The sequence below is a fragment of the Nocardia sp. CNS-044 genome (assembly GCF_059570515.1).
In genome coordinates, this window is sequence record NZ_JCANSX010000010.1 from 1 (window position 1) to 57399 (window position 57399).

Consider the following 57399-nt stretch of genomic DNA (forward strand, 5'->3'; position numbering starts at 1 on the left):
AGCCTCGATCCACCGACGGGCTTGCGCCCGTCGGTGTTGTTTGAATGAGAAAGTGCCCTTCGAGCTGGGATGATTGCTGTTGTCTAGGCAACAATCGTGCAGTTCAGAAGGGCACTTCGAGTGCAAGTTTCTCATAGGTTCGCCGCGGAGTCTGCGGTGTTCGACGATGACAATCTCGTGGCGTTGGCCGGGCTGGTGCCGGTGATGCGGCTGGCGGAGCGAACCGGGCTGGTAGAGGCGCTGGCGGAGAACGTGATGATCACCGCACCGCGGATCGAGTCCGGGTCGGCGAATCCGGCGCCGAAGCTGGCCACGCTGATCGCGGGGATGTGTTCTGGGGCGGACAGCATCGACGATGTCGGCGTGCTGCGCAGCGGCGGCATGGCCACTGTGTTCGATCGGGTGTATGCGCCGTCGACGATCGGAACTTTGTTGCGGGAGTTCACCTTCGGGCACGCTCGCCAGCTCGAGGCGGTGCTGCGAACGCATCTGGCCCGGTTGTGTGATCGGGTGGAGTTGCTGCCGGGTGCCGGGGTGCGGGCATTCGTCGATATCGACTCGCTGCTGCGCCCGGTGTACGGGTATGCCAAGCAGGGTGCCTCCTACGGTCACACCAAGATCGCAGGCAAACGCATTCTCCGGAAAGGACTTTCGCCGCTGGCTACCACGATCAGTACCGATCTCGCGGCGCCGGTGATCGCCGGGATGCGGTTACGTGCCGGAAGAACCGGCTCGGGCAAGGGCGCCGGCCGGATGGTCGCCCAGGCCGTCGCCACCGCGCGGGCGGCCGGAGTCACCGGCGAGATCCTGGTCCGTGGCGATTCGGCCTACGGCACCCGCGCGGTGGTCGGTGCGTGCCGACGCGCCGGTGTTCGGTTCTCGCTGGTACTCACGAAGAACCGTGCCGTGCAGCGAGCGATCGCGGCGATCGGCGAGGATGCGTGGACTCCGGTGAAATATCCGGGCGCGGTCCGCGATCCCGACACCGGGGAGTGGATCTCCGACGCCGAGGTCGCCGAAATCGGTTATACCGCTTTCGCTTCCAAACCCGACGCGGTCACCGCCCGGCTGATCGTGCGCCGCGTCCGCGACGCCGCCCGCCAGGACGAACTGTTCCCGGTCTGGCGATATCACCCGTTCTTCACCGACTCCGCCGAACCCACCGTCGACGCCGATATCACCCACCGCCGCCACGCCGTCATCGAGACCGTGTTCGCGGATTTGATCGACGGCCCGCTCGCTCACATGCCGTCGGGTCGTTTCGGCGCGAATTCCGCCTGGGTGTTGTGCGCGGCGATCGCACACAATCTGCTGCGCGCCGCCGGCACGCTCGCCGACCCGAGTCTGGGCAGAGCCCGCGGCACCACGCTGCGACGCAAGATCATCGCCGTTCCCGCTCGTTTCGCTCGCCCGCAGCGAAAACCTGTGCTGCACCTACCCACTCACTGGCCCTGGGTCGCTGCCTGGCAGCAGTTGTGGCACGCCACCACCACTACACTCTCGACCTGCTGATCGCACGCAAGCCATCCCTACAACCAGGAAAAACAGTGGAAAAGCTGGGCAGACCAGCGGCTACCTCACGCCCGAGACCCGATGGTCCGCGCGCCGCGGGCGCGCGGACCATCCCCGAGACCCGTCGGTGGATCGAGGCTTAGTCAGCTATTACCGCGAAACGTGGGGCCTTGCGCGGCTTTGCTACGGAAAGTCAGGGTGGTCGGGTCGTCGGGTGGTCGGGGCCGAGGATCCTCTCGGCATCGTGGTAGTTCGGCTCTAATAGTGCGACTGCCTCCGCCACCCGGCCCGCAGTCCAGTAGAGACCTGCAAGATTGTTTCGGAAGACCAAGATCTCAGGATGCCGCTCTACCCCGCGATGACCGACGTCGACGTCGATGACGTCGCCGCTGCGGTCCGTAAGATCGCCTCCGCCTACCAACGCTGAAAGGACAACAGCCCCATGGCGAAAAAGGAAGGCACACAGATCATCCTGGTCAACCCGCACGGCCAGGTACTGCTGTATCTGCGCGACGACAAGCCAGAGATCCTCTACCCGAACATGTGGAGCCTGCTCGGTGGGATGCTCGAGCCCGGTGAGACCCCGCTCGAGTGCATCGTTCGTGAGATCGCTGAAGAGCTGATCGATAACGCCAATGAGATCGGCTTCCAGCTCGACCCGGCCAAGGTGACGCACCTGTGCACACGGGACCTCGACTTCGGCATCGAGCACACCTTCACCGCCGCCGTCGACTTCGATATCGCGGACGTGACCCTCACAGAGGGCCAGGCGTTGCGGTGGTTCTCCCGCAAGGATGCTGAGACGACCCCGCTGGCCTACGGCGACAATGCAATTCTCGGAACCTACTTCGGCTCCTTGACGTCCGCCCGATAGCCCGGTCAGTCGAATCCGGTCGCCAGTAGGATCCGGATTTCGGCCTATGAACGGCTACGCGGCTTGCTCGGTGTAGGGTCTCAAATTTCGTGGCATCTGCCAGTTGGTTGACCTGGTTGTTTCTGGTTTGTCTCACGCACTGGCCAGCGGTTCCTGTCTCAGTTCGATGGCATTTCCTCACTTCGATCCGGGTTGTTTGTCCGGGACGGAACAACCCGGATCGACTGTCGATGGATAGCGTCAGCCGTTTCGCTGTGGTGAAAGTGGGCTTCGACCGGGTTCGTGGTGCAGGATCGAGATGGACCGACAGTTCCTCGGCAACCTCGACAACATCATCGCATCTCTCGGAAATGACGAGGACACAGAGGAATCCGCGAAGGAATGCCGCTATCGCCGCCACACAGCATCGGCGCCGACTCACCCGCGCGAAAGCGATCCAAGTCCTCAAACCCTCCATGCCGACGGCACCACGGTGTCCGAAACCGTCGCCAAAACCGCTGGGTCTTGAGGTTCTGGCTCTACGTCAGCCGCGCCACCTGTCCGGACCGGCGCCGTCGCTGTCCAGTTCGGGCATCAGGTTGTCGACCCAGGCGATCTAGGCCGCGATGGTTGGGCCGGTGAGCAGGCGGGCTGTATTTCCCGCGACGCCTCCATCCCTGGCTGCACCGGGGGGTGGCCGGTGTGCAGCACTGGGCGGATGCGTTGCCGGTTCTGCCCCCTTCATCAGGGGTGGGAACGCCTGGCCGAAGTCCAGCCCGGCAACGCACCCGCTACCCACTCGCGGAAGACGACACCCGCATCCACTCACGCGGGACTACCTGGATTCAGCATCACGTACTGCCCTGAGCAGCACATGACAGCCCGACTATGCCGCTCCGGACGCCGACGGAATCGATCGATATGGCTGTGAGCCGACCCCGGACCGGCGTGAGTGACCGGCGCTCAGAGGCGTTCGTGCACGGTGAGCAGCAGGTGGTCGAACCGGGTGCGGGTGCTCACCGAACTGCCGCCGAAATCGCGCAGCGCGCTGACCAGTTTCTCGCCGAGAGTGCGGAGCTTGGTGTTGGTCTCCTGGCAACGCCAAGCCAGCACGTTGAACGCCTGCTCGGCGCTGATCCCGTAGATCAGCATCAGGGCGCCTTGCCTGCTCGATCACCGCTCGGGCTTCAACCAGTTCGGGCAGCGCCTCGTCCAGGACGGCTTGGCGGGTCTGGCCGACGCTGTCGGTGACGTCGATGTAGAAGCCCGCGGTCCCTACCAGCGCGCCGGTGTGATCGCGCAGCTGGTCGCCGACCACCAGCACGTGGTGCTCGACCCCGGCGGTGTCGATGATCCGGTGGCGGCTGCAGAATGGCTGACCGGTCCGCACCACCGCGACGAGGGTGTCGGCGACTTCGGCGCGGTCGTCGGGGTGCTTGTGCGCCAACAGCAGTTCGGTGGTCGGGACGACGGTGCCTGGTGCGTAGCCGTGCAGGGCGGCGACCTCGTCGGACCATTCCCAGCGCTGATCGGCGAACCAGAACCGGAAACTCCCCGCCCGAGGCGGCGAGGTGGGGTCGGTGCCGACGATGGTCAGGCCCGTTGTTTCTGTCACCGCTCGAGTATCGTCGCCGCGGACCGCGCACCACGAGGGTCAGAACGGCTGCTGCCCGCCGCCAACGCGGCCACCGCACCCGAGCCCGTCGAAACCGCCAGGCCGATCGGCTTGGGCGAGGCGGGCAAGGCGTTCATGTACGAGCCAGAACACCATGACGCTGGTGAGGAAGCACAGTGCGGTAGCGGTGGTATCGAGACGGTGCCATTCGGCGAATCCGTAGCAGCTGCGGTGGGTGTGGTTGCCAGGCTGAGCACTGCGCCGATGAACGGGCTGGGGTTTGGGGTCTGAGTTGGTTACAGCGGATGGGCGCGGTTGCCCAAGCCGTAGGGGCGTGCGCCGATCGAGGGCACCAGCACAAGCATCGCTGCGCACATTGCTGCGCCAGATCCCAAAGCTGCGGAGAGCGAGCCGGTCAAGACTGCTACGCCGCAGGCAGAGCCACTGCGATGATCCCGCTCAACCCAGCGGTTCCGCGCTCGATGCGGACGATCTGGGCAGGTCGTTCGTTCATCGGAGTCATATCGTCGTCTTACCCAGCCTTGGCTGTGATCGAAACGGGACTTCGCGAGAATGAACGATCACGCGCGAGGACGCGTGTCGACCCACCGGCGCGCACCTCAGCTGTTGTCGCCGTCGCGGGCCGCGCGGTGGCGGCGGGCGGCGCGGCGATCGGGGTCGAGACGTTCGCGCATCCGGTCGTCGGCACCGGGGCCGGCGAGGAATGCGAAGTTGACGGTGGACAGCGGACGACCGCTGTCCCGGTCGACGAGGCCGGGGACGATCTCCTCACCGGTGTCACGATCGACCAGGACCACACTCGGCTCGGCGGTGTCGGCGTGTTTTCGGCCCCACTCGTACAGGGCCACCACCACCGGGAAGAGGTCTCGGCCCTTCCCGGTCACGATGTACTCATAGCGCGGCGGCGCGTCGTTGTATCGCCTGCGTTCGAGCAGACCGGCCTCCACCAGGGTGTTCAATCGCCTGGTCAGCATGTTCGGGGCGATGCCGAGGTTGTGTCCGAACTCGTCGAACCTGCTGAATCCGTCCAACGCGTCTCGCATGATCAGCAGTGTCCACCAGTCGCCGACATGCTCGAGCGCGCCCGCTATCGGACATCCCATGGTCTGGAAACTCGTTCGTCGCATCCGTCGATCCTTCCACGGACCCTATAGTAACTTGCATGATGATAGTTACTGCTTTAGCGTGGGCTCCGCGGTCATCCACGACCGCCAACGATCCGACACTCACCTGCGGGTGAACTATCGAAAGGACGTGCGGTGAGCTTCTCCACCGATGCACGGTCCACCACTTTGGTCATCGGAGCGGGCGGCCGCCATGGCGGCACCGGTTCCCATGTCGCGCAGCGCCTTCGCGAGCAGAACCGAACCGTGCGCGTACTGGTTCGCACCGACGACGAACGCGCACACCGTCTGCGTGAGCTCGGGGCGCAGATCGCGGTGGGCGATCTGTTGGATCGTCGGACACTCGACACCGCAGTCGAGGGCGTGGACACGGTGTATTTCACCTACCCCATCGCACCTGGCGTCGTGCAAGCCGCGACGAATCTGGCCTCGGCGATGCGTGCCGCCGCGTCCGCGCCGCGATTGGTGGTGATGTCGATGGCGGCCACGGCCGCCGACAGTCCCAGCGGACTGGGCCGCGCGCATTGGGCCGCCGAAGAGGTGTTCTCATGGGCCGGACTCGAACCGACCACCCTGCGAATCGCCGCGCTGTTCTACGAGAACATCGCGCTCCTGCACGCCGAATCCATCCGCCGCACCAGAGCCTTCGCCAACAGCTTCGGCGAAGCCGCCATACCGTGGATCAGCGGCCATGATGCCGCCGACCTCGCCGTCGCCGCCCTCACCGACCCGAACCGATACCCTGCCGGCTCCACCTTCTACCCGCCGGGCGCCGCCGTGCACACCCACGCCGATATCGCCGCGCTCATCGGCGCCGAAACCGGAAATCCTGTCAGCTACCACCACATTCCGGCGGCGCAGTGGCAGAGCGAACTCGACGACATCGCACGGAAGGATGCTTTCGCGACGATCAATCCCGCTATGGCCCAGCACATCTCCGCCCTGGGTGCGAAGTTCTCACAAATGCCGATCACACCCCCGCTCGACACCACCGCACTCGCCGAGGCGATCGGCCACCCACCCCAGACCTTCGCCGAATTCATCCACGCCCATCGCGACCGCTTCATCCAACCACCGACCGCCTGAACACCGAAATGGCACTGCGAGTGAGCATCTCGGGCTACGAACGACTCCCGTCGCCCCGGCCGGAACTGTGCTCGCACGCCCGACCAGAACCCAGAGGAGCCCGGCGAATAGGGCTCACCTCGGCCTTGCACCTCCTCGATCGCTGCCATCTGCTGCTGTTGTTGTGCGCAGCGACGAAGGCCTCGCCAGGGCGCGTATACGAGCCGTGCCGCCAGGCTCGCCTCATCGACACCCGACTACCGTCCGGCGAACTCGGCTACGACCGGAGCGAACCTATCGGCGAAGTCCGGCGCCGAAGACGAAATAGGAGAAGCCCTCTCCTCGCGTCGCCGCTGGATTTCCTCGGCGGCGGCCACCGGATCATCCGGAAGTACGGTCACTGCGTCGGCCGCGCGAAGCGCAGCGGGGGCGGTGTCGGAGCCAGGGTCTGTCCAGCCAACGGTGCAACTCGGTTTGATTGGGTTACTCACCACCATCTCCGGCCCACAAACCGAGGATGTCGCGGGTGCCATCGACGGTGACCGCCAGCGCGACATAGATGGGCCGGTTGGCGACCTTGCCGTCGCGGATCTTCACATGGATCGCATCCAGGAAGATCACCGGATCCACGCTGTCGAGAGGCCGGTTCTGCCACTCGCTTATGCCATCCACCACCTTGTCGGTGATCACCGAGATCGTCTGCTTGGACACCTCGGCGCCATAAACCTCACGCAGGTGCGCGGAAATCTCCCCATGGGTGAGCCCCTTGGCCGACAGCGACAACACCATGTTCTCCACACCGTTGAGCCGGCGCTGGCGTTTGCGCACGATCTGCGGCTCGAAGCTGGCGTCCCGATCGCGAGGGACGTCGATCTCGACCGGCCCGACGTCTGTGACCACCGTCTTCGACCGATTTTCGTTGCGAGAATTGCCTGTCCCACGACCGGCCGGGTCGCCGTGGTCATAGCCGAGATGGTCGGTGATCTCACCATCGAGAGCGGTTTCGACGACCATCTTGGTCAACTGCTGCAACAGCCCACCCTCACCGGTCAGCTGCAAGCCGTTGCTGCGGGCCTGGGCCACCAGCTGCCGCGCAGTTCGTAGCCGCAGGCGGTGGCGAGCGAGTGAATCATCGTCTCGTCGACGCGCGGGTCGGCCCCTCCCAATCGGCTCGGCCGGTGAACGGGGTCGGGTCGCCTGCGGCGAGTGCACGCAATCGGATCATCATCGGCGCCCAGCCCTCATCCCAGAACCGAATACGCGTCACGGGGCGACCAGTGTGCGACAAGAACAATTGCTCGCTGGCGTCGCGATCGAGGCCGAGCAGAGCCACCGTTTCGAGGGGAACGAACGTCGTGCGTATGCCGCGGGCCGATTTCGGATCTCCGAGCTTGAGCCGTCCGTTCGCCCACTTCCACGCCTTCGTGACACTGACCGCGCCAGGGTGCCGGTTGATGTCGCCAACCGTGAGCGCGCCTTGCTCGCCGGGCCTGCACATCGACATCACGCCGAACTCCCACCAGGCGCGCCAGAACGGCGCGAGCAGAGCGTCGACCAACTCGAACTCATCCTCGCTCAGGTGGTCGACCTCGCGCGCAATACGCTTCGGCAGCTTGGATTCCGCGCACGGATTCGGGATCAGCGGAGTTGGCCGATGACGGGCCGCTGCGCCCATCGCCGAGCACAGCAGGCCGTGTTTGTTGGCGATCGTCTTGGGTGCATTGCCAAGCTCGTTTGCGAGCCACTCCACCCACGCCACATCCATGTCCGGCGTGAGCGCGACGACCGGAAGGTGTTCGCCGTTGAAGAACGGAGTTATGTCGTGGTCGATCATGCGCAGATACTTGCGCTTGGTCTCCTCCTCGACGCTCTCGCCGAGTAGTTGCACGTGCCGTCGCAGCCACGGTGTCAGCATGACGGCCTCAGCGACCGCACCGAGCTGCGCGGCGAGCACGCGCTCAGCCTCGACAGGGCCGACGCGGTCGAGCAGCTTGGCCCAGCGGATCGCGGCGGCGTGGTCTGTGAATGTCTGCGAGGTCGCCGTTTCCTCTTCGCCGGGGCGTGTGATGCGGTAGCGCACTTGACTTACCGTGCTGCCGTCCTTGCGAACGCGGATGCGAGGGGTCGTCTTGCGGGGTCGTGCCACCGGGGCGTGGTCCTTCGACTCGGGCCGAATCCCCTCAGATTCCCGTTTGTGGACCGCAATGTGGACGCAGAAGGGGCGCAATCTCGCGACTACGCCCCTGAACTGCTGTTTATCTGTGTCCGGAGGGGGACTTGAACCCCCACGCCCGATAAAGGGCACTAGCACCTCAAGCTAGCGCGTCTGCCATTCCGCCACCCGGACCGGTGGTGCTCAGCAAGGTTATCGGATGTGGCGGCTGGGGCCAAATCGCGGTACGAGTCGCTGGTCACCGGGGTGGTCCGGGGGTGGATGGGAGGCGGGTCAGCGCAGCTCTTCGAAGGTGCGCTCGAAGGCGAGGGCGCCGTGGCCGTCGGCGACCTGGCGGTCGATGAGGGACTTGATCGGGCCGATCACATCGAGCGCAACGCCGGCGTCGCGGCTGGCGCGCACGATGGCGTCCATCGCGGCCTTGTGGAAGTTCAGGTGCTGGACGTCGGTGGTGTAGTCGCCGCCGTCGATGATCCGGCCGTACTCCGGGATGAGCTGGGCCATCGCCGTCACCCACGCGGTCGCGCGTTCGGCGAACGCGCTTGCCGAGGCCCCGGTGGAGCGCACCAGCGCCGCGCCGTGGAGGAACCCGGCGAACATCGCGTACATGTTCGAGAGCAGGGCGAAGTCCCAGGTCGCGGCGAGGCCTGCGTCTTCGCCGAAATAGTCTGCGGCGGCGGCGGATTCGAGCGTCTCGCGGTTGTCGTCGAAGACCTTGCGCGACCCGCTGTACAGGATGGACGCGCCGGGCTGCCCGATCATCGGCGGCACCGCCATGATGCCGCCGTCGAGGTAGTCGATGCCGTGCTGTTCGGCCCATCGGCCGAGTTCGCGGGCTTCCTCGGGCGCGGTGCTGGTCAGGTTGATCACCTGCTTGCCAGACAGTCGGTCGGCGACCGGGTCGAGCGCGGCGTGCACCGAGGCGTGGTCGAGCAGCACGACCACGATCACCTCGCCCGCGCGCACTGCCTCGTCCACGGTGGCGACGCCGACCGCTCCGGCCGCGACCAGGTCGGCGTCCTTGCCAGGGGTCCGGTTCCAGACGGTGGTGGGTCGTCCAATCTTCAGGAAGGCCGCCGCGAGGGCCTGGCCCATCGCGCCGAGTCCGAGGACCGTCACCGGGTTCTGCTGGTTCTCCGCCATCGCGGGTCAACTCCTTGGGTGGGAAACGTTGTGGTCAGCGCGCTGGAATCAACAGTGCGCGAGGGACGTTGGGTCGACAAGTACCTACTATTCGGTCGGGTACTTACCAACATGTGTGTGAGCAGCTAGCGAGGTGCGGCAGTGGGCGCGAAGAGATCAGGACCATATTTCTGCGGCATCGACGCGGCCATGGACGTGATCGGCGGCAAGTGGAAGGCGCTGATTCTCTGGGAGCTCGAGGAGAACGGGGTGCGCCGTTTCGGCGAACTGCGCCGCGGCCTGCCCGGCGTCTCCGAGAAGATGCTCATCCAGCAGCTGCGCGAACTAGAGGAGGACGGCATCGTCACCCGCGAGGTCTTCCCGGAGATCCCGCCGCGCGTGGAGTACGAGCTCACCGAACTGGGTTCGGCTCTCAATCGCGCCCTCGAACCGCTCGGCGCGTGGGGCCGTGACCGCATCGACCGCATCGGTGCCGGCCGGGTGCATGTCCCCGCCTGACCTGGCGATTTGGTGAACCCCCCGACCACCCGTTTATGATCATGATCCGCTGGCGACGCCAAGTCGCCAGGGACACAACAGAAGACACCGGTCCGGGTGGCGGAATGGCAGACGCGCTAGCTTGAGGTGCTAGTGCCCTTTATCGGGCGTGGGGGTTCAAGTCCCCCTTCGGACACTCGATGCACGGTTTCGCGGCAGATGTGCCACGAAACCGTGTTTTGGTTTGCGCGGCGACGTGCCACACCTCCAAAGAGTGTCCGTTCGAGCTCTCGCGTTCCCGGCTGTCGGCTCGGTATGGCAACAGTCCGCTGGCGCATCTCCGCGAAACGCCGACGGCCGACTTTGGACCAGGCGAACAGATCGCCGGAGCCAGCCTGCGCGGATGGCGAATCGATCACCGGCATCGTGCTCGCTGCCGCGCCCGGCCGCGGGCAAGCCGCATCCATGTCAACCCGAATTGGCATGACGTGTATCACATGCAGCTGGCAAACCTGCTGGGTGTGCGGCGGCGCAGCGCCGCACCTGCGGTTTTCTAGGGCGACTTCCGCATTTCCTCTATGCACAGTTAACCGACTGTGCGTAAACTGTGACCAAGCTGATATCAAAGAGGCGGCCGGGAAGGTTCGGCAGCCGCGCAGACGCTAGGTCTCCACGACCGCACGCCCCGCAGCTGCCATGAGGTCGGCGAGCAGAAGTCCGCAATCGACTCACTCGCGATCCCAGTCCTCCCCTCTCGTCTTCATAGTGAAGATCGACCCCCCGCGACACCGCGGCGGGCAGAGCGATAACGAGACGGTCCCCACGATTGCGTGGCGTGCCGAACAGTCGAGCGTTTCCACAACTTCAGAACTGCTGCATCGGCGAGCCTCAGCGGCTCATGGTTCTCGGGTCCGCGCTACCCGACCACGTTGCCGGAACCCGTTCCCCTGTTTCCGAGAATCCGATTCACAAGATCACTACCACACGCGAAGGAGCTGCAATGCCCGATACGATCGAAGACGCACTACATCAGGATTTCAAGCGCTGGAGCGAGCTGGTCGACCGCGCCGCACACGCGGACAACGAAGTCGAAAGGGAGAAGCCCGCTTTGGCCGCGGCAGAGCTGGAATCGAAGTGGACCCGCACCGCCACCGAAGTCTGGCGAACCCTGCACGACCAATGGTGCGAAAGCATCGACCAGACGCCGGCAAGGGTGAAGTCCGAATACGCTCTGCTTTGAGCCATGCGACTTCTACACCGGTTGCGGGCTGAGCGTCGCTGAGCGCGACGACGTGCTCGCCTCCGACGTGGAGAACGCGGCGCAGCGTCTTCGATGAGCGGTCACTGGCCGGTCGGCGCGTTGGGTGTCGAAACGGGACCACCCAGGGCCTGAGCTTTCAGCTGTTCGAACTCCGCGTCGGTGATGACACCGGAGTCGCGGAGGGCCTTGGCGTCGGCGATGCTCTCGGCGGGAGACTTGCCCGCGACTTGCCGGATGTACTGATCGGTGGCCTGCTTCGCCTCGGCCTGCGCCTGTTGGGCGCGCAGGGCCATGCCCCGCCCGCGCACGATCAGGTACACGAACGCCGTCAGGTACGGCAGCACCACCAGCGCGATCACCCACAGGGCCTTGGCGATGCCGGAGACGGTGTGGTCGCGGAACAGATCGATGAGAATCTGGAACAGCACGATCAGGTACGCCACGAAGGCGAACACGAGGATCGTGTACCACACGTAATCCCAGAACGAATCCATGCTGTGAACCTCCTCGGATGGATATTTTCCGCGTCGTTGCCAGCCGTGGATCCCGGCCGCGGAGTAACCGGACTGCCGGTCGGCCTTTCGATCGAAAACAAACTCTTGTCTTCTTTGTGGTTCGTCCACGCTTCGGCGACAGCGCAAAGGTGTGGTTCGAAAATAGGCGCACGACGATGTCGGCGCCAGGCTTCGGCGAAATTGCCGAGCAAATGGTATGGATGATCGTGACTGCTAAAATCGCCGTGTGAACACCGTCAAGAGGCGGTCTGATCGGCCGTTGTGCGGACCACTTCTTCGCAACTCTCCATCGGAGAGCGGTCTGCTTGTTCCCGCCAACACCGCTGGAGACGGAGGCGGATATGACCACAGGTGACGGGGACTGGTCCAAGCCCGAGGCGATGGCCATCCCGAAGGAAGGCTATTTCGCGCTCGAGCAGGGGCGGTACGGGCCGGTATTTCCCCGCACACCGGCCAATTACGGCTTCTCGATCATCGCGAAGGTCAAACCCGGTCGTGAGGCGGCGATCCGGGAGTACGGCAAGCAGATCGAGGCCGCGGTCGCGGAAGATCCCACCGTTCTGGCGCCGCTGCGGCTGCACTACTTGCGGTGGGTGCTGTTCGACCTCGGCGACGGCTTGTGTTTCCAGTACCAGGGGATCTTCGACACCGACTTCGACAAGTACGTCGAGGACGCCATCGCCCTGTTCTTGTCGACGGGTATCACGACCGTGTTCGTGAACCTCGAAGGGTTCCCGGAGGACTGGAGGACCAATACCGAAGCGGTCGTGAAATTCTTCCGTGAGCATCAATTCCCGAGCTTCCTGGAGTACGGCGAGTACCCGTATGTGACGGCGGACGAGATCAAGAAGGCACTGCGCGTCAAGGCGGCGTTCTCCGGCATGCTCGACCAGATGCAGTAGAACCACGAGGTTCGTTGATGCTCGAACTCGACGATATCCAGCACCTTGTGCTCACCCGGGTGCCCGCGCTGGCCGGACGCTACGAGTTCCTGTCGTTCGCCAGTGGCGACGGTGGACGGGCGTGGCTGTCGGGCATGGTCGACCAGGTGGCCTCGGCGGCCGACGTACAGCGCTCCGTGCACACCGATCGTCGCTGGGTGACACTCGCGTTCACCTGGACCGGGCTGCGCGCGCTCGGCGTGCCTGAGCAATCGCTGGCGACGTTTCCCGAGGAGTTCCGGCAGGGCATGGCAGCGCGGGCGAGCATGCTCGGTGACACCGGACTCGCGCACCCCGACCACTGGGTCGGCGGGTTGGCGGATGACGATCTGCACGCCATCGCGATCCTCTTCGCCGGTGACGACGCCGAGCGCGCACGCTGGGTTGATGCGCACGATCGACTGGTCGCCGACCGCGCCGGAGTGACGGTGCTGTCGTCGCTGGACGTCGGGGCGGTCCCGCCGTTGGATTACGCGCACGACCATTTCGGCTACCGCGACCGGTTGTCGCAGCCGGTGATCGAGGGCTCCGGCGAACAGCCGACGCCGGGCACGGGCGCCCCGATCAAAGCAGGGGAATTCATCCTGGGATATCCCGACGAGGACGGTCCCCCGGTGGAACTGCCACAACCGGAGGTGTTGTCGCGCAACGGCACCTACCTGGCCTACCGGCGCCTGGAGGAACACGTCGGGCGATTCCGCGACTTCCTCGCCGAGCACGCCGACTCCCCCGAGGAACAAGAATTGCTGGCCGCGAAACTGATGGGCCGCTGGCGTAGCGGCGCCCCCTTGGTGCTCGCCCCCGAGCAGGACGATCCCGAACTCGGGGCCGATATGCAGCGCAACAACGACTTCGGCTACAAACACATGGACCCCTATGGCTATGCCGCGCCACTGGGTTCGCACATCCGCAGGCTGAATCCCCGCGACACCGCGGTGAACATGCAACGTCGGCGCCTGATCCGCCGCGGCGCCACCTACGGACCACACCTTGCCGAAAACGTTCCCGACGACGGCGCCGAGCGCGGAATCGCGGCCTTCGTGCTGTGCGCGAGCCTGGTGCGCCAATTCGAGTTCGCCCAGAACGTGTGGGTCAACGACAAGACGTTCCACGAGCTCGGCAACGAGCGCGATCCGATCATCGGCAATCAAGACGGCACCCTGGAATACAAGATCCCCAAACGCCCGATTCGCCGAACCATCAAGGGATTACCGGCATTCACAACTCTCAGGGGTGGCGCGTATTTCTTCATGCCCGGTCTTCGCGGCCTGCGTTACCTCTGCACCCGAGCCGACAGCGAGGTAGCACCATGACCGCGGCGCGCACGTACAACCAATCCCAGCTGCCACGCCCCTACACGCCCGGCGGACGCCGATTGAGCATCTACTGGACCTGGAGCTACCCGTGGGAAGCCCAGCGCGACCCCGCCGCGCTGGACAACCGTTTCTCCACCATGACCGAAGTGCGCCAGGCGACTTGGCCTGCCTACGAGACACCCGAGTACGACGCCGCCCACTTCCTGCAAGGCATCGCGGGAACGTTGGAGCTGTTCCACCGCTCCACGCTCCGTTTTCAGGAGGTCGCCGAAGAAGCCACCGGCCATCCCGTCGCGGTCTTCCAGCGCATTGATCAAGCCGGGTTCGAACTACCCATCGATGAACGCGTCCTCGCCGACACGGACACCCTCATGGTCTTCGGCCTCGACCACGTCCTGGGTCAGGCGGCGGCCAAGCCCGAGGAGATCGCGGCGATCCAGGAGTGGTTGCGACGCGAAGGCACCTGCCTGCTCCTCGCGCCGCACCACGACGTCGGCTGCACCGACGACCTCCGGCAACGCCAAGTCGAATACGAACACCACGGCGACCCGCTGGTGCCACGCCAACAACGGTTCAGCGCCTACACCCGCTCGCTCATGGAAGCCCTCGACGTTCCGGTGCGCAACATGTACGGACTTCGCCCCGCCGTCGTCGAAGACACGAAATCCATTGCGCCACTTGTCACTTTCCGTGACCGCGACGCCTTGCACCTGCTCGACGACGTCACCACTTTCAACTTCCACCCCCACCTCCCGCACTACCACCTCACCGAGCCCGCGAGCGAGTCCGTGCGACTGCTCGCGCGCCAACCCATCGACCTCGACCGACCGCACCCCTTCACCGCCGAAGGCAACACCGAGTTCAACACCCTGATCTGGTTGCCGCCCACCGACCACCGCGCCGGTGACATCGTCATGATCGACTCCACCAACTTCACCACCTTGTTCGGCGGAACCGAAAGCCTCACGAACCTCTGGCGCAACCTCGCACTCATGAAGTGATGCCGCATCGAAAACGGCCGTCGCGCACACCGAACCCCCGGAATCACTACCTGATCGCGACGACCAACGCGTCGTTGATGGACCGCCACGCCACACCTGCCTCCAGGAACCCGGCCTCCTTCAATCGCGCGCAGTGCCACGCGATCGGATGTTCGTCTCCCCCGCTGTGCTGATCGAAGATCGCGCGGCTACCCGCGTATTCCTCGGCCAGAGCCGGATCGCGTCCTACCTGGGCCCACCACTGCTCGAAGTCGAGTGCGCCGGTGATGCGGGCGCGTTCCTGATGGGACTTCTGGATGGTTTCGTCGAGCGCGTTGAGCAGTGGAGTATCGGGGTCGGGCATGTGATCGGCATTGAGGAAGACTCCGCCCGGTCGAACCAATTTCGCGAGGTCGGTGTACAAGCGGGTCAGCGGATCGGTTTTCATCCAATGCAAGGACGTCGCGGTGAGCACAGCATCGAACGACTCGTCCGGCAGGGAATCGATCCAACCGGGTTCGGCCACGTCGGCCGTCACGAAGGTGATCCGTGAATCCCTGTCGAACGATCCCCGGGCTATCGCGAGCATCGTCGGATCAATGTCGACGGCGACGGATCTCGCTTCCGGGAATCGCGCGAACAACCGTCGGCTGATGCTGCCGGGTCCGCAGGCGAGGTCCAGCACTCGCGGAGTCGGCCCCGTCGCGGCGGCCACCACATCCAGCATCACCCGGAATCGTTCCTCGCGTTCGGGCAGATAGAACTCCTGCTGCGTATCCCAGCTTTGCTGCCACGACTCCCAGTCCACAACGCCTCCGTATCCAGAAACAACTAGAAATGGCTGCCGAACAGTGGTGCGCACGAACGCCGGATCACTACCGGCCGAATGCGGGAGAGAATTGATTCTCGGCTGCAAACGTTACACAAATCCACCGCCGTGAAGTGATGACAACACACCGGGGGTGCTGTTGAGTCGAGATATGCGGTCGACGAGGTTGTTCGGCAAGCTGGCGAAGGATCTCGCCGCGCGGATGGAATCGGCCAGCGGCTGGCCTCGCACCCTCCGGCGAATCGTCGACGGGTTCGTCGAGATCGAGATAGTCGACCGATCGATGACCCTCGCGGCCCAAATCTTCACTTCGGTATTGCCCGTGCTGATCGCCGGGTCTTTCCTGCCCTACTGGGATCTGGCGGGTCGGGCGATCAACGACCAGCTCGGCTTCGACACGGAGATTCTCGTGTCCGGTGTGGGCACCTTCACGGTCACCGATCCCACCTTCGCGGCGTTCGGTGTCGTCGGATTGCTGATGGTCCTCATCAGCGGCACCTCGTTCGCCAAAGCGCTGGCGCGAATCTACGCGAAGATCTGGAACGTGCCGTCGATCCGGGTGCGCAACGCGTGGCGATGGCTCGTCGTCCTTCTCCTCGTTGCCTTCTCGGCCGTGCTCCTCGGCGCGATCAGGGAACTGACCGGGCTGCGCTACGTCGGTGTGCCGCTCGCCATCGCGGGTGAGCTGGCGGTCTGGATGCTCGTCTGGACTATCAGCCCATACCTGCTCACGATGGGAAAGCTGTCCGGCCGTGTCTTGTGGATGACCGGGGCGCTCACAGCGTCCGGCCTGACGGTCGTCCGAGCCGCGGGAAGGCTCGTGCTGCCGAGGATCACCGATACCGCGTACACGAGGTTCGGACTGCTCGGGCCGGTGTTCACGTCGATCAGCTGGCTGTTCGTGCTGTCGGCGGTGGTGGTCGGCGCCGCGACGATCACCAAGGCGCTCGCCCTCGACGAGTCCCCGCTCGGTCGGTATCTTCGCGGACCGGCCACCGGCGATCGGCAGGAGCCGCAGCCGACCGACTCGCCCGCCATCCGGCGAGTCCCGGCCATCACGGAGGACGAGCCGCGCGGGTCAGGTGTCGGCTCGCTCCGTGGCCTCGGCATGCCGCCGGGCGGCAGCGGGACGGATCAGCAGTTCCAGCGCGAGCAACGCCAGCAGCGCGCCGAGGACGATCCACACGACCACGAGCCCGGTGGGATAGCGCCAGAACACCAGCACGAGGGCAGCGATGCCGATGACCGTCCAGCGTAGCGCCGGGCGAACTCGAAAAGCCCACCGCTCCACCGCATTCGGCGGCCGCGATCGCCGCACCGCGTCCATGCCGCGCCCGAACCGACGGCGCATCGCCGTGGCCGAGGCGGAATCTCCGGTGAGGTAGGCGCCGAGCGCGATCGCCAGGCCGAGCACGGCGACTCCGCGCAGCGCGGTCCGCAGCGGCACGAGCACGGTGTCGATGATCGCGGTGGCCGCGTCCGGTGACAGCACGTCGGCGGGCATGTCCTCCAGATACAGTGCGCGGGCGACGATCAGCGCGATCGCGAGGACCAGCATGCCCGCCGCCAGCGCGAGCCCGACGAAGACCAAGGCGCGTCTGCGGCCGCCCGCGGGCGCCGCGGCGATCGCGGCCACGGCGATCGCGATCGTCACCCACGGCAGTACCGCCGAAGCCTTGTCGAGATTGTCGACCGCGCGCTGTGCCCGGACCAGCTCCGGGGATCGGAACAACACGAGCTGTTTGTCGACCGCGGGGATTTTCTCGGCGAACGTGAAGCCGCGATCGAGCAGCCGTGCCTTCACGTTCTCGATCACCGTCCCCAGCGAAATACTCACCGTGCCGTTCTCGTCGACGGTCACCGACTCGGGGCCGGCGACATGACCGGTCGCCACCGCCACCAGCTTGGTGTGAGCCGCGCGGTTGGCTTGTATCCACAGATCCTCGAACTCGTCGCTGCGCACGTATGACAGCACCGTCTCGTGGACGAAGTCGCGTGTCTGCTGGGCGATCACCGGCGCGAGCCCTTCGACCGCGCGGTCGACGCGCGGCCGGTTCTCGACCGCCGGAACGGCCTCGGTCAGGGCGGCCAGCGCGTCCGCGGTCATGCCTTCGATGTCGACGCGGACGAAGATCTCGTCGGTGATGGTGTTCGCGACTTCGTTCCGCAGGGCTGGGTCGGAGGCCAAGGGCGCCATCGTGGTCACATACCGGTCCGTGTCGAGGATCTGGCTCCGTACGTACCGGGCCAGCACAGTCGTGATCGCCAGCATGGCGACCAGCACCACCAAGACGGCTACGGCGGTCCACCGCCACGCGTGCCGCCGCGGCCGTGCGCCGCCGCGATCCTCCGCTCGCAACGCGGCCACCTCCGCGCGAAGCCGGTCGAGTTCGGCGCGTTCCTCGGTGCTCAGCCGTTCGTCGGGCGCGTCCCCCGGCACGTTGGCATTCATCGATATTCCAACTCCTGGAACGGACTCGGGGCAAACACGGCAGCGTCGTGGTCGGCAACCGCCATAATTCTCTGAAGGACTTGTCTACAGAAGACCTTTTCTGTTTCACCCATGTGGAAATGGGGAAGCGCCCTGCACGGTCCGGTTTGCGGCTGCGGTGCAGTGACCCGGGCTGATCAGCGGCGTACGCTATGCCTGAGAGTAGCACCGCGCACGGTGCGTTCGAGAACGATCTTCACCCCGCACAACCAGCCGAAACCGCTGCCACATCGAGAGCGATATGTAAGCGAGCCAAGCTGATACGGCTCTTTCTCATGATGGAAAGAGGGTTGCCGTGACCGAAACCGATATCGACGCGTTAGGCCCGGTCGATTATCTCGTGATCGAATTTCCCGCCGATCGACCTCCGGACGGTTCGGCGCTTCCCCTGCTGCGCGACCTCGTCGAGCGCGGCATCATTCGAGTGCTGGATCTGGCGTTCGTCCGAAAGGATGCCGACGGTTCCCTCGCCGGAATCGACATCACCGACGTGGGCCTCGAAGGGGACCTGGACATCACCCTGTTCGCCGAGGCGGGATCAGGCCTCCTGGACGAGGCCGACCGCAGCGAAGCAGCCGGGGTGCTCCAGCCGGGATGCTCGGCGGCGATCTTGGTCTACGAGAACAGGTGGGCAGCGCCCTTCGCGTCCGCACTGCGCCGCAAGGGCGCCCAGCTCGTCGCTTCCGGGCGGATTCCGGTGCAAAGCCTGCTGTCGTCGCTCGAACTGCTCGAGACGGAAAGTCGATAGGGAGGGTGTCATGCCAGGATTGCTTCGCGGCGTAGCCCGCACCGCAGTAATCTCCGGAACCGCGACCGCCGTATCGAACCGGGTCTCCCGGCGCCAGGGCGAGCGGTGGGCGGCGCAGGAGCAGGCGCAGCCCGACCCCTATGACCGATACGCGCCACCGCCCACACCGCCACCGAGCGGCGGCACCGACATGGACCGAATCACGGCGCTGAAAGAACTCGCCCAACTCAAAGCGCAAGGGGTGCTCACCGAAGCGGAGTTCGAAGCGGAGAAGGCGCGAATCCTCAGTGGGTGAGCAGGATCTTGACGATCACGACGGTCGCGGCGACCACCGTCAGCAAGACCGCGGCCAGCACGGATGCCCGAGTCGGGCGCTCGCCTTTGAGCCGACCGACGACGAACACGATGCCGCCGATGCGGACCAGCACAGCGAGTTCCGCGGCGACTTGGGCGGTTCTCGGCTCGACCCATCCGATCCAGCCAATCGCCAGAACGACGCACGGCAGTACCGCCGAACTGAGAATCGGGACGGAGTTGCGCAATTCGCGCAGTGTCTCGACTCGCGTCGATGGACTTCGATGACGCACGCTGTGTCCGACCGCTTCGGCGAAGACGTGCGCGACGAACGTGGACAACGCCGTCCCGAGGACCACAAGGATTCCGACGTACTTCTCGCCCGTGGTTACCGGAACCAGCGCTGCAAGAACCAGGACATTGCCGTAGATGTAGGCGCTGATGCGGCTCGCCGCGTTGTCGCGATCCAGCGGCCTGGTGCGCGAGAACAGCGGGCCGTGCAGCAGCGCGTGCGAGCTCGATGACACATCGTTGTCAGACCGCATCGGACGCTCCGGCGGGATGCGCCACGTCGTCTCGCGGCAGCGCTGTGGCGGCGAGGAGGCCGGCTATGGCGATGATCGCGAGTGTGGTCATCGCCGCGGCGTAGGCGTGACTCGACAGACCCGCGACCAGGATGGTGCCCGCGATGGCGGTGCCGAGCGAGGAACCGAGATTCGAGACGCAACGCGACAAACCTGATATCTCGCCCTGCTGGTCTTCACCGAAGCTGGACTGGACGATATCGACCGACGGCGTCAACATCACGCCGAGTCCCAGCCCGATCAGCAGCAGCCCAGGCGACAACGCCCAGGGGGTTTCGAAGCGGCCCGCCAGCGCGAGCAATGCGCTGATACCGACGATGGTCACCAGAAATCCCGCGACAATCAGGGTGCGTTGCGAACGTCTGCGCGCCAACCGTGCCGCGCCGAGCGACGTCACCAGCAGCCCGACCGTGGCCGCGGTGAAGATCACGCCGGTCTGAATGGCGTTGTAACCGCGAACGACTTGCAGGTACGCGGCGACCACGAACGAGGTTCCCATCAGCACCAGCCACTGGATGTTCTGCGTGACGAGACCGAGGTTGGACGTGCGGTTGCGGAACAGGCTTGTCGATATCAACGGCACGCGGCCCGCCTTCTCCTTCGCGCGGATCGAGAGGAAGAACGACACCAGCACCACCACGCCCGCCGCGATCAGCACGAGCATGAGCCGGATGTCGTTGTCGGCGGCAAGGATTCCCATGACCAGCAGCACCAGTCCGACCGCCGACAGCACGGCGCCCAGGATGTCGAATGGCACGGTCGGGTCCGGGCGCACCGGATCTTCGATGCGGCGGCCGAGCAGCACGATCGCCGCGACCACCAGCGCTTGGAACGCGAACGCCGCGCGCCAGCCGATCCCCGAGGTGATGAGTCCGCCGAGGAGCGGTCCCGCCGCGGCGCCGATCCCGCCCAGTGCCATGATCGCGCCGAAAGCCCTTGCCCTGGAGGTGGCTTCGGTGAAGAACAGCGTGGTCAGGATGTAGACGGGCGGGATCAGCATCGCGGTGCCGATGCCTTCCAAAATGGAATTGCCGAGAACCAGCACGCCGAGCCCCGGTGCGAGCGCGCTCAGCACCGCGCCGACGCCGTAGATGACCAGACCCGCCATGAAACAGCGTTTGCGGCCGTACCGGTCGGTGATCTTCCCGCCCGGAATCATCAGGGCGGCCATCACCAACAGGAAGATCGTGATGACGGTCTGCACACCCTGCACCGTGGTGTTCAGATCGGCGCTGATGTCGTTGATCATCACGTTCATGTTGGAACCGGCGAAACTGCAGATGAACTGCGCCAGTGCCAGCGGAACCAGCACCCCGCGGGGTGGGGCGAGCGCACCGGTATCGGCCATCGGCTACTCACCTATTCGGTCGTCGCCGATCCGGCTTCGGCGCGGTCGAGTTGTTCGTCGAGGGCCATGGCGGCGGCGACGAGGGCGAGATGGGTGAAGGCCTGGGGGAAGTTGCCGAGCTGCTCGCCGGAGGGGCCGATCTCCTCGGCGAAGAGCCCGACGTGGTTGGCGTAGGTGAGCATCTTGTCGAACGCGTAGCGGGCCTGGGTCAACCGGCCCGAGCGTGCGAGCGCCTCGACATACAGGAAGCTGCACAGGTTGAAGGTGCCCTCGACGCCGCGCAAGCCATCCGGAGACGCCTCCGGGTCGTAGCGATAGACCAAGCTGTCGCTGACCAGTTCGCCGTCCATGGCGTCGAGAGTGCTCAGCCATGCCGGATCCAGCGGCGACAGGAAGCCCATCCGCGGCATCAGCAGCAGCGACGCGTCGAGCACGTCCGTGGCGTAGTGCTGCACGAACGCCTGCCGTTTCGAGCTCCAGCCCCGATCGACGATCTGGGCGAAGACCGCATCCCGCGCCCGCGTCCAGCTCGCCACATCCGCGGGCCGGGAGTAGTCGGTGGCCAACCGGATGCCTCGATCGAACGCGACCCAGGTCATCAGCCGGCTGTAAGTGAATTCCTGTTGGCCGCCGCGGGTTTCCCAGATGCCCTCGTCGGACCGGTCCCAGTGCTCGGTCAGCCAGTCGAGGAGATTCGCGAACACCCGCCATCCCCAGATGCCGCCGATGTCCGAGGACTGAGCCATGGCGTCGGCGGCCTCGCCGTAGATGTCGAGCTGAATCTGATCGGCCGCCGCGTTGCCGACCCGCACCGGCGCGGATCCGCGGTAGCCCTCCAAGTGGTCGAGTACCTCTTCCTCCAGGCGCGGGTCGCCATCGATCCGGTACATGATCTGCAGCGGTTCACCAGAGGCGGTGTCGCCGGCCTCGAGACGGTCGCGCAGCCAGCGCCGGAAGGCGTAGGCCTCTTCGGTGAATCCCAGATCGATCAGGGCCCGCACCGACAGTGAGGCGTCCCGGACCCAGGTGTATCGGTAGTCCCAGTTGCGTTCGCCGCCGACCTGTTCCGGTAAGCCCATGGTGGCCGCGGCGATCGGCGCGCCGGTCGGCAGGTAGGTGAGCAGCTTCAAAGTGATCGCCGAGCGGTTGACCATGTCCCGCCACCGGCCCCGATACGTGGACGAACGCAGCCAGGACTGCCAGAAACGGCGACACCGCTCGAGGTCGGCGATGGTGTCGTCGCGCTCCGGTGCGGCGGGGGCGGGCCCCTCGCTCGCCATGCTCGTCAAGACCACCACCGCGGTCTCGCCCTGCGAGAGCGTGAACCGTGCCGTGACGTCGCCGTCTTCGGCGTGGAGCGTCACCGGATCGCTCGCTTGTAAATGCAGGTCCGTATCCGGCCCGTGGAAGACGGCCGTTCGTTCGCCGCGCTGTTCCAGTGTGTGCTCGGCCCTCCCGTAGTCGAACCGGGGCCGACAGGTCAGTGTGAACGTCAGGGTTCCGCGCACCACGCGGACCACTCGCACCAGCCGGTGTCGGTCGGTGGGCACGGGCTCCCGGATCGGTTCCATGAAATCGCCGACCTCGCCCACGCCGTCCGGCGCCATGAACCGGGTGACGAGAATGGCGGTGTCCGGCAGATACAACTGGCGAACCGCGGCGTCCTCGGTGGTGGATTCCACGGCCAGCCGGCAGAATCCGCCGCGCTCGCTGTCCAGCAGCGAAGCGAAAACGCTCGGCGAATCGAACCTGGGCGTGCACCACCAATCGATGGTCCCCGCCGAGGACACCAGGGCCGCGGTCTGCAGATCGCCGATGATGCCGTGCTCGGCAATCGCTGGATAGGCATTCACAAGCGCTCCTTCGGTAAGGGTGAATTGGACGTGGCACAGTTCGCGGGCTGCCCGCCCGAACGTCGCACACCACCCGTTCGGAAGCGCTCCCCTTCAGTGTGCGCCCGCACCAGACCGAACGGGGAAGGTGCGCGGAAATCGGACCGACACCGTACGGTGGAATTGCTGATGATATTGTGGTCTGGATCACACACAATGGCGTGTGTGATCCCATTTTCGATGGGCCTATTACCGCATCGACCGATCGGATGTCCGAGGAAACTCGAGCCCTAGTCGCCGAAATTCACAAGGAGCCGCCTGGCCAAGCGAGTCGTCCTCCACAGACGCGGAAGGCGCAGGATTCGCGGGCTGCTTGCCAGCTCGAATTCGTATGCGTTTCCGCGCTTCTGGGGAAGCGTTCGGGATATTCGAAAAACCGTCCCGCTCATACTCTTCGCACACCACCTGGATCGCCGTACGCGGCGCCGTCCGGCGGGAGATCCGAGGAAACCCGGATCGCTCGACCGGAACCAGTCGAGGCACCCCTACCGCTCCGGCGGGCACGGGGAGCCGAGTGAATCGCGAATCCACGAACCAGCGGAGGTGTGAACCATGACCAGGCCAACCGAAACCAACGACTATCCCGTCGGCCAGGCCGTCGCGGCCGGGACGTCGATCGGCGCGGCATTCCTGCTGATGATCACCGGCATCGTGTCGATCCTGCAGGGAATCTCCGCGATCGCCAAAGACGAGATCTACGTGGCCGGGCCCGAGTACATCTATCAGTTCAACACGACCGGCTGGGGCTGGGTGCATCTGATCCTCGGCATCCTCTTGGTGCTCGCCTCGCTCGGATTGATGGCGGGCGCGGGCTGGGCCAGGGTGGTCGCGGTGATCCTCGCGGGCTTGTCCCTCCTCGGAAACTTCCTGTGGCTCCCCTACTACCCGTGGTGGTCGGTACTGGTGATCGCACTCGACGTCGTGGTGATCTGGGCCGTGACGACCTGGCAGCCGAATCGCGTCTGATTCGGCCGGATTCACGCCGCCGCACCCGAGCGCACGGGGTGGCGGCGGCGCTTCTCGTCCGGTCTTCGGAGCCGCTGCGATGGCCAGGTTCGGTCGAGCAGACTGAAGGGATGACGCGCCCCGAGCTGAATGCCCGACCGCAGTGGCGACGGACCGGGAACGCGAAGTTCCCCGTTGCCGCGGTCGTGGACGGCTCGTGGTGGGTCCTGCGGCTCAACGGGTTTCCCGATCACCCGCTCTGGACGCTCTTCGTCGACGGCACGCGGCGTTTTGACGTCGACGACGCGCCATCGGCATGGCGACCACGCCTTGGCGAGTCCACTCCCCTGCTGGACTCTGTGACAGCCGAGAAGGTCGTGGCGCCGATCCGGCGCTTCGTCGCATACGGCAGCGAAGTCGGCGATCCGTGCGACAACCCGTTCTGTTGCGGTTGACGCGACTCTGCACGGCGTGCGGCGAATCCTGCCACGACTCAGCGGGCCCGGAATCGAATCCCACACCGGAAGGTCCCAAACCTCTCGGTAACCATGTTACTCTACCGCCCGTTGCGCTGTGACGGGTGTCATGCATCCGGCGCCGTGCGACACAGGACACTCCGGCGACGGCGTCGGGGGGTGAACTTCACGGAGAGTTTTCGATGCAGCGAGTGCACGGAAGGCGGTCGCTATCGCGGTCCGCCAGGATGGCGGCGGCGGTGGCCGTTGCCTGCGCGACGGCGGTGGCGGGGGTCGGGGTGGACGTCACGGAAGCGGCGGCCGACGAGGTCAGCGCCTTCTACACACCACCGGCGCAGATCCCGGCGGAACCGGGCTCGATCATCAAGACCCAGCCGATGCCGCTGTTCGCGACCGTGCCGACCCTCGAGGGATGGCCGGGCCAGGCGCAGCACGTCATGTACACCACGCGGTTCCAGGACGGGTCGCCGGTCGCGGTGACCGGAACGTTCATCGACGCCACCGGCCCGTGGCAGGGTCCAGGACCGCGCCCGACGGTGGTCATCGGTCCGGGCACCTCGGGCCAAGCCGACCGGTGCGCGATGTCGGTGGCGTTCTCGACCGGAATGGCGCTGTTCACCGATCCCTCGCCGGGACTGTCGGCGAATCAGGAACTCCCGTCGTCGGCGGTGTGGAGCTCGCTGGGCGCCCGGGTCTTGGTGACCGACTACATCGGCCTCGGCACGCCCGGTATTCATACCTTCGCCAATCGCATCGAGGGCGCGCACGCCCTGCTCGACGGCGCCCGGGCGGCCAACCATCTGGCGGGTGTCGGACCGGAAACCCCCGTCGTGTTCTGGGGTTACTCGCAGGGTGGCGGCGCGGCGGCCGCGGCGGCGGAGATGCAGCCGAGCTACGCGCCGGAACTGAACGTCAAGGGGACATGGGCCGGCGGTCCCGTCGCGGATCTGGCGAAGATTCTCGAGCGCATCGACGGCGCGCTGATCGGCGGCGCCATCGGCTTCGCCATCAACGGCATGCTCGCCCGCTACCCCGACCTGCACACGGCGGTCGACCGGGTGACCAGCCCCGCCGGCCGCGCCATGCTGGACACGCTCAGCACCTCGTGCATCGGCGACGTCATCACCCATCACCCGTTCCTGCGGACCAACTCGATGACGATCGACGGCCGATCGCTCACCGAACACCTGCACGCGATCCCGGAAGCGGCTCCCGCCCTGAGCGAGTTGCGCGTCGGCACCATGAAGCCCGCCACGCCGGTCCTGATCACCAGCGGCCTCAACGACGACACCGTCCCCTACAACCAGGCCCGCCAACTCGCCGAGGACTGGTGCGCCAAGGGCGCCACCGTCACCTTCCGCACCAACGACCTGCCGCCGATCTTCCCCGGCGCCACGATCCCCAATCACTTCGGACCGGAACTCATCGACGGCTTCGGCCCCGACAACGCGATCACCTACCTCCTCGATCGCCTCGCCGACAAGCCCGTGTCCGGCTGCACCATCGACTGAATCTCCCCGGCGCCCAGGGATATCGGTGTCCCTGGGCGTGGCACGACGATCCCGACGAAGGTCCTGTGATGACTGCTATCTCGCGCCGGTCGATGTTGACCGGCGCCGCTGCGGCGGGCGCCGTACTGTTCGGTGTCCGCTCGATCGGTGCGCCCGCTCCGGTCGCCGCGCGGGTCAACTCCGTCCCGCTGACCTACGAAGAGCATCGCGTCGTGGTGGTCGGCTCCGGCTTCGGCGGCGGAGTCAGCGCGCTGCGCTTGGCGGAAGCGGGCGTGCCGGTGACGGTGCTCGAGCGCGGATTGCGCTGGCCCACCGGCCCGAACGCCGAGACGTTCCCGCGCGCTTCCGCCCCGGACAAGCGGTTGCTGTGGTGCCGGTCGAGCCCGAACCTCTTCGGTGCGCCATTGCTGTTCGAGCCCTACACCGGCCTGGTCGAGGCGGTGCCGGGGGTGAACATGACGGCGCTGTGCGCGGCGGGGGTCGGGGGCGGGTCGCTGGTCTACCAGGGCATGTCGCTGCAACCCGCGGAAGCGGTGTTCGACACGCATTTTCCGCAGGAGCTGGACTGGGCGACCATGAACCGGGTGCACTACCCGCGGGTGGCGAGGATGCTCGGCCTGGCCGAAGCGCCCGACGAGTTGATCGCGACCGAGAACTATCGGGCAGCGCGCGTCTTCGCCGATCGGGTGCGCCGGGCGGGGATGCCGCTGGCGAAGATCCCGATGCCGATCGATTGGGATTTCGCGCTCGCCGAGCTGCGCGGGGAGATGAAGGCGTCCTACACCAACGGCGACGGCGCCATGGGCGTGAACAACGGCGGAAAGCACTCCGTCGACGTCACCTACATCGCCGCCGCCGAAGCCACCGGATTGGTGCGGGTCGAAACGCTGCACGAGGTCACCGATGTCGAGCGCGCACCAGACGGTCGTTGGACGGTGCACGTGCAGCGCTTGGACACCAGCGGCGCGGTGGTCGAGAACAAGATCCTCATCACGCGCGCGTTGATCATGGCCGCCGGCAGTCTCAACACCACGCGATTGCTGGTCCGCGCCGGCGCGAAGGGTCTGATCCCCGATCTGCCGGACGGACTCGGTCAGGGCTGGGGCACCAACGCCGACCGCATCTACGTCTGGACCGATCCCTCCGCGGAATTCGGTGCGCCGCAAGGCGGTCCGGTGATCTACGGCAGCAAGAACTGGACGGATCCGCGGGCCGCCTACACCGTGATCCAGGCGTCCATCCCGCCGCTCTCGCTCGATCCCGCCAGCACGATGCTGGTCGGCTACGGCGTCAGCGACGGACGCGGCGCGTTCACCTACGACGCCGCCCGCGACGACGCGATCCTGCACTGGCCGGAGCACGGCGACCGCGGCATCCAGGACAGCCACATCGGTCCCGCCGTGCACGAGATCGCCGGGCCCGACGGCATGCTGCTCGACACCAACGCGCTGTTCCCCTCGACCTGGCACCCGCTCGGCGGTGCGAGCATGGGCGCGGTCTGCGATCTGGACGGCCGGGTGCACGACCAGCCGGGACTCTACGTCCTCGACGGTGCGCTGATGCCGGGCAACACCGCGGCCTGCAATCCCTCGATGACCATCGCCGCGGTCGCCGAAAGGGCGCTGGACAATCTCGTCGCACACGACGTGGGAACGCGCATCTGATCGTCTTCGCCGAGCCGCCCTTCGCGGCGGCTCGGCGGTGCGGCGCCCGCGGTCATCCGACGACTGGATTACGGTTGGCGGGTGGCAAGGACTGGTGAGACCGAGACGGCAACCAAGATCATCGACACCGTGCTCTCGCTGCTCGACTCCGACGGTTACGACGCGGTTCAACTGCGCGCTGTCGCGAAGCAGGCGCACGTCTCGCTGGCCACGGTCTACAAGCTGTATCCGACACGGGACGAGCTGATCCTCGCCGCGGTCGAACAGTGGATGGCCACCAACATCTACACCGAACTGGCGCCGCCGCAGGAGAACGAGTCGCTGGCCGACGGTCTGCTGCGGTTGGTCCGGTACGTGTTCGAGCCGTGGGAACGCAACCCTCGGATGCTGACGGCCTATTACCGCGCGCGGTCCGGCCCCGGCGGTCAGCGGCTGGACACCCAAGGCTTCGACGCCGTCCTGCCCGCCGCGACCGTTCTCTTCACCGGGATCGACGCCGACTACATCGCGGACGTGGGGCTGGTCCTGAGCAACATGGTCTACGCCCTCGTCGGTCGCTTCGCCAACGAGGATCTGGCGATCACCGAGATTTTGCCTGCGCTCGAACGAACCGTCCACCGGCTCACCGGAAACAACGAACCCCTTGCGGCGGCCGCTGGAACGCCCGCTTCCGACTCGCCACCCTTCACCTGGAGCCCCGCGATCGTTTCGCCGTACTCCCCCGGTCCGGACGGCGCCGACCAACCGTCGTAGCAGTTCGACGCGTCCAGCGCGAATGGCTTTGCGGGTGCGGTATTTCCGGCGCGGCGCAGGAACGTGTTCTAGTGTGGGGCGACGCCCGCCGTATCGGAGCTTCGGAGGCACCCATGCTGTCATTGCAGGAGATTTCGGACCGGCTCGAGATCGAGGACCTGATGGTCCGGTACTCGCACGCCGTCGACACGCGGCAGTGGGACCTGCTCGACGAGATCTTCACCGCCGACGCCCACATCGATTACACGGCCATGGGCGGGCCCGCGGGCGATCTGGTTTCCACCAAGCAGTTCCTCGCCGCCGTCATGCCGAACTTCCCCGCCTTCCAGCACCTGGTGAGCAACTCCTCCATCACGGTGAACGGCGACACCGCGACGGCACGCACCATGTGCCACAACCCGATGCTCGTCGCGGGCGAGGACGGCGCGCAGAGTCTCATGCTGTGCGGGCTCTGGTACCTCGACACCTTCGCCCGCGTCGACGGAAGCTGGCGCATCCGGCAGCGCGTCGAGGAGAAGAGCTACATGTTCCTCGCGCAACAGGTGAGCGGCACGTGACCTCATCCACTCGCGGCGCGTATTCGGGCGACCATGTCGTCGAGCCGACGCTGATGTGAGCCCGGCCAGTAGACGCGGCCGCAGTCCGCGCACTGGCGGAAGGTGTCGTAGTAGCGGCGGGTGAGTGGTTCGAGCCGGTCGATGACGTCCCTCTTGGCGACGTCGGCGAGGAGGCCGCCGCAGCGCAGGCAGCGACTGAACGGCGCGAGCCGATCGGTCAGATCCAGTCGGCGGATCAGCTCGACGATCTGCTCGAACGGACGATCCGCGTGCACGAAGACGCCGTGGGTGACGGCGCGCCGCGCCAGCAGTCCGCGGTCGCGGGTGAGCAGGATGCGATGTTCGGCGGCCGCGATCTCGGCGAGGGCGGCGTCGTCGGCGTCCCATTCACAGCGGGCGTCGAGTCCCATCAAGCGCATGAGCCGCGCCAGCCCGCCGAGGTTGACGTCGACGACGAAGCGCGGATCGCGTAGCGGGCGGGCGCGCACCCGGGTCAGCGGCCCGACGTCCAGCGTCTCGAACATCGGGTACACCGCGAGCCGATCGCCGGGGCGCGGGTGGTGGCCGAAGTCGACGGAAACGCCGTTCACCAGCATCAGATCGATCTCGGTGTGCGGAACGCCCGCGGCTTCCACGATGTCCTTCACGGTCTGGTGCGGACGCATCGGGCGCCGCTGCGCCGTGTACCGGAGGTCCGGGTGCAGGAAGTCGTTCAGCTCGGCGTAGACGCGCAGTTCGACACCGGCGGTCATACGACCATTGTCGTCCCCGGACCGGCGCTCGGTGATCGACAATGGTGGTATGCCGACGGTGCTGCTCGGCGGCGATGTCATGCTGGGCCGCGGGGTGGATCAGATCCTGCCGCATCCCGGCGACCCGCTGCTGCGCGAACGGTATGTGCGCGACGCGCGGATGTATGTCGAGCTGGCCGAGGAGGCGAACGGCGTCTTCGACCTTCCGGTGGATTTCCGGCGGCCATGGGGCGACGCGCTGCCACTGCTCGCGCAAGCCGACGCCCGACTGATCAACCTCGAGACCGCCATCACCGCCGACGGAACGTTCGCACCCGCCAAGGGCATCCACTATCGGATGCGGCCGGACAACATTCCCGTGTTGACCGCCATCGCGCCGGTCGTCTGCGCCCTGGCCAACAATCATGTGCTCGATTTCGGTGCGCACGGGCTGACCGACACCCTCGACACCCTCGATGCCGCGGGCATCGACCACGCCGGCGCGGGATCGGATCTCGACGGCGCCCGCGCCCCGGCGACCGCGGAGCTCGGCGACGGCAGCCGGGCGGTGATCGTCTCGGTCGCCGCGGGTTCGAGCGGGGTTCCGGAATACTGGGCGGCGCGTCATGATCGGCTCGGCCTGTGGCGGATCGGTGAGACGCCGAGCGCCACCGCCGCCGACGCGGTGGCCGCCGTGGTACTGGCCGCCACCGGCGATCAGGACGTCGCGATCGTCTCGATCCACTGGGGACCCAACTGGGGCTACCGTGTGACGCCGAGCGAACAACGCTTCGCGCACCGGCTGATCGACGCGGGAGTCGATGTGGTGCACGGACATTCGGCGCACCATCCGCGGCCCATCGAGTTCTACCGCGGCAAACCGATTCTGTACGGGTGCGGCGATGTCGTCGACGACTACGAAGGCATCCACGGTCACGAGAGCTATCGCACCGACCTGCGCCTGCTGTTTCTCGTCGATCTGGATTCCGGAGCGGTGCGGCTGCGCATGATTCCGCTGCGGATGCGGCGCATGCGCCTGGAAACGGCCGAACCCGACGAGGCACGGTGGCTGTGCGAGACCATCCGGGAGATCAGCCGCGGGTTCGATACGCGCGTCGACGCGCGGCCCGACGACCTGCCGCTGGTGTATCGCAAGAACTGACGAATACCCTTCGGCGACAACGACTATCGACCGGGAATGCCGAGTTCGTTCAGCTCCCGCTGGAGCCGGTCGAGGGCTTCGCGCATGGCGTCGATCTGCGCGTTGAGCTCGGCGAGCCGCGCTTGATCCACCGGTGGCGGGGCCTGTGCCTGCGGCGGTGGCGCCGGGAGCGGCTGCTGCCCCGGTGGCGGCGGCGCCGCGGGACCACCGCCGGGTGCGGTGGCGAGCCGACCCGTTTCCGGACCGAAGACTTGGACGAGCGCCTCGGCGATGGTCGGGGCGTAACCGACGAGGACGCCGCCGGTGCCTGGCTCCCGATAGCTGACGAGCACCCGCGCAAGCTGCGGGAACGTCGATCCGTTGGGCGCGTTGGATATTCGCTCGGTGAACAGCGGTTCGACATAGAGCACACCGCCGTCGGCGATCGGCAGGGTCAGCAGGTTGCCGTACTGGATCCGGTTCGAGCGCTCCAGCAGCGTCCGCTCGGAGGCGACCCTGGTGTCGGAGATCATCGAGTTCTGGATCTGCTGCGGACCCTGGGTGAGGGTGTCGGTGGGCAGTTGCAGGACGGTGATCTTGCCGTAGTTCTCCGGATCGGAGTCCGCGGAGACATAGGCGGAGAGGAATTCCCTGTTGAATCCGACCATCGCGGTGGCGAGCCGGAACGTCGGCTCGGCGCTGCCCGGGTCGCCGACGAGGACGTAGAACGGGGGTTGGTGCGGGTTGGTCTCGACGGTGGGATCGCTGGGCACCGACCAGAAAGCATTGGTGGTGAAGAACTCTCGCGGCTCGTCCACGTGATACTTGGCCAGCATCTCGCGTTGGATCTTGAACTGGTCCTCTGGGTAGCGGAAGTGCGCCCGCAACTCGTCGGTGATCGACTCCTCGGGTTCGACCGTGCCGGGGAAGACCTTCATCCACGCGGCGAGCACCGGGTCGTCCTGGTCGACCTGATACAGGGTGACGGTGCCGTCGTAGGCGTCGACGGTGGCCTTGATCGAGTTCCGCAGGTAGGAGATGTCGTGCGATCGCCCACCGGTCTCGCCGGGCGGCTCGAGCATGTCGAGTGAGGTGTGCTTGGCGTAGGGGTAGCCGTCGATGGTGGTGTAGGCGTCGACGATCCAGACGATTCGCCCGTTCACGACCGCGGGATATGGGTTGTGGTCGGTCGTCAACCAGGGCGCGACGAGTTCGACGCGATGGCGCGGGTCCCGGTTGAAGATGATCTTGGAATCATCGCCGATCGCCTTGGAGAAGATGATGTTTCGTTCGGTGTAGAAGACGGTGAAGGCCATCCGGTTGAACCAGTTACCGATCGGCACGCCGCCGGAGCCGGTGTAGGTGTATTTCGTCGCGTCGGTGTCGTATTCGCGGGGTTCGGCGCCACCGCCGACGATGGCGTAGTCCGGGTCCGACTCGGCGATCACTTCGCCGAAGTAGATGCGCGGCTGATCGACCGGAATCACCTGCTGCCCGGAGGATTGGGAGGCGATGTCGCTCACCGTGTAGATCGGGTATCCGCTATTGCTGCTCGCGGCGTCGCCCGCGGCCTCGCGCACCGCGGCGTTGACGCGATTGGCGGGCGCGGCGACGAATCCGTTTCCGTGCGTGTAGACGGTGTGCCGGTTGACCCAGTGCCGCTGGTTGCCGCTCAGCGCGTTCGGCGTCAGCTCGCGGGCGGCCACCACGTAATCGCGCAGTTCCCCGTCGATGCGGTAGCGATCGAGGTCGAGATGCGCGGGGAAGCTGTAAAAGTTTTTCAGCTGTTGCTGCTGGGTGAAGGTTCGCGAGAGGACATTCGGATCCAGCAGGCGCGCGTTGGCGATCGTGGTCACGTCCGCGGGCACCTCCGGCGGCGGTTTGGTGCCGATTCCCGGGTAGTCACGGTATTCGACGTGGTCGCCGCCGATCGCGTACGCCTGCCGGGTGGCCGTGATGTTGCGTTCGATGTAGACGCGCTCCATATCGGCGGCGTTCGGGCGGACCGAGAGCTGCTCGACCAACAGCGGCCAGACCGCGCCGACCAGAATCGATGACAACAGCAGCAGCGCGGCGGCCATCGCCGGGATGCGCAGGTCCCGGACCACGACGGCGGCGAAGACCGCCACCGCGCAGATGACCGCGATCGCGAAGAGGATCAGCCGGGCGGGAAGCACCGCGTTGATGTCGGTGTAGCCGGGACCGGCGAAGGTGGGCTCCTTGCTCCGGGTGGACAGCAGCGAGTAGCGGTCGAGCCAGTAGGCGGCCGCCTTGAGGGTGATGAATGTGCCTGCCAGCACCGCGAGTTGGACGCGAGCCGCGTGGCTCAACCCGCTCGCCTTCCCGGAAAGGAGTAGGCCGCCGAACAGGTAGTGCGCTGCCAGGCAGGCCAGGAACGCGAGGACCGTCGCGACGAACAGCCAGTTGACCAGCAGCCGGTAGAACGGCAGATCGAAGACGTAGAAGCCGACGTCGTGGCCGAACTCGGGATCCGAGAGCCCGAAGGACCCGCCGTGGATGAACAGCTGAACCGTCACCCAGCCCGACTGTCCGATCAGACCGCACAGCAGGCCCAGCGCGGCGGCGATGCCGAGGCCGAACAGCCGCGGCCGTCGCAGCACGGCGGTGCGATAGGGACGCAGGACGTCCTCGTCCCCCGTGTCGGGCAGCACGAGCGGACGAGATCGGTACGCCAGCCACATCGCCCCGAACAACGCGCCGCCGATCAGCAGCGCGACGAGGACGAACAGCGCGAGCCGGGTGAGCAGCACGGTGAGCCAGACGCCGCGAAAACCGACCTCCCCGAACCACATCCAGCTGACGTACGCGCCGACCAAGCGCGGAACGACGATCAAGGCGGCCAGCAACAGCACGGCCGTGATCACCAGCACCCGAGTGCTGTGCGGCAACCGCCGCGGGCCGAGACCGTCGCGTGCGCTCATCACCCACTCTCCCGTGGTCGCGCAGGCCGAGAGCAGGCACGGCCGACGCTAGACCGTCTGGTCCGATTCTACCGGGGCCGCTGCCCGAATTAGCTCGAGCTCGAGGCATAGCCTCAGGTCAGCGCGGTAACCTACCCACATGGACGTGGACTCGTCTACGGTCGGGGTCGAGGAGGAATTCCTCCTCGCCGATCCGCGCACGGGTGCTCCTACCGCCAAGAACGACGCGGTCGCCCGGACCGCCGAGGATCTCGGTCTCGACCTGCAGTTGGAGCTGACGCGCTGCCAGATCGAGACCAACACCGGCGTTCACACCCGCACCGGCGACCTCGCCCAGCAGCTGCGCGATCTGCGCCGCGGCGTCGCCTCCTGCGCCGAGATGAACGACGCCCGCCTGCTCGCCGTGGCGATCCCGCCGACGGTCCCGCTCCACTACCCCGTCACCGATACTCCGCGCTATCGCCGCATCGCCGACGGTTTCGGAATGCTCGCCCACGAGCAGGGTCTGTGCGGCTGCCATGTCCACGTGGCCGTACCCGATCGCGAGACCGCCGTGCAGGTGAGCAACTACCTGCGGCCGTGGCTTCCGCTGTTTCTCGCGCTGACCGCCAATTCCGCGATCTACCGCGGCGTGGAGACCGGGTACAAGAGCTGGCGCAACATCCTGTGGCGCCGCTGGCCGAGCGCGGGACCGCCGCCGTACTTCCATTGCGCCGACGACTACGACGATCTGGTCGCGATGATGCTGTCCAGCGGCATCATGCTCGACGAGAAGATGGTCTATTGGGACGTGCGCCGGTCGATCACCTATCCGACCGTCGAGATCCGGGTCAGCGATGTGCCCGCGACGGTGGCCGAGACCACGCTGCTCGCCACGCTGGTGCGCGCGACGGTGATCATGGCGCGTCAGTCGCTGGACGAGGGCAGGACGGCCCCTGCCGTCGCCGCGGAGATGCTGCGCGCGGCCTATTGGAAAGCGGCGCGAAGCGGCATCGACGGCGACGCGGTCGCGCCGATGGACGGGCGCGTGCTGCCCGCCCGCGAGCTGCTCGGCGAACTGGTGGAACACGTCGAGCCCGCCCTGAAGGAACTCGGTGATCGCGAGTTCGTCGCCGACACCATCGCCGCGGTGCTCGAGCGCGGCAACGGCGCGACGCGTCAGCTGCGCGCCTTCCGCGCGGGCGGTGACGTCGCCGACGTGGTCGCCGAACTGGCCGCCGCCACCCTGGAGGGCTGCGCGTTGCCCGAGGAGCCGCTCGGTTTCGGTGAGGCGGGCGCGGGTAGCCCGCACAGGTAGCTGATCGTCGGCGGAAGGAGCCGGTGATGGGTGCCGGAAAAGCCAAGGGCGCCGAGGAATTCGTCCCCGCGGGCGCGGACCTGGAAACGCTGCGTGCGGCCTCGTGCGGTTGCCACGGCTGCGAGCTGTACCACGACGCGACGCAGACCGTGTTCGGCGAAGGACCTGCGAACGCGTCCGTCTTCGTGGTCGGCGAACAGCCCGGCGACCGCGAGGACATCGAGGGACACCCCTTCGTCGGTCCCGCGGGCCGGTTGCTGGACAAAGCGCTCGAGGAAGTCGGCATCGACCGCGACACCGTCTACGTGACGAACGCGGTCAAACACTTCAAGTTCGAGGAACGCGGCAAGCGCCGGATCCACAAGACGCCGGGACGCACGGAGGTGGTCGCCTGCACGCCGTGGCTGACCGCCGAACTGGACGCGATACACCCGGAACTCGTGGTGTGTCTCGGCGCGGTCGCCGCCAAGGCGATGCTCGGCCCCTCGTTCAAGGTGAGCGAGGAGCGCGGCAACGTGGTGTTCTCCGACGACTACCGGGTCGTCGCGACGGTGCACCCGTCTGCGGTGCTGCGCGCACCCGATCGCGACACGGCCTACAAGGGATTCGTCGCGGATCTACGCGCGGTGCGCGCCGCGATGGACGCGGGCTGAGCGCGGGCCGTCTCCGGCCCGCGCCGCGCCCCGCCGAGTGCCTCAGATGTGGTCGACGAGAGCCCGGTGACCTGCCTGGTGTGCGCAGTGCGCGCAGCAGTAGATCTGCTCGCCCGCCTGCACGCCGTGACCGAGAATCCGGCACGAGCAGTGCTCGCAGATCGGCGCCAGCGCGCTGACCGCGCATTCGAAGCTGTCGAATGTCGCCGACGAGCCGTTTCGGGTGACCGTGAACGTCTTCTCGTAGTCGTTGCCGCAGGTATCGCATACCGGCATCGAACTCGCCTCCTTGGTGTCGTGGTTCCGGCGTGATCTGCTGGCGCGGTACCCGAGGTTGCCACGGCGAAACCGCCGAACCTGGTAGGAAGAGGTGGTGAGCCCAGACGATTCCGATGCGGACAAAGTGATCGAACTGGCGGGCAAGGTCTTCGACCTGGCGCGTCACGGCGACGCCGACGCGCTGGCCGCTTACGTCGACGCCGGAGTACCCGCGGACCTCACCAACGACAACGGCGACACCCTCGTCATGCTCGCCGCCTACCACGGCCACCGCGACGCGGTCGCGATGCTTCTGGTGCGCGGCGCCGACCCCAACCGGGCCAACGACAAGGGCCAGACGCCGCTGGCGGGCGCGGTGTTCAAGGGCGAGGACGAGATCGTCCGCCTACTGGTCGCGGCGGGCGCCGACCCGGACGCGGGCACCCCGTCGGCCCGCGACGCGGCCACCATGTTCGGCAAGACGGAGCTGCTCGACGCGCTGAACTGAGCCGGGCGGAATTTCCGCGGCCGACCCCAGGTTGGCCGTGAGGCAACCGCGACCGGACAGGACCGAGATGAGCGATTTCAACGCACAGGTGATCGAGGAATTCCGCGCCAACGGCGGCCGCGTCGGCGGCATGTTCGAGGGTAGGACCAACATGGTTTTGATCACCACCACCGGGGCCAAGAGCGGACGGCAGGTCACCAACCCGCTGGTCTACCTGCCCGACGGTGACCGCATGGTGCTCGTCGCGTCCAACGGCGGCGCCGACCGGCATCCCGCCTGGTATCACAATCTGCGCGCGAAACCCGAGCTCACCGTCGAGGTCGGCACCGAGAAGTTCCATGCCGCGGCGGAATTCGTGACCGGCGCGGAACGCGACGAACTCTATGACCGGATGGTCGAGCTGATGCCCGCCTTCGGCGACTACCGCGCAAAGACCACCCGCGTGATCCCGGTGGTCGCGGTCCAGCGCGGCGACGGCTGACTCAGCCGCGCCGCCGTACCTCGGTCACCGCCTTACGCGCCGCGACCAGCACCGGGTCCCACACCGGCGAGAACGGTGGCGCGTAGCCGAGATCCAGGGCGGTCATCTGCTCGACCGTCATCCGGGCGGTGAGCGCGACCGCGGCGATGTCGACCCGCTTGCCCGCGCCCTCACGGCCCACGATCTGCGTACCGAGCAGCCGCCCGGTGCGCCGTTCGGCCAGTATCTTCACGGTCATGGGCGCGGGTTCGGGGTAATAGCCCGCGCGGCTGGTGGATTCGATCGTGACGGTCACGTACTGCAAGCCCGCCGCGTGCGCGTCCTTCTCGCGCAGACCGGTCCTGGCCACCTCGAGATCGCAGACCTTGCTCACGGCGGTGCCGACCACGCCGGGGAAGGTCGCGTAACCCCCGCCGATGTTCGCGCCGATGATCTGGCCGTGCTTGTTGGCGTGGGTGCCCAGCGCGATGTGCCGCAGACGGCCGGAGACCAGGTCGAGCACCTCCACGCAGTCGCCGCCCGCCCAGATGTTCTCGTGGCCGTGCACCCGCATGGACAGGTCGGTCAGCAGGCCGCCGTACTCGCCGAGCGGCAGACCCGCGGCGCGAGCCAGCGCGGTTTCGGGGCGCACGCCGATGCCGAGCACCACCACGTCGGCCGGATATTCGCCGTCGGCGGTGGCGACGGCGCGGACGCGGCCGCTGTCGTCGGTGCGGATCTCGGTGACCTCTGCGGCGCTGACGATCTCGATTCCCAAGCCGCACATGGCCGTTCGGACCAGCGCGCCCATATCCGGATCGAGCGTCGACATCGGCTCGGCGCCGCGGTCGAGGACCGTCACCCGGTAGCCGCGATTGATCAGCGCCTCGGCCATCTCCACGCCGATGTAGCCCGCCCCGACGACGACGGCCCGTTTGCCCTCCGTCGCGACGAGGGTGTCGATCAGCGCCTGCCCGTCGTCGAGAGTCTGCACGCCGTGCACGCCCGCGGCGTCGATGCCGGGCAGTGCGGGCCGGATCGGGCGCGCGCCGGTGGCGATCACCAGTTGGTCGTAGCCGGTCCACGATTCGGCGCCGGAGCCCAGGTCGCGGCTGCGCACGCGCTGTCCCGCCACATCGATCTCGAGCACCTCGGTGTGTAGCCGCAGATCGATGTCGCGGGCGCGGTGTTCCTCGGCGGTGCGCGCGATCAGCGAGTCGCGTTCGGCGACCAATCCGCCCACCCAGTACGGGATCCCGCACGCGGAATAGGAGGTGAAGCCGCCGCGCTCGAAGACGACGATCTCCAGCTCCGCAGGACCGGCCATGCGGCGGGCCTGTGAGGCCGCCGACATGCCCGTCGCGTCGGCGCCGATGACAACGAGACGTTCGGTCATGACGCTCACGCTACGTGGCGGACCGTCGCGGGCGCGCGTGGTGTCGGCGCGCTTGCGGGTCGGATTCGGGTGCGATAAGTTGCCCGTCGCTGGGGGCGGGTTCGTCCGCGCGAGGCCGCCGCCGGGGGCGTCGCGGGTCGTTTGGATTCGCCCGGACGAAACAGGGGTGGTGACGATGGGTGGCGTACGAGAACTACTCGCGGGGGTGGGAATTCCGCTGCTGGTGTTCGCGGCGGTGGCGTTCGTGCTGGCCGCGAGCTGGCGACTGGCGAATCCGCGGACCGCGGGCGCCGATCCGGCCGGGCGCTGGGACCGCAAACTCACCGACCTCGGTTTGATACTCGCGGCGGTCGGCGTCGTAGCCTCCGTCGCCGGGTTGGTTCCGGTGCGCTCCCCCGGCGGCGGCGAACCGAGCGGTTCCTGCTCGGCCGGTGCGGCGACGCTCGGCCGGGAGCACCGGTCGACGGATGCGTGCGCACGCGCCGAGGGCGGCGACCGGGGCCGCTGAACGTTCGCCCCGGAAGGCGATCGTGCCCCGCACCGCGCGCGCCCTCGTCGAGCGGCACGATCGAGAGTCGGCGGGACGGGCGAGGGGCGCGATAGCACACCGAACCGGTGACTGCCGCCCCGGGTTGACCGTTCGGCCGGTGATCCACCCGGCTTTACTTCACACTGAGCTTCTGGCAAACGCTGTATGAGGGCAGCGTTTTCACTTCGGGAGCGATCATGACCGAAACACCGTCCGAGGACGAACGCAGGCTCGCCGAACTCGGTTACAAACAGGATCTCGCGAGATCCTGGTCCGGATTCTCCAACTTCGCCATCAGTTTCACCATCGTCTCGATTCTCACCGGCGGATTGGCCAGTTACGGAATCGGTTTGGCGAACGGCGGCCCGATCACCATGGCGTGGGGCTGGCCGCTGGTGTCGATCATGGTGTTGTTCGTCGGTTTGGCGATGGCCGAATTGGCTTCCGCCTACCCCACTTCCGGCGGACTCTACTGGTGGGCGGCCGAATTGGGCGGCCCGGTCTGGGGGTGGTTCACCGGCTGGTTCAATCTCATCGGCCAGATCGCGGTGACCGCCGCCATCGATTACGGCGCGGCGATTTTCACCACCGTGGTGCTGAACGTGATCGGCATCGATATCGGTACGGACCGCACGGCGATCTTCCTGGTCTTCGCGGCGATCCTGGTGTTGCACGCGGTGTTGAACGCGATCGGCCCGCACCTGTCGGCGGTCATCAACAATATCTCGGCGTGGTGGCACGTCGGTGGTGTGGCGATCTTCGTCCTGGTACTCGGTTTCGGCGCGAAGAACCACCAGAGCGCCGGATTCGTGTTCACCGAGACCGTGGACAACAGCGCGGTCGGCTTCGGCGGCGTGGCGTTCAGTTTCCTGCTCGGTCTGCTGCACGCGCAGTACACGTTCACCGGCTACGACGCGTCCGCGCACATGTCGGAGGAAACCCACGACGCGGCCCGCTCGGCGGCCAAGGGCATCATCAACACGATTCTCGTCTCCGCGGTCGCGGGCTATCTGCTCATCATGGCCGTCACCTTCGCCATTCCGAATCTGGACGACGCGCTGGATCCGGAGAAGAACAGCGGCTATCCGGTGATCTACATCCTGGAGAATTCGCTCGACTCGTTCTGGTCGGGACTGCTGCTGATCATCGCGGCGGTCGCGCAGTTGTTCTGCGGATATGCCTCGGTGACCTCCGCCTCGCGGATGCTGTTCGCGTTCTCCCGTGACGGCGCGGTGCCCGGCTCGGCCTACTGGGCGAAGCTGTCGGCGAAGAAGGTGCCGGTGCACGCGGTGCTGTTCATCTCGTTCTTCGCGTTCGTGCTGCTGATTCCGTCGATGCTGGTGCCCGCCGCGAACGCGCCGACTGCCTACGCGGCGGCGACGTCGGTGGCCACGATCGGCCTCTATATCGCCTACGGCATCCCGATCCTGCTGCGGCAGCTGCACGGTTCGCGTTTCCAGACCGGCCCGTGGCAACTCGGGAAATGGTATCGGCCGATCGGGCTCGTCGCATTGGCGTGGATCGCGGTGATCAGCGTGTTGTTCATCCTGCCGACCGACGATCGCGGCTACCCGTGGAACGGCGACTTCACCTGGACCACGGTGAACTACGCGCCACTGACCTTGGTCGGGGTCGTCGGTGCGATCGCCATCTGGTGGTTCGTCTCGGCCCGGCGCTGGTTCACCGGGCCGAAGCGCACGGTCGGTGAGTCCACCGATCCGAGCGGTGACGAGGCGCCCGTGAACGCCTGAGGCGCAGCGGCGGACTTGGGGCGTCTGGTCGATTTCGACCATGAGACGCAACGGTGGCGCGGAGCAGATCCGCGCCACCGTTGCCGATCGTTAACAGTCGGATGAGCGAACTTCCCGCAGCACTTGAAAGCGTGTAAAAGTTTGTGCCTGGCGGTATTTCGGCATTCATCGGGGTGCGTACGCGGCGCGGCGCGGCTAGTTTGGTTGCGTGAGTTACGAGTACGTCGTCGTACCCGCGGGGGTCGTCGCATCGGCGGTGGAAGTGCCGTCCTATTTCCGTTCGCAGCAAGGGCAGCCCGTCGACGACGATCTACGGATCGTGGTGCTCGCCGGATTGGCGGCGTGGAACGCGGCGCTCCCGGCCTCGCGGCCGCACGCCGCCGTGCGGATCGAGGCGGCGGGCGACGCGGTGCGGGTCACGGCCGCCGACGATTTGGATCGGCGACGGACCAGGGGTTCGGCGGTGGACTACGCGGCGGGCCCGGTGCGGCAGCTGCTCGAGGATCTGATCACCGGCTTCGACTACGAGCTCTACGACGGGCAGCAGCGCACCCTCACCCCGGCCCCGGGCTTTCGCGTCGTCGACGTCGATATCGGCGGTGAGCGCAGCTACCGATCGATGACGAAAGACCAAGTGTTGAACTGGATTCCGAATCTAGCCCAGCTCGCGGCCACGCCGTTTCTCATCGTCAGCCGCCCCGACGATCGGGAGACCTTCATTCAGACCTATCGCGACGGGCCGATGGCGTACACGCTGGAAATTCACGACAGCGCGCACACCGACCATTTCTTCGCGGCGGCGTTCTCGGATCCGAGTCTCGTCGCGCGATTGATCTGGGAGTGGGCCAGCGACGACTGGTCGACTCTGGACCGGGTGGAATGGATTCGGGAGGGGAAATAGGCCGGAATCAGGAGTGGCCGGGGAGCACGCAGGCGGTGTCCAGGCCGAGCACGTGATTCAGCCGCCCGAACGCGAGCCAGGAACCGATGCTCATGCTGAGCTCGACGATCTCGGTCTGGCTGTAGTGCGCCTTCATCCGCGCCCAGAATTCCTCGTCCAGGTTGTGGTGATCGGTGGCGTAGCGTTCGGCGTATTCGGCTGCGAGCCTGGTGCGTTCGTCGAAGGCGTCGGTGGTGCGCCACGCGGTCACCGCGTCGGCGAATTCCTCCTCGACCTTCACACCGTCACGCTCGGTGCGCCAATCCAGACAGAACACGCAGCCGTTGATCTGGGCGATGCGCAGCCGGGCCGCCTCGAACTCGCGCAGGCCGAGCGTGCTGTGTTCGTACACCGCGAGCGAGAAGCCGGACGCGGCGATCCCGATGCCGGGGACCATCTCGCCCCACACGTAACCGATGGGATCCTTGCCCTGGGGAACGTCGACGATCATGGATTCTTCCTTCCGAGTTTGCCGACCGCTGGGCGCAGCGGGACGTCGAGTGCGTCGTAGAGTCCGGGCTCGGCGGCCACCAGCCAGTCGATCGCGCCGACCAATCTGCCCACCGCCGTGGCGTTGCCGCCCGCGGAACGATTACCGCCCTCGTCGGTGGCCTCGACCGTCACCTCGATGCGCGGGCGGCCCTCGATGATCACCCGGTGCGCGCCGTCGCCGTCGGGCGGCGTCGGCCAGTCGGGCGCGCACGAGGCGTGGATGCGGGTGACGTGCTCGATGACGATGCGCGGTTCCCCGCCCACGATGCCCTGCACCTCGAAACGCACCGCGCCCTGGGTGCCTTCGGCGAACTCGCCCATCTTCGCCGTCCGCACGGTGGTCTCCAGCGCGCGCCGGTCCAGGGTCTCGCGGATCTCGTCGAGTTCCACGCCGAGCGCGCGGGCCATCAGCCGAATCTGCCCGCCCCACACCATGGTCGGCACCGTCGGCGCGAGCATCGGCGGTTGGTAGTCCATCGGCTGGCCCATGCCCACCAGGTAGCGCACCGAGTCGGGCTGGTCGTAGGTGGTGTAGTCGAAGATCTCCTGGCAGCGCACCACGTCCACGGTGCTCGCCAGCCCGCTGATCAGCACCGGCAGCACATCGTTGCCCCAGCCGGGATCGACGCCGGAGACGAACAGCGAACCGCCGCCTTCGGCGATGGCGGCAAGGACCGGCTCGCGCAATTCCGTTGGGGCGCTGCGCGGGTCGTAGAGCGCGTAGAGCGCCGGGGTGACCACGACCGCGCCCGCCCGGATCGCGCGAACGATGTCGGCGAGGGCGTCGCCGGGCCGGATGTCGCCGGAGGCGGCATAGACGACAGCGCGCGGGCGAGCGGCGAGGATCGCGTCGATGTCGTCGGTGGCCGCGATGCCCAGTTCGCGGTCGAGTTCGGCGAGCGCGCCCGCGTCGCGCCCGACCTTGGCGGGATCGTGGACTAGCACGCCGGTGAGACCGAGGGCCGGATGGGCATCGACGGCACGGATGGCGGCACGGCCGACATTGCCGGTGCCCCAGACGATCGTGGAGATCATCGCGTGAGCGTAGCAAGCGCTTGGTTTGGTGTCCGGGGGTTGACGAGATCGCGCTCACTTCAGTGGGCGGGATCTGTTCTCGTGGGGTAACGTAAGCGTCAGTCAGCGCCCCCATGAGTGCGCATTCGCCATTCGGCATCTTCGAATCAGAAGAGAATTAACTGTAACCAGAGGTTACATGTAACTATGAGTTACGCATATCTTGGGTCAGTTCGGCGGTGCTTTCCGTGCCCGAAATCGCTTCCGGACCGGGGAAAGAACTCATCTTCGTAACAGTCCTGCGCGGAAGGCCTGATCGGCCCCGGATTGGTCCGCCGAGGGCCGTCGCGACTAGTACGGTATAGCCCGCCGCGAGGCGCAGAAGTAGGACGAGCATCCGGCGGAAAGGCGGGACGCCAGCATATGAACGAGCCGTATTCGCAGTGGCATCCCCAGAATTCGGCCCCCGACCTCCCCCTCGCCGCGCTCTACAAGTCCGCCGAGCCGATCCGCTGGAACGGCAGCATGGTCTACCCGATGTACACCGAGCAGTTCGGGCGCACCACCACCCTGCTCAGCATGACGCTGCTGTCCGCCGCGCCGCCCGCTGGACTGCGCGGGCACGGAATCGGTCTCTCGGTGGTCGGTGGTTACATCGACCTCGAAGGGCGCCAGCTCGCCGGCCTCGACGTGTGGAGTGACGCGCTCGCCCGCGGCACCACCGTCACCCTCACGCCGACCGGCCCCGACGCGCTGTTCACCCTCACGCCGGTCTGGGTCGACCAGTCCGGCGTGCAGCGCTCGTGGATGGGCAATTACGGCATCCTCATCGAGGACACGCCGGACGGCCGGATCGCGCTGTGGTGCAGCGTCGGCGAGGGTCCGCCGAACTTCGCCAACCTGGTCGTCGGCCTCGGCACCGCGGCCGCTCCCGTCATCGCTACCCCGAAAGAACCTGTGGCAGAAACGATTACGAACACCGAAATGCCGAACGCCGGGACGCCGGGCTCGCTGCCGTACCCCAACGGCACGCCGGCCGGATACGCCGCGACGTCGTCTCCCTCCACCACCGCCCCGAGGAGCGCCACAAGCGCGGCGGCGCAAGCGTATTCGCCGTCGGCCACGTCCGCCGAACAGACTCGTGCGGCCGAATCCGTCGCCCCCGCGGTCGGCGACCCTGGAGAGCCCCGTCCGGTCGAACGCGGATCCGACACCGGGTATCGCGGCGCGCTCTACGATCTCGGCGTCGCCATGTTCGGCCGCGGCGAGGAAGAGCAGGCGTGCGGACTGTGGGCGCAGGCGGCCGCGGCCGGGCACCCCGGCGCCGGATACGACCTCGGCGTCGTGCTGTTCCGGCGGGGTGATCTCGCCGGCGCCGAGGGCTGGTGGCGCCGGGCCGCCGAACTGCGCGACCTACGCGCGATGGCCGGGCTCGCCGAGCTGCTCGACCGGCGCGGTGACCACGCGGAAGCCCGGGTGTGGCGCGCCCGCGCCGCCGACGAGCGGGCCGCCGAAGCAGGCCAGCCCGTCGGCCCCTACTGAGCCGCGCCGAGTTCCTCCCGCACCCGCATCAGCGCGAAACCGAGCAGGTTCGCGCCGAGCCAGCGCGTCGGTTCCGTGAGGTCCGGGTGATCGGCGGCCAACCCGATCCCCCACACCCGGTCCACCGGACTGGCCTCGACCAGCACCCGTTCGCCGGTGCCGAGCAGGAATCGGCGCAGCTCGTCGTGGGTGCCGAACTTCGCCAGGTTGCCCATGACGACGATCTCGAAACGCTCGGCGTCCCAGAGCTTCCCGTCGAAGTCGCGGACCTGGCGGCCGAGGTCCTTGGCTTGTTTCGGGTGCTCGACGGTGAGCACTTTCGCCGCGGTCTCGGTGTCGCCGAACAGCAGCGCCTTGCGCCACATCATGTAGTGCTCGGCCGTCGCGAACGTCGTGCCGTCCACGTCGAACGGTGCGGGCCACCACTGGCTGAAGCAGCCCTTGCCGACACTGCCGTCGGCCTGTGGACGATGGCCCCAGAACGGCAGGTACTTCACGGCGCCACCCGCCGCGGTGAACTGGATCAGATCGTCGACCGAACGCATGGCGCGAGTCTGCCCGACTCGGCGCGGTGCACGCCTTCGATTTATCGCAGCCGAGCCGCGAAAAGAAGTGGCATCGGGTTCGGGTGGGTCGGTAGGTTGGCGGCCATGGGAGGTCCAGGCATCAACGGAGCGTGCGCGGTCGGCGCGTACTTCATCCGGCTGCGCGCGGAGGCTCGGGCCTAGCCAGCGCACCGCACCGCTCCAGCATCACTTCGATCCGGCTTCTTCGACGCCGAGCTGATCCAGCAGCTCTTTCGAGCTGAGCACGCGACGCCCGACGACCGCGTCCGCGGTCCGTCGACTGTGCCCTGGCATGGGTCCGGGCGAATCACCTTTTCCTGATTCGGCCACTCCGTTCGGAGGACACCCATGTCCCGCAATCGTTTCCTGCCGCGCTCCCGCGACGCGCGCGGCCATTCCGGCGTCAGCCCGCGCAAGCGGCTGAGCCAGAACTTCCTCGCCGACGCGGGCACCGCGCGGCTGGTGGTGCACGCGTCGGGAATCGGCGCCGAGGATCTCGTGCTCGAGATCGGACCCGGCGCGGGCATGCTGACGCGTCAGCTGGCCGCCACGGCCGGTCGCGTGCTGGCCTACGAGATCGACCCGCGCTACGCGACACTGCTGCGCAAGCGCTACGCGGGCGACCCGACGGTCCGCTGCTTCCAGGCCGACTTCCGGTCGGTGACCACGCCGCGCCAGCCGTTCGCGGTCGTCGCCAACATCCCGTACGCCAGCACCACCGACATCGTCCGGTGGTGCCTCGCCGCGCGGCACCTGACCTCGGCGACCCTGCTGACCCAACTGGAGTTCGCGCGCAAACACTCCGGCGACTACGGCCGCTGGAGCAAGCTGGCCGTGACGCACTGGCCGATCACCGAGTTCACGATGGGTCCGCGCGTCGACCGCACCCGCTTCCGGCCCGTCCCGCGGGTCGACTCGGCGGTGCTGCACCTGCGCAACCGGTCGCGGCCACTGCTCGCGAAGGATGCCTTGCCCGGCTACCGGCGACTGGTGGAACTGGGCTTCTCCGGCGTCGGCGGGTCGCTGGCGGCGTCCTTGACGACGGAGTTTCCAGCTCGCCGGGTGCGTGCGGCGTGCCGAAGCGCGGATGTGCCCGCCGGCGAAGTGGTGGCGACGGTGGACCCGAACCGCTGGATCGCGCTCTACAAGTCGCTGTCCTAGTCGATCTCGTTCCAGAATGCACTGATCAGCGCCCCGCCCCGGCGTTAGTATGCGCACATGGCGCACCCCGCTACACCGGTACCCGGGGCGACGGTCGCAACGGGCTCGTCGCCCGCCGCGGCCGGGCGCGGTACCGGTGTAGCGGAGGTGGTCGCGCGGTTCGAGGAGGCGTGGCGGGACGCGCCGGCCCCGCCGGACCTGCCCGCCTTCCTGCCCGACTCCCCCGCCATCCGCCGGGTGTCGTTGATCGAGCTGATCAAGGTCGATCTCGTGAACCGGTGGTCGCGCAACACCGCGCCCAAGCGCCTCGCCGAATACGTCGAGGAGCTGCCGGAGCTGAGTACCTGGCCGTTGCCGCCGGATCTCATCTACGAGGAATTCCACGTGCGCAGGCAGGCCGGCACCTCGGTGCAGGTCGGCGAGTACACCGCCGCGTATCCCGCGCAGGCCCAAGAGCTTTCGGAGATGCTGGCCACCGACGACTACCACAGCACCATGCTGACGGCGGCCACCGAACCGGTCCGCCTCGACGACGTCGACGTCGGCCAGCGCATCGACGACTTCGACCTGATGACCAGCCTCGGCCGCGGCGCCTTCGCCAAGGTGTTCCTGGCCAGGCAGCGGTCCATGCAGCGGTTGGTCGCGCTGAAGATCTCGCGCGACAAGGGCGCCGAGCCGCAGACGCTGGCCCAGCTCGACCACGAGTACATCGTGCGGGTCTTCGATCAGCGGGTGCTGCCGTCCCGTCACCTGCGCCTGCTGTACATGCAGTACGTGCCGGGCGGCACGCTGTTCTCGGTGCTGGAGCGGGTGCGCGCGACGCCGCCCGGCGAGCGCCGCGGTGCGCTGCTGCTCGAGGTCGTCGACGCGGTGCTGGCGAGCAAGGGCGAGATCACGCCGGTCGAGTCGTCGGTGCGCGCCGAGCTGGCCGGCCTGTCATGGCCGGAGACCATCGCCTGGCTCGGCCGTCGGCTGGCCGAAGCGCTCGACTACGCGGGCCGCCGCGGTGTGCTGCATCGCGACATCAAACCCGCCAACGTCCTGTTGACCGCGGAGGGCATCCCGAAGCTCGCCGACTTCAACATCAGCTTCAGCGGCAACGTGTCCGGCGCGAGTCCGGTGGCCTATTTCGGCGGTTCGCTGGCGTACATGTCACCGGAGCAGCTGGCGGCGGTGCATCCCGACAAGCCGGGCACGGCCGCCGATCTCGACACCCGCAGCGATCTCTACTCGCTCGCCGTGGTGCTGTGGGAGCTGCTGACCGGAGGCAAACCGTTCCACGACGACGCGGTGACCGGCGGTGACCGAACCACCTTGGACGGCATGCTGGATCGCCGCGCGGCGGGCACGGACGCGCTGCCCTACGAGGACCTGCCGCCGGATTGCCCGGCCGCGCTGCGCCGCGCGCTGGTGCGCGCCCTCGAACCCGATCCCGACCGGCGCTGGGCGTCCGGCGCGGAGATGGCCCAGCAACTCGACGTCTGCCTGGACGCCCGCGCCCGCGACCTGGTCGATCCGCCCCCTGGCAGCTGGCGGACGCGCGTCTGGCAGCTGATGATTCCGGTCATGGCAGGCGCCATCGGCGTGCCGAACTGGTTCGCCATCTGGTACAGCTACCAGCACAACCGGACGCTGATCATCGACAAACTGGACGATCAAGCCCAGGAACAATTCCGCCAGATCGCGCTGAACGCCTACGGCCTCTGCTTCCTGATCGGCTTCATCGTCACCAATGTGCTCATCGCCGATCTGTTGCCGATCGCCTTCGGCTTGCAGAGGGGACGCGAGTACGACGCGGCCCGGCTCGCCAAAGCGCGTTCGGACACCCTGCGACTCGCCCAGCGCAACGTGCTGACCTGCTTCGCGCTGTGGGCGTTGTCCGGCATCGTCGTGCCGGTGACGGTGCAGGCCTCGGGCAACCAGCTCACGTCGGAGGCGTACCTGCACTTCTTCGTCACCCAGATCGTGTGCGGAGCCATCGCGATGGCCTACCCGTACTTCCTGGTCAGCTTCTACGCGGTGCGCAGCCTGTATCCGAGATTCCTGCCGCATGGCGGCCTCGGCCCGGCGGACGCGATCCAGCTCGAGCAACTGGACGAGCGCAGCACCTACTTCCTCGCCATCGCCGCCGCGGTGCCGCTGCTCGGCGTCGCGGGCGCGACCTTCATTCCGGCCGAGGACATTCCGGCCGTCATCGTGGCGCTGCGGGTGCTGTGCGTGGGCAGTGCCGCCGCCTTCGTCGGCGTGTACTGGCTGTTCCGCATGCTGGAGAAGGACCTGGCCGCGCTGGAGCGCATCGTCGCGCGGTGATCAGCCGGGCCGGACGAGCGCGCGCTTGAGGATCTTGCCCGTCGCGTTGCGCGGCAACGCCTCGAGGAACGTCACGTCGCGCGGCACCGAGAAGCGGCTGAGCCGGTGCCGGATGTAGTCGCGCACCATCTCCCGATCCATCCGGGCGCCATCCCGGGTCACCACGAACGCCGCGAGCCGCTGCCCGAATTCGCGGTCGGGCACGCCGACCACGGCTACCTCGCTGACCTGCGGCAGCCGCAACAGCGCCTCCTCGACCGGGCGCGGGAAGACGTTCTCGCCGCCGGAGATGATCATCTCGTCGTCGCGTCCGGCGACGAACACCAGGCCGTCGGCGTCGACGTAGCCGAGATCGCCGGTGTCGAGCATGCCGCCCGCTTCGGTGGGCGGCGCGGCATCGGTGTAGCCGTCGAAGAGCATGTGGTTGTTGACGAAGATGCGGCCGGTCACCCCGCGCGGCACCGGACGCAGGTCGGCGTCGAGCACCGCGACTTTCGTGCCGAGCGGCGGGCGGCCCGCGGTGGTCGGCGCGGCGCGCAGGTCGGCGGGGTCGGCGATGGTCGCCCAGGACACCTCGGTGGAGCCGTAAATGTTGTAGAGGACGTCGCCGAAGGCGTCCATGAACCGCAGCACCGCCGAACCGTCCAGCGGCGCGCCGCAGCTGGCGACGATCCGCAGGCTGGAGGTGTCGTAGCGGGCCCGCACGTGCGCGGGCAGATCCAGGATCCGGTTCACCATCACCGGCACCACGACCATCGCGCTGACGCGGTACCGCTCGATCAGGCGCAGGCATTCCTCGGCGTCGAAACGCTCGGTGAGCAGCACGCTCGCCCGGATCGGCGTGCTGATCTGCAAAGCGGCCAGACCCCAGGTGTGAAACAGCGGCGCGGGCAGGAGCATCGTCTCGTCCATCCGGAACGGGATGCGCGAGAGCAGGGCTGCGACGGTGCCGAAACCTTTGGGCTGCGGGCGTCGTGCGCTCTTGGGCGTACCGCTGGTGCCGGAGGTCAACACGATCAGGCGGCCGGGTTGGGCCGGTCTGGTGAAGGGCGGGGTGTCCCAGGCGACCAGATCGTCGACCGTCGCGGGACCGCCCTGGTACGGGTCGGAGGTGGAGTAGCGCGGCAGCTCCGGCGACACCGAGCGCAGCAGCGGATCGAACTCGTCGTCGCGGAATACCGCGGCGAGATCGTGCTTCTCGATCACGTCGCGGATCTGGCGCGCGGAAAGCCCGGTGTTCAGCAGCAACGCGTCGACGCCGACCTTGCCCGCGGCGACCATGCACTCCACCATCGCGGCGCTGTTGCGCGAGAGCACCCCGATCGCGCTGCCCTCCCCCATGCCGAGCGCGACCAGCGCACCGGCCAGTCGATGCGTGCGGCCGTGCACCTCGGCGAAGCTGTAGGTCGTTCGGGCGTCGATGAGCGCGGGCCGCTGCGGGGTGTAGGCCGCGGCGGCCGCGTAGCCGCCCGCGAGGGTGAAGCCCCATTTGGCAAGTCCGCCCAGCTGTTTCAGCCCGCGGTCGGGACGATAACTGCGCACCACGCCGGTGCTGACCAGCTGCCGAGCGACGCCGATCTGCAAGCGTGCCAATGAATCCTCGCCATTGACCAGCACCGAGGTCGGCGCACCGCGCACCGCGTCGGCGATCCGGTCCAATCCCGCACTGGTCCAGGCGATCACCGCCGATTTGTCGAACGCGGCGATGCTCGGATGCACCCGCCCCAGCCCGACGTAGGTCACGGTGACCCGGGTGCGTTCTTCGTTGCCGCGCAAGCGAACCGAGGCGAATCCGCCCGCGCCCGGACATTGGAATTCGAGAATTTCGCGCTCCCGCGCGACAACCAGATGAATGGGCGGTACGGTGATCTCGGTATCGGGCCCACCGGCGCGAACTATCAGAATGGTTTGCGTTTCTGATGTTTCGGCGCGCTCACAGGATCCGACCCCCTGAAACATTCGCGCGTAGGTCTGCGGTTCGGTGAGCAGATCCCACACCGCCGTGCGGTCGACTGCGTACTCGGCATCTACGGTGATGACATCGGTAACCAACTGTGTGCATTTCTCTCCGGCCCACCCGTGTGCGCGGGTCGGCGTGGTCACGTATTTGTACCGACAGGTAACAGTTAGGTCAAGGCCCGGCGGAATCCGCCGGACGCGCCGGTGACTTTTCGGTCAAACGTCCAATTATGGGAATCCGTCCCGCATTCCGTGCGGACCTGCACAATGTGATCGAGAAAAGCCTTCGCGGCCCGCCACGGTCGCGGAGGCCGCACGACGGGAGAACGATGACCGCCAGAGCCCACCTGGAGCGCGAATTGGGCGGACCGTTCGCCGCCCTCGATCTGCTGACCGAGCAGGAGATCGACGAACTCGCCGAAATGGTCGACGCCGCACTGCGTACCGAGACCGCTACCCTCGCCGACTCCGTGGACGCGGTGGTCGGCGCGCTGCCGTGGCCGCTGCGCACGGCGGCGAAGAAGATCATGTTCGGAAACCGGCTCGGCTGATGACCGACCTGGTCACCAGGGCACAGCTCGTCCTGCTCGCCCGCACGCTGCACGTCCCCGCCGAACGCCTCGCGCACCTCGAGAAGCTGGGTGCCGCACGGCTGCACGAATTGCAACAGCGCATCGCACGCCGGATCTTCGACGAGCACACGGCCACCTTCCGGCGCGTCGGCATGCTGGTTCCAGTTGTCCCGCTGAGCATTTCGCTGCCGCTGGTCCAGCGCATGGTGCCGCCGACGATGGCGGGCCGCGCCGCGGGCGCGGTCGGCGTCGAGCATCCGAGGAAGGCCGCCGAGGCGCTCGGCATGCTGGAGGTCTCCTACGCCGCGGACTGCGCGCCGTATCTGGATCCGCGCACGGTCGGCGAGCTGGCCGACGTCGCACCGCCGGGGCCGGTCGTCACGATCACCAACGAGCTGCTGCGCCGGGGCGACTACGTCACCGCGGGTCCGTTCCTCGCCTACGCCACACCCGCGCTCATCCGCGCCGTCGAGGCGGGCGTGCACGACGACGAAGGCATGATCCTCTCGGCCGCCTACGCGTATTCGAGCGCGAGCATCAGCGCCGTCATCCGGGAGATGCTGCACGGTTCCGCGCAACGGATCCCGCGCCTGGCCGCCACCCTCCTGTCCGGTTCCGCGGAGCTGCGGCTGACCGCGCTGTCGGTCTTCGCGCGCTGCGACGAGGACGTGATCGCCGCGCTGGGCGGCATTCTCATCGATGTCGGCACCGTCGAGCAGAACGGCGACCTCGTCCGTGTCGCGGCCGAGGCGGGCGCGATCCGCGAATTGCTGACGCTCGTCGGGCATCTCGGCCCTTCGGCGCTCGACACGCTGGCCGCCAATCCGGTGACCGCCGACCACGCCGTCATGTCGGCGCTGGTGGCAGCGGTCGCCGAACAGCCGGAGCCCGCGACGCTGCGCGGTCTGGTGAATCTGCTGGAACGCGCCGACGCCGAGACGACGCGTCGGTGGGGCAGGCTGCTGTTCGAGTCGGCCGACGCGGTGCTCGTCCAGTTGCCCGTGCTCGTCACCGAGGCCAGACTATGGCCCGCGCTGCTGCGGATACTGGCCGAGATCGACGGTGAAACCCAGACCCGCCTCGGCGAGGCATGGGCGAAACTGCCCGCGGCGGACCGCGAGACGCTCGAACGGCGAGTCCACGAACTACGCCTGGACACCCGCCTGGCGACGCTCACCGTCACGATGAACATCTACGGCTGACGTGTCTCCTTCGCGAACGGGTCCCGTGGTAATCCGAAGACCAGCGGATATGACTGTCGGATCTCATGCCGAGGCAAGTCGCCGGGCGATCGCGGCGGCGATCGGAAGCCCGGCCTGCTGCTCGTAATACGAGAACGCAGGGCTGGGATTGGCCTCGAAGCACACGGCTTCCCCTTCCGGGGTGATACGAAGATCGATTCCGGCGAGCTCCAGCCCCAAGGTTCGGGATAAACGAACACAGCGTCCAGCCAGTTCGTCATCGATCGAATACGCGTCGACCACCGCGAGCGGTGCCCCACTTGCGGACCCGTATCGATAGTCGGTGGCCCAGCTCGTTACCCGCGCGGCGAAAGCGTCGTCGCCGACGGTGTGGACGCGGACATCTACGCCGTCCACGTAGGACTGGAACTGGACCGGACACCCTCGGATTCGGTCGAGACGACCGATGTCCAGGTCGGTGAGCAGCTTGACCACAGAACGAACACCGCTCATCGACTTGTAGACGATCCGGCCGTGGCGCGCCCGAAATTCGAGGACCTCGGCGGGATCGCTCGTGATCAGTGTCTCCGGGACGTTGAATCCTGCTGCCGAGATGAGTTGCAGCTGATACGGCTTGGACGCATTGCTGGTCTGGGCCGATGCTCGGTTCACCACCAGCGCGGGGGTCATCTCGAGCCAGGTCATCAGCTGGTCGTGCAGGGTTCGGCAGTGCATGCGACCTGGCGAGTCGACCGGCTCCGACGCGATCTCAGGAAGGAGTCGATCGTCCATCGTGCGGACGTAAACGCTGCGGATCGACTCCAGTTCGGCCCGCCCCGAGCAGTCCTCGATCGTGCCACCCACGCGCCCGTCCGCGACCTCCAATCGCAGGGTGGTGACGAGAGCCTGTCGCTGATCGAACCAGCGAAACGGGGTTCGCATACGCGCCAACTCGGCGGCTACCAGAGCCATCGGCGGCTCCGAACGGATCCCGCACAACAGGACGGTCATCGGCTCAGGACCTTCGACAAGGCATCGATCGCCCGGTCACCGGCCACGCGTAGATCGGCCATCGGCATTATCCCCGTGAAGACCGGCGACGTATCAGGTGACCGATCGAGTCCAATGTGGAGCAACGACACTTCGGCGAGATCGGCCAAGCGGCGGCAGGCCGAGCGAACGTCCTCCGAGAGCGGCGGATCCGAGAGGACGATGTCCCCGATCACGAGCGCCCAAGACGTCCATTCGTTGTCGGCAGGACATGATTTCGGCATAGTGTCATGCCAGCGCCATGGACGGTGGGGCAAGCCGGCCCGCGTGGCCAGCAGATACCATTCTGCGGGCGAACGCCACCGCCCTGCCAGAACATAGGGATGCGGCAGCTCGACCACGTGCGCTCCCGTCCGACACATCGAGTGCAACGCACTGCACAGCAGGGCGCGGAACTCCTGCTCGGTGTATTCCACATCCTCCTGCTCGATCCTGGCGAGGTAGGACGACGGAATCTGCACGAGGCGATTGAGGACCCAACCGACATCCTCTTGATATATCCGCCGTCCATCGGCGAGCACCACGTCGAAACGTGCGCCCGCTGGTCCGACAGTGTGACGCCAGCGCGATCCCGAGCAGAGCGCTTCGGTGGTGACGACTTGCGTGGCAGCTCCGCGCCTGCGCAGCTGCTGATCCACCCATCCGGCAACGGGATCGCCGGGCTCGCACAGGATGAGCCCGAAACGCCGCGCCGCCGCGTGCCCGATCACTCGCGTGGCGGTTCGTTTTGCAGGGCACCGCGACTCGAATCGGGCCGTTGCTCACGCTCGATGAAGTGCGCAATGCGGGCCACCGTGTCCTCGAGCCGGTCCAGACGTTGCCCGATATCGACCAGATCCCCGGACTGCGTCCTGGCATCCGGCATCGGATTCCCGAGTGCGGGGTTGCTGACTTCCACCTCGAGCTTCTCCAGCTTGATCTCCTTGAAGACCTCCTTGATCTCGATCTTCTCGAGCTTGATCTCTTTGAACTCCTTGATCTCCTTCAACTCCTTGACGATCGTCTTGGACGGCAGGAGCGGGGTGAGAGTCTCGGTGATCCGTCGGCGGCACACGGCGCAGAAGGGCCGCGGGGAACACCTGTCCACGGTCCGCATGCGGCAGTCGAATTGCGGGCGGAAGACGCCACAGTGATAGTAGTTCGCGCCCTCGTACGCACCCACCGTGTCCGGCGCGCGCGGATTGGACTGCGGATCGCATATCGAGCAGTCTGTGTTGGACGTCGTCGGCATCGGGGTGCCGGCAAGCACGAGGTCTCGCCATTTGATCGTCGCGCGGTTGCTGTCGATGGTGACGTTCGGAAAGTCCGGCTCCACCGTGGGATGGCGGTCGCGGCCCACATCTCGCCCGCATTCCAGGTAGTACTCGTACTCGTCGGCGAGACCGAAAGCCGTGTGCCCCATTTCGTGGAGTCCGATCTCGGCTGCTCCAGCAGCCATGGAAAAGACTGCCACGGCGCCCCCGGATCCGCCGTAAACCTTGGAGTTGACGAGGACCATGATCATGTTCCAGGCGGGCACATCGGCCCCGACCGTACTCATCACGGTGGCGGTGTCGACGACCAAGAGCCGTCGGGCACCGCTGTTGCAGAAACTGGCGTCGAAGTACGTGGCCGCGACGGAGCCTGTTCCGCAGCACGCAGTGGGATCGTCCGCGCCACTGTCTGTGGACGCCACGTCCAGGCGATAGACGTTCAGGGCCGCTTGCAGCCTGTCGAAGGGGGCGGTGCCGAGGAGCGTGGCGACAAAGCTCTGCGCATCCGTCGCGAATTTCTCGATCTCGGCGGCCCGGTAACCCTCGGCAACGAGAACCAACGTCCAGCGATCGCTGTCGGGCCCGTGATCGAGGATCTTGGTAGCACCCAGGACGCTGCCGTCACCGATTCCCATGGGCACGGCCTCGCTTTCGGCGCAGTGGGAAGTGCGCAAGCGGTTCAGCGGGCCCCCACTCCTCTCGGGATCGAGGGGACTGCTCACCAGTACCAGGCTGTCCGCCGCTGGTAGATCCGGGATGAGGATCGCGAACACGCCGTGCGGCCGGTCCACCTTGTGGCGCTGCGCACCCGTGTCGGGTTCGTGCGCCTCCGCGTCGAACCGGATGGGGTTACTCGCGACGCGCCGGTAGATGACTTTGCCCTTCGCGTCTCGCACCTCGAACCAGAAGCCGCTGCGGCCCTCGTAGCCCTTCAGCGCATCGCTCGGCGGCACCGCCATCTCCACCTCTTGCCGGTCGCTGACCGCGACTCTCCGGCCGTCGTACTTCATGAGGAGACGCAGCGCACGGTTCGGCTGCGGCTGTTGCTCGCTTCTGACACTCACCGACCGTCCTGGCATTTTCGAATTGTCCGACCGAGGAGTGCCGCCGGGCGTGAGTACTGCACTACTCGTATTGCGAGCACGCAGAACTTCCCGCGTGGGGACGGCATTGTCGCCGTGCCCCTTGACTCGCGACGATCGATCAGGCGAGCTCATCGGTACCGGGGAAGCAGCCGGAGAGTGGGCGCATACCCCACGACCGAAACACCGCGCCGTGCGCATCCCGTGAGGGACGCGCACGGCGCGGTATCGGAATCGCGCACTTCGTTGTGCGAAATCCCGCCGCGGCGCCGACCCGACATCTCACACCGCGGCGCTGGAGCACCGGCTACACGGGGGTGAAATCCCGGCTGCCGATGTAGGTGGGTCGCCGTCCCGGCGCGGCGAACGGCTCCTCCAAAACGTTCTCCACGCTGTTGAACACCAGGAAGATGTTCGAGCGCGGGAAGGGAGTGATGTTGTTGGACGAGCCGTGCATGATGTTCGAGTCGAACAGCAGTGCCGACCCCGCCCGACCGGTGAACTGCACGATGCCGTGCTTGCTCGCGAGCGTCGCGATGTCATCGGTGGTCGGCACACCGATCTCCTGCTCCTGCAACGACTCCCGGTAGTGCTCGGCGGGCGTGCTGCCCTGGCACGGGACGAAGGTGCGGTGCGAGCCGGGCATCACCATCAGGCTCCCGTTGACCGGGTGGTTGTCGGTCAACGCGATCGACAGGCTCACCGCGCGCGGGCTCGGCATGCCGTCCTCGGCGTGCCAGGTCTCGAAATCCGAGTGCCAGTAGAACCCCGTTCCGCGAAAGCCGGGCATGTAGTTGATCCGGGTCTGATGCAGATAAACATCCGATCCGAGCACCTGCCTGGCCAGCCCGGCCACCCGCGATTCGCGCACCAACTCGGCGACCGCGTCGCTGAGCTTGTGCACCTCGAAGATGGACCGGACGCGGCGTGACGCCTTCTCCACGATGAACCGGTCGTCGTCGGTCAACGCCGGATCGGCGGCGAGCCTGCCGATCTCGGCGCCGAACAGGGCCACCTCGTCGGCACTGAGCAGGTCCTCGACGACCGCGAATCCGTCGCGATCGAAGGTGGCCAGCTCCTCGGACTCGATCGTCCCCCACACCGTGGGGTCGGGTCGCTCGATGTGCCGTGGGCGCGCACCGGTTCGGGTGGGGTACCGATCGATGCGCTCGACCTCGTCGCGCTCGATGGTCTGTGGCAACACTTCTCGCCGCTCCTTTCAGCCGATCGGCGCCGCGACCAGCGGGTAGACGCCGTTGCTGTCGTGAACCTCCTGCCCGGTGACCGGCGGGTTGAACACGCACATCATCCGCATGGTGCTGCGCACCTCGAGACGGTGGCGTTCGTTGCCGTCGAGCAGGTACATGGATCCGGGGCCGAGCTCGTAGGTGACGTCGTTGTCCAGGTCCGTGAGCGTGCCCTCGCCCTCGATCAACCACACCGCCTCCACGTGGTGGCGGTAGTGGAACTCGTGCACGGTCCCGGCCTCGATGGTGGTCTCGTGGAAGGAGAAACCGACGCCG

General features: G+C 67.0%; 54 protein-coding genes, 2 tRNA genes and 2 pseudogenes (1 of these 58 only partly in view). 32 read left to right on the plus strand and 26 right to left on the minus strand.

The genetic code is table 11. The features are described 5' to 3' along the window. Positions 1–120: 120 nt before the first annotated feature. The gene (locus T333_RS25910; protein ID WP_496423424.1) at positions 121–1512 is read left to right on the plus strand and encodes an IS1380 family transposase; all 1392 of its coding nucleotides are present in this window, start codon (positions 121–123) and stop codon (positions 1510–1512) included. Between the two features lie 193 nt (positions 1513–1705). On the opposite strand, the gene T333_RS25915 is transcribed toward T333_RS25910, so the two are convergent. Beyond that, positions 1706–1999 (minus strand): tetratricopeptide repeat protein, encoded by a 294-nt coding sequence (locus T333_RS25915; RefSeq protein WP_496426137.1) that lies wholly within the window; start codon positions 1997–1999, stop codon positions 1706–1708. On the opposite strand from T333_RS25915, the gene T333_RS25920 reads away from it, so the two are divergent. Both T333_RS25920 and T333_RS25925 read left to right on the plus strand, forming a co-directional pair. Then, the gene (locus T333_RS25920) at positions 1955–2386 is read left to right on the plus strand and encodes an NUDIX hydrolase (RefSeq protein ID WP_496426138.1); all 432 of its coding nucleotides are present in this window, start codon (positions 1955–1957) and stop codon (positions 2384–2386) included. The two genes, T333_RS25915 and T333_RS25920, sit on opposite strands and share 45 nt — an antisense overlap. Positions 2387–2684: 298 nt before the next feature. Next, positions 2685–2894: a hypothetical protein gene (locus tag T333_RS25925; RefSeq protein WP_496426139.1), complete on the plus strand. Its 210-nt coding sequence runs from the start codon at positions 2685–2687 to the stop codon at positions 2892–2894. 434 nt (positions 2895–3328) lie between these two features. Here the strand turns inward: T333_RS25925 and T333_RS25930 are convergent. Next, positions 3329–3980, minus strand: a pseudogene (locus tag T333_RS25930) (PAS and ANTAR domain-containing protein). 620 nt (positions 3981–4600) lie between these two features. Beyond that, positions 4601–5128, minus strand: a complete 528-nt coding sequence (locus tag T333_RS25935; RefSeq protein WP_496426140.1) for a winged helix-turn-helix transcriptional regulator — start codon at positions 5126–5128, stop codon at positions 4601–4603. A gap of 132 nt (positions 5129–5260) precedes the next feature. Here T333_RS25935 and T333_RS25940 point away from each other — a divergent pair, with 132 nt between their 5' ends. Next, positions 5261–6211 carry an NmrA family NAD(P)-binding protein gene (locus tag T333_RS25940; RefSeq protein ID WP_496426141.1) on the plus strand — a complete coding sequence of 317 codons (951 nt, stop codon included), beginning with the start codon at positions 5261–5263 and terminating at the stop codon, positions 6209–6211. A gap of 465 nt (positions 6212–6676) precedes the next feature. Here T333_RS25940 and T333_RS25945 read toward each other — a convergent pair. The 4 genes and pseudogenes from T333_RS25945 to T333_RS25960 all read right to left on the minus strand — a co-directional run. Continuing rightward, a pseudogene (locus T333_RS25945) lies at positions 6677–7300 on the minus strand (IS256 family transposase); the annotation flags it as partial. A 19-nt stretch (positions 7301–7319) separates the two neighbouring features. Beyond that, positions 7320–8270, minus strand: a complete 951-nt coding sequence (locus T333_RS25950; RefSeq protein ID WP_496426142.1) for a site-specific integrase — start codon at positions 8268–8270, stop codon at positions 7320–7322. A gap of 182 nt (positions 8271–8452) precedes the next feature. Further along, positions 8453–8537 (minus strand) — tRNA-Leu (locus tag T333_RS25955). Positions 8538–8636: 99 nt separating this feature from the next. Further along, positions 8637–9506: an NAD(P)-dependent oxidoreductase gene (locus T333_RS25960; protein ID WP_496426143.1), complete on the minus strand. Its 870-nt coding sequence runs from the start codon at positions 9504–9506 to the stop codon at positions 8637–8639. A gap of 141 nt (positions 9507–9647) precedes the next feature. Between T333_RS25960 and T333_RS25965 the strand changes: the two genes are divergently transcribed. The 3 genes from T333_RS25965 to T333_RS25975 all read left to right on the plus strand — a co-directional run bounded on the left by T333_RS25965 (position 9648) and on the right by T333_RS25975 (position 11223). Next, positions 9648–10004 carry a winged helix-turn-helix transcriptional regulator gene (locus T333_RS25965; protein WP_496426144.1) on the plus strand — a complete coding sequence of 119 codons (357 nt, stop codon included), beginning with the start codon at positions 9648–9650 and terminating at the stop codon, positions 10002–10004. 90 nt (positions 10005–10094) lie between these two features. Beyond that, positions 10095–10179 (plus strand) — tRNA-Leu (locus tag T333_RS25970). An 804-nt stretch (positions 10180–10983) separates the two neighbouring features. Continuing rightward, positions 10984–11223, plus strand: coding sequence for a hypothetical protein (locus T333_RS25975; RefSeq protein ID WP_355001508.1), 240 nt, complete (start codon positions 10984–10986; stop codon positions 11221–11223). Between the two features lie 101 nt (positions 11224–11324). On the opposite strand, the gene T333_RS25980 is transcribed toward T333_RS25975, so the two are convergent. Further along, positions 11325–11738, minus strand: coding sequence for an SHOCT domain-containing protein (locus T333_RS25980; protein ID WP_355001509.1), 414 nt, complete (start codon positions 11736–11738; stop codon positions 11325–11327). A gap of 17 nt (positions 11739–11755) precedes the next feature. Here T333_RS25980 and T333_RS25985 point away from each other — a divergent pair, with 17 nt between their 5' ends. The 4 genes from T333_RS25985 to T333_RS26000 all read left to right on the plus strand — a co-directional run bounded on the left by T333_RS25985 (position 11756) and on the right by T333_RS26000 (position 15017). After that, positions 11756–11989 (plus strand): hypothetical protein, encoded by a 234-nt coding sequence (locus tag T333_RS25985; RefSeq protein ID WP_496426145.1) that lies wholly within the window; start codon positions 11756–11758, stop codon positions 11987–11989. A gap of 111 nt (positions 11990–12100) precedes the next feature. Next, positions 12101–12661 carry a hypothetical protein gene (locus tag T333_RS25990; protein WP_357247380.1) on the plus strand — a complete coding sequence of 187 codons (561 nt, stop codon included), beginning with the start codon at positions 12101–12103 and terminating at the stop codon, positions 12659–12661. 17 nt (positions 12662–12678) lie between these two features. Further along, positions 12679–14013: a Dyp-type peroxidase gene (locus tag T333_RS25995; RefSeq protein ID WP_496426146.1), complete on the plus strand. Its 1335-nt coding sequence runs from the start codon at positions 12679–12681 to the stop codon at positions 14011–14013. After that, complete coding sequence (locus T333_RS26000) at positions 14010–15017, plus strand: hypothetical protein (RefSeq protein ID WP_357247374.1); 1008 nt, start codon at positions 14010–14012, stop codon at positions 15015–15017. Before T333_RS25995 ends, T333_RS26000 begins: the two co-directional genes overlap by 4 nt. Positions 15018–15063: 46 nt before the next feature. Here the strand turns inward: T333_RS26000 and T333_RS26005 are convergent, their stop codons facing one another. Then, complete coding sequence (locus T333_RS26005; RefSeq protein WP_496426147.1) at positions 15064–15804, minus strand: class I SAM-dependent methyltransferase; 741 nt, start codon at positions 15802–15804, stop codon at positions 15064–15066. A gap of 1099 nt (positions 15805–16903) precedes the next feature. After that, positions 16904–18277 (minus strand): hypothetical protein, encoded by a 1374-nt coding sequence (locus T333_RS26010; RefSeq protein WP_496426148.1) that lies wholly within the window; start codon positions 18275–18277, stop codon positions 16904–16906. A 334-nt stretch (positions 18278–18611) separates the two neighbouring features. Here T333_RS26010 and T333_RS26015 point away from each other — a divergent pair, with 334 nt between their 5' ends. Beyond that, positions 18612–19064 carry a DUF6325 family protein gene (locus tag T333_RS26015; protein ID WP_357247368.1) on the plus strand — a complete coding sequence of 151 codons (453 nt, stop codon included), beginning with the start codon at positions 18612–18614 and terminating at the stop codon, positions 19062–19064. A gap of 10 nt (positions 19065–19074) precedes the next feature. Then, positions 19075–19359 carry an SHOCT domain-containing protein gene (locus T333_RS26020; protein WP_355001517.1) on the plus strand — a complete coding sequence of 95 codons (285 nt, stop codon included), beginning with the start codon at positions 19075–19077 and terminating at the stop codon, positions 19357–19359. Here T333_RS26020 and T333_RS26025 read toward each other — a convergent pair. Genes T333_RS26025 through T333_RS26035 form a run of 3 tightly spaced genes read right to left on the minus strand, consistent with a single transcriptional unit; the run spans position 19349 to position 23143 of the window. Beyond that, the gene (locus T333_RS26025; protein WP_496426149.1) at positions 19349–19903 is read right to left on the minus strand and encodes a hypothetical protein; all 555 of its coding nucleotides are present in this window, start codon (positions 19901–19903) and stop codon (positions 19349–19351) included. The genes T333_RS26020 and T333_RS26025 overlap by 11 nt on opposite strands. Then, complete coding sequence (locus T333_RS26030) at positions 19893–21290, minus strand: MFS transporter (protein ID WP_496426150.1); 1398 nt, start codon at positions 21288–21290, stop codon at positions 19893–19895. The genes T333_RS26025 and T333_RS26030 overlap by 11 nt, the downstream gene beginning before the upstream one ends. Before the next feature lie 11 nt (positions 21291–21301). Beyond that, the gene (locus tag T333_RS26035) at positions 21302–23143 is read right to left on the minus strand and encodes a glycoside hydrolase family 15 protein (RefSeq protein WP_496426151.1); all 1842 of its coding nucleotides are present in this window, start codon (positions 23141–23143) and stop codon (positions 21302–21304) included. A gap of 591 nt (positions 23144–23734) precedes the next feature. Between T333_RS26035 and T333_RS26040 the strand changes: the two genes are divergently transcribed. From T333_RS26040 to T333_RS26065, 6 genes are all read left to right on the plus strand, one after another. Further along, positions 23735–24148 (plus strand): DUF7144 family membrane protein, encoded by a 414-nt coding sequence (locus T333_RS26040; protein ID WP_496426152.1) that lies wholly within the window; start codon positions 23735–23737, stop codon positions 24146–24148. Between the two features lie 110 nt (positions 24149–24258). Continuing rightward, entirely contained in the window at positions 24259–24582 is a 324-nt protein-coding gene (locus tag T333_RS26045; protein WP_357247359.1) for a hypothetical protein, read from the plus strand. A 248-nt stretch (positions 24583–24830) separates the two neighbouring features. After that, positions 24831–26114, plus strand: a complete 1284-nt coding sequence (locus T333_RS26050; RefSeq protein ID WP_496426153.1) for a lipase family protein — start codon at positions 24831–24833, stop codon at positions 26112–26114. A 68-nt stretch (positions 26115–26182) separates the two neighbouring features. Continuing rightward, positions 26183–27778, plus strand: coding sequence for a GMC oxidoreductase (locus tag T333_RS26055; RefSeq protein WP_496426154.1), 1596 nt, complete (start codon positions 26183–26185; stop codon positions 27776–27778). An 81-nt stretch (positions 27779–27859) separates the two neighbouring features. Further along, entirely contained in the window at positions 27860–28531 is a 672-nt protein-coding gene (locus T333_RS26060) for a TetR/AcrR family transcriptional regulator (RefSeq protein WP_355001524.1), read from the plus strand. Positions 28532–28644: 113 nt separating this feature from the next. Then, the gene (locus T333_RS26065; RefSeq protein ID WP_355001525.1) at positions 28645–29088 is read left to right on the plus strand and encodes a nuclear transport factor 2 family protein; all 444 of its coding nucleotides are present in this window, start codon (positions 28645–28647) and stop codon (positions 29086–29088) included. Positions 29089–29090: 2 nt separating this feature from the next. Here T333_RS26065 and T333_RS26070 read toward each other — a convergent pair whose 3' ends face one another. Beyond that, the gene (locus T333_RS26070) at positions 29091–29840 is read right to left on the minus strand and encodes a Mut7-C RNAse domain-containing protein (RefSeq protein WP_355001526.1); all 750 of its coding nucleotides are present in this window, start codon (positions 29838–29840) and stop codon (positions 29091–29093) included. Between the two features lie 31 nt (positions 29841–29871). Here T333_RS26070 and T333_RS26075 point away from each other — a divergent pair, with 31 nt between their 5' ends. Continuing rightward, the gene (locus T333_RS26075; RefSeq protein ID WP_496426155.1) at positions 29872–30981 is read left to right on the plus strand and encodes a CapA family protein; all 1110 of its coding nucleotides are present in this window, start codon (positions 29872–29874) and stop codon (positions 30979–30981) included. Between the two features lie 23 nt (positions 30982–31004). Here T333_RS26075 and T333_RS26080 read toward each other — a convergent pair whose 3' ends face one another. Beyond that, entirely contained in the window at positions 31005–33902 is a 2898-nt protein-coding gene (locus tag T333_RS26080; protein WP_496426156.1) for a UPF0182 family protein, read from the minus strand. Between the two features lie 139 nt (positions 33903–34041). Here T333_RS26080 and T333_RS26085 point away from each other — a divergent pair, with 139 nt between their 5' ends. Continuing rightward, positions 34042–35199 (plus strand): glutamate--cysteine ligase 2, encoded by a 1158-nt coding sequence (locus T333_RS26085; RefSeq protein WP_355001529.1) that lies wholly within the window; start codon positions 34042–34044, stop codon positions 35197–35199. Positions 35200–35225: 26 nt separating this feature from the next. Then, the gene (locus T333_RS26090; RefSeq protein WP_496426157.1) at positions 35226–35852 is read left to right on the plus strand and encodes a UdgX family uracil-DNA binding protein; all 627 of its coding nucleotides are present in this window, start codon (positions 35226–35228) and stop codon (positions 35850–35852) included. Between the two features lie 42 nt (positions 35853–35894). On the opposite strand, the gene T333_RS26095 is transcribed toward T333_RS26090, so the two are convergent. Beyond that, on the minus strand, positions 35895–36128 hold the full coding sequence (locus tag T333_RS26095) for a metallothionein (RefSeq protein ID WP_355001531.1): 234 nt from the start codon (positions 36126–36128) through the stop codon (positions 35895–35897). Between the two features lie 94 nt (positions 36129–36222). On the opposite strand from T333_RS26095, the gene T333_RS26100 reads away from it, so the two are divergent. Continuing rightward, the gene (locus tag T333_RS26100; protein WP_355001532.1) at positions 36223–36618 is read left to right on the plus strand and encodes an ankyrin repeat domain-containing protein; all 396 of its coding nucleotides are present in this window, start codon (positions 36223–36225) and stop codon (positions 36616–36618) included. A gap of 67 nt (positions 36619–36685) precedes the next feature. Continuing rightward, the gene (locus tag T333_RS26105; RefSeq protein ID WP_355001533.1) at positions 36686–37099 is read left to right on the plus strand and encodes a nitroreductase family deazaflavin-dependent oxidoreductase; all 414 of its coding nucleotides are present in this window, start codon (positions 36686–36688) and stop codon (positions 37097–37099) included. A 1-nt stretch (position 37100) separates the two neighbouring features. Here the strand turns inward: T333_RS26105 and T333_RS26110 are convergent, their stop codons facing one another. Beyond that, positions 37101–38474, minus strand: coding sequence for an FAD-dependent oxidoreductase (locus T333_RS26110; protein WP_496426158.1), 1374 nt, complete (start codon positions 38472–38474; stop codon positions 37101–37103). A gap of 175 nt (positions 38475–38649) precedes the next feature. Between T333_RS26110 and T333_RS26115 the strand changes: the two genes are divergently transcribed. From T333_RS26115 to T333_RS26125, 3 genes are all read left to right on the plus strand, one after another. Then, complete coding sequence (locus T333_RS26115) at positions 38650–38982, plus strand: hypothetical protein (RefSeq protein WP_357247330.1); 333 nt, start codon at positions 38650–38652, stop codon at positions 38980–38982. Positions 38983–39200: 218 nt separating this feature from the next. Continuing rightward, positions 39201–40754: an amino acid permease gene (locus tag T333_RS26120; RefSeq protein WP_355001536.1), complete on the plus strand. Its 1554-nt coding sequence runs from the start codon at positions 39201–39203 to the stop codon at positions 40752–40754. 208 nt (positions 40755–40962) lie between these two features. Then, a complete protein-coding gene (locus T333_RS26125) occupies positions 40963–41655 on the plus strand; it encodes a hypothetical protein (protein ID WP_355001537.1) in 693 nt (230 codons plus the stop codon). A gap of 7 nt (positions 41656–41662) precedes the next feature. Here T333_RS26125 and T333_RS26130 read toward each other — a convergent pair whose 3' ends face one another. Together T333_RS26130 and T333_RS26135 are read right to left on the minus strand one after the other, a co-directional pair. After that, entirely contained in the window at positions 41663–42145 is a 483-nt protein-coding gene (locus T333_RS26130; RefSeq protein ID WP_067777980.1) for a carboxymuconolactone decarboxylase family protein, read from the minus strand. Further along, on the minus strand, positions 42142–43221 hold the full coding sequence (locus tag T333_RS26135; RefSeq protein WP_357247323.1) for an NAD(P)H-dependent amine dehydrogenase family protein: 1080 nt from the start codon (positions 43219–43221) through the stop codon (positions 42142–42144). The genes T333_RS26130 and T333_RS26135 overlap by 4 nt, the downstream gene beginning before the upstream one ends. A 402-nt stretch (positions 43222–43623) precedes the next feature. Here T333_RS26135 and T333_RS26140 point away from each other — a divergent pair, with 402 nt between their 5' ends. Beyond that, a complete protein-coding gene (locus T333_RS26140; protein ID WP_496426159.1) occupies positions 43624–44742 on the plus strand; it encodes a tetratricopeptide repeat protein in 1119 nt (372 codons plus the stop codon). On the opposite strand, the gene ybiA is transcribed toward T333_RS26140, so the two are convergent. Then, the gene (gene ybiA / locus T333_RS26145; protein ID WP_496426160.1) at positions 44736–45287 is read right to left on the minus strand and encodes a riboflavin biosynthesis intermediates N-glycosidase; all 552 of its coding nucleotides are present in this window, start codon (positions 45285–45287) and stop codon (positions 44736–44738) included. The genes T333_RS26140 and ybiA overlap by 7 nt on opposite strands. Positions 45288–45656: 369 nt before the next feature. Between ybiA and erm the strand changes: the two genes are divergently transcribed. Next, positions 45657–46469 carry an ErmE/ErmH/ErmO/ErmR family 23S rRNA (adenine(2058)-N(6))-methyltransferase gene (gene erm, locus T333_RS26150; RefSeq protein WP_496426161.1) on the plus strand — a complete coding sequence of 271 codons (813 nt, stop codon included), beginning with the start codon at positions 45657–45659 and terminating at the stop codon, positions 46467–46469. A 57-nt stretch (positions 46470–46526) separates the two neighbouring features. Then, positions 46527–48779 carry a serine/threonine-protein kinase gene (locus tag T333_RS26155; RefSeq protein ID WP_355001543.1) on the plus strand — a complete coding sequence of 751 codons (2253 nt, stop codon included), beginning with the start codon at positions 46527–46529 and terminating at the stop codon, positions 48777–48779. On the opposite strand, the gene T333_RS26160 is transcribed toward T333_RS26155, so the two are convergent. Beyond that, entirely contained in the window at positions 48780–50831 is a 2052-nt protein-coding gene (locus tag T333_RS26160) for an AMP-binding protein (protein ID WP_496426162.1), read from the minus strand. It lies immediately after the preceding gene. A gap of 236 nt (positions 50832–51067) precedes the next feature. Between T333_RS26160 and T333_RS26165 the strand changes: the two genes are divergently transcribed. Both T333_RS26165 and T333_RS26170 read left to right on the plus strand, forming a co-directional pair. Next, positions 51068–51289 carry a hypothetical protein gene (locus tag T333_RS26165; protein WP_355001544.1) on the plus strand — a complete coding sequence of 74 codons (222 nt, stop codon included), beginning with the start codon at positions 51068–51070 and terminating at the stop codon, positions 51287–51289. After that, positions 51289–52512: a hypothetical protein gene (locus tag T333_RS26170; protein WP_496426163.1), complete on the plus strand. Its 1224-nt coding sequence runs from the start codon at positions 51289–51291 to the stop codon at positions 52510–52512. The genes T333_RS26165 and T333_RS26170 overlap by 1 nt, the downstream gene beginning before the upstream one ends. Positions 52513–52575: 63 nt before the next feature. On the opposite strand, the gene T333_RS26175 is transcribed toward T333_RS26170, so the two are convergent. The 5 genes from T333_RS26175 to T333_RS26195 all read right to left on the minus strand — a co-directional run. Further along, positions 52576–53463: an ATP-grasp domain-containing protein gene (locus T333_RS26175; protein ID WP_355001546.1), complete on the minus strand. Its 888-nt coding sequence runs from the start codon at positions 53461–53463 to the stop codon at positions 52576–52578. 35 nt (positions 53464–53498) lie between these two features. Continuing rightward, positions 53499–54251, minus strand: coding sequence for a hypothetical protein (locus tag T333_RS26180; RefSeq protein ID WP_496426164.1), 753 nt, complete (start codon positions 54249–54251; stop codon positions 53499–53501). Further along, a complete protein-coding gene (locus T333_RS26185; protein WP_496426165.1) occupies positions 54248–55858 on the minus strand; it encodes a M64 family metallopeptidase in 1611 nt (536 codons plus the stop codon). Before T333_RS26185 ends, T333_RS26180 begins: the two co-directional genes overlap by 4 nt. A 325-nt stretch (positions 55859–56183) precedes the next feature. After that, positions 56184–57077 carry an ectoine hydroxylase gene (thpD, locus tag T333_RS26190; RefSeq protein ID WP_496426394.1) on the minus strand — a complete coding sequence of 298 codons (894 nt, stop codon included), beginning with the start codon at positions 57075–57077 and terminating at the stop codon, positions 56184–56186. 18 nt (positions 57078–57095) lie between these two features. Then, positions 57096–57399 carry the 3' portion of an ectoine synthase gene (locus tag T333_RS26195; protein ID WP_355001551.1) on the minus strand. It continues 92 nt past the right edge of the window, so the window shows 304 of its 396 coding nt (coding positions 93–396); its start codon lies off the right edge, out of view; it ends in the stop codon at positions 57096–57098.

Bases quoted from the DNA above. Each gene is read 5' to 3' on its own strand.
- T333_RS25920 (WP_496426138.1), top strand. From the start codon at position 1,955: ATGGCGAAAAAGGAAGGCACACAGATCATCCTGGTCAACCCGCACGGC.
- T333_RS25925 (WP_496426139.1), top strand. From the start codon at position 2,685: ATGGACCGACAGTTCCTCGGCAACCTCGACAACATCATCGCATCTCTC.
- T333_RS25935 (WP_496426140.1), bottom strand. From the start codon at position 5,128: ATGCGACGAACGAGTTTCCAGACCATGGGATGTCCGATAGCGGGCGCG.
- T333_RS25960 (WP_496426143.1), bottom strand. From the start codon at position 9,506: ATGGCGGAGAACCAGCAGAACCCGGTGACGGTCCTCGGACTCGGCGCG.
- T333_RS25975 (WP_355001508.1), top strand. From the start codon at position 10,984: ATGCCCGATACGATCGAAGACGCACTACATCAGGATTTCAAGCGCTGG.
- T333_RS25980 (WP_355001509.1), bottom strand. From the start codon at position 11,738: ATGGATTCGTTCTGGGATTACGTGTGGTACACGATCCTCGTGTTCGCC.
- T333_RS25985 (WP_496426145.1), top strand. From the start codon at position 11,756: ATGGATATTTTCCGCGTCGTTGCCAGCCGTGGATCCCGGCCGCGGAGT.
- T333_RS25990 (WP_357247380.1), top strand. From the start codon at position 12,101: ATGACCACAGGTGACGGGGACTGGTCCAAGCCCGAGGCGATGGCCATC.
- T333_RS25995 (WP_496426146.1), top strand. From the start codon at position 12,679: ATGCTCGAACTCGACGATATCCAGCACCTTGTGCTCACCCGGGTGCCC.
- T333_RS26000 (WP_357247374.1), top strand. From the start codon at position 14,010: ATGACCGCGGCGCGCACGTACAACCAATCCCAGCTGCCACGCCCCTAC.
- T333_RS26010 (WP_496426148.1), bottom strand. From the start codon at position 18,277: ATGAATGCCAACGTGCCGGGGGACGCGCCCGACGAACGGCTGAGCACC.
- T333_RS26020 (WP_355001517.1), top strand. From the start codon at position 19,075: ATGCCAGGATTGCTTCGCGGCGTAGCCCGCACCGCAGTAATCTCCGGA.
- T333_RS26025 (WP_496426149.1), bottom strand. From the start codon at position 19,903: ATGCGGTCTGACAACGATGTGTCATCGAGCTCGCACGCGCTGCTGCAC.
- T333_RS26030 (WP_496426150.1), bottom strand. From the start codon at position 21,290: ATGGCCGATACCGGTGCGCTCGCCCCACCCCGCGGGGTGCTGGTTCCG.
- T333_RS26040 (WP_496426152.1), top strand. From the start codon at position 23,735: ATGACCAGGCCAACCGAAACCAACGACTATCCCGTCGGCCAGGCCGTC.
- T333_RS26045 (WP_357247359.1), top strand. From the start codon at position 24,259: ATGACGCGCCCCGAGCTGAATGCCCGACCGCAGTGGCGACGGACCGGG.
- T333_RS26050 (WP_496426153.1), top strand. From the start codon at position 24,831: ATGGCGGCGGCGGTGGCCGTTGCCTGCGCGACGGCGGTGGCGGGGGTC.
- T333_RS26055 (WP_496426154.1), top strand. From the start codon at position 26,183: ATGACTGCTATCTCGCGCCGGTCGATGTTGACCGGCGCCGCTGCGGCG.
- T333_RS26065 (WP_355001525.1), top strand. From the start codon at position 28,645: ATGCTGTCATTGCAGGAGATTTCGGACCGGCTCGAGATCGAGGACCTG.
- T333_RS26070 (WP_355001526.1), bottom strand. From the start codon at position 29,840: ATGACCGCCGGTGTCGAACTGCGCGTCTACGCCGAGCTGAACGACTTC.
- T333_RS26080 (WP_496426156.1), bottom strand. From the start codon at position 33,902: ATGAGCGCACGCGACGGTCTCGGCCCGCGGCGGTTGCCGCACAGCACT.
- T333_RS26085 (WP_355001529.1), top strand. From the start codon at position 34,042: ATGGACGTGGACTCGTCTACGGTCGGGGTCGAGGAGGAATTCCTCCTC.
- T333_RS26090 (WP_496426157.1), top strand. From the start codon at position 35,226: ATGGGTGCCGGAAAAGCCAAGGGCGCCGAGGAATTCGTCCCCGCGGGC.
- T333_RS26095 (WP_355001531.1), bottom strand. From the start codon at position 36,128: ATGCCGGTATGCGATACCTGCGGCAACGACTACGAGAAGACGTTCACG.
- T333_RS26105 (WP_355001533.1), top strand. From the start codon at position 36,686: ATGAGCGATTTCAACGCACAGGTGATCGAGGAATTCCGCGCCAACGGC.
- T333_RS26110 (WP_496426158.1), bottom strand. From the start codon at position 38,474: ATGACCGAACGTCTCGTTGTCATCGGCGCCGACGCGACGGGCATGTCG.
- T333_RS26115 (WP_357247330.1), top strand. From the start codon at position 38,650: ATGGGTGGCGTACGAGAACTACTCGCGGGGGTGGGAATTCCGCTGCTG.
- T333_RS26120 (WP_355001536.1), top strand. From the start codon at position 39,201: ATGACCGAAACACCGTCCGAGGACGAACGCAGGCTCGCCGAACTCGGT.
- T333_RS26130 (WP_067777980.1), bottom strand. From the start codon at position 42,145: ATGATCGTCGACGTTCCCCAGGGCAAGGATCCCATCGGTTACGTGTGG.
- T333_RS26135 (WP_357247323.1), bottom strand. From the start codon at position 43,221: ATGATCTCCACGATCGTCTGGGGCACCGGCAATGTCGGCCGTGCCGCC.
- T333_RS26140 (WP_496426159.1), top strand. From the start codon at position 43,624: ATGAACGAGCCGTATTCGCAGTGGCATCCCCAGAATTCGGCCCCCGAC.
- ybiA (WP_496426160.1), bottom strand. From the start codon at position 45,287: ATGCGTTCGGTCGACGATCTGATCCAGTTCACCGCGGCGGGTGGCGCC.
- erm (WP_496426161.1), top strand. From the start codon at position 45,657: ATGTCCCGCAATCGTTTCCTGCCGCGCTCCCGCGACGCGCGCGGCCAT.
- T333_RS26155 (WP_355001543.1), top strand. From the start codon at position 46,527: ATGGCGCACCCCGCTACACCGGTACCCGGGGCGACGGTCGCAACGGGC.
- T333_RS26165 (WP_355001544.1), top strand. From the start codon at position 51,068: ATGACCGCCAGAGCCCACCTGGAGCGCGAATTGGGCGGACCGTTCGCC.
- T333_RS26170 (WP_496426163.1), top strand. From the start codon at position 51,289: ATGACCGACCTGGTCACCAGGGCACAGCTCGTCCTGCTCGCCCGCACG.
- T333_RS26175 (WP_355001546.1), bottom strand. From the start codon at position 53,463: ATGGCTCTGGTAGCCGCCGAGTTGGCGCGTATGCGAACCCCGTTTCGC.